The sequence below is a fragment of the Pseudomonas sp. NFACC02 genome, from assembly GCF_900110765.1.
GTDB lineage: Bacteria > Pseudomonadota > Gammaproteobacteria > Pseudomonadales > Pseudomonadaceae > Aquipseudomonas.
Map to the genome: position 1 here is coordinate 1 of NZ_FOEO01000036.1, position 54,893 is coordinate 54,893.

The following is a 54,893-nucleotide window of genomic DNA, read 5'->3' on the forward strand; positions in this document are numbered from 1 at the left end:
CTCGGCTTTGGCGCCCAGGGCCTGATCTGGAGCGATGACGGTCAGGACAACCTGTACAAGGTCAGCATCCCCTATCAGTACACCACCACCGAAATCCTTTACGACAACGTCCAGAAGCGCGACGTGCGGCGCATTCACCGGGTCTTCAACCGCTTTCACCTGCTGGTCAGTGAAGAAACCCGGCAGAACGACAACGTCCTGCTGCTGGAAAACAGCTACTACGCCGACCAGAGTCCCAACCTGAGTTTCGATCAGCAGCCGGCCCAGTGCCAACTGGTCACCGAAGTGCGCAAGACCTGGTACCTGCGCAGCAGCTCGGCCAACAAACGGGTGGAAACCACCCTCACCGAGTTCGACGCCTACGGCAACCTGCTGGTGCAGACCCTGCCCACCGGCATCCGGGAGATCAGCAGCTATTACCCCAAAGAAGGCGCCGACGGCTGCCCAGAGGACCCGGACGGCTTCGTGCGCACACTGAAGGAAAAACGGGTTGAACCGGCCAGCACCCGGCATGACCTGCGGCTACGCGACACGCGCACGCATTGCGTGGTGGCAGGCCTTCAAACCGCCTTCACCGAGTCCAGAAAGGCGAAACGCGACTTCGGCGTTCCGGCACCGACCCTGCTCAGCGTCTACCGCTACAGTGAAAAACCTACCCTGGGCAGCACGCTGAGCAAGTGGCTGGCGCTGGACAGCGAAACCCTGCTGCAAGTGGACAGCAACGGTGATATCGAACTGCAACGCACCGAAACGCAATACATCGATGATGTGAGTGAGCCGTTTCTGTTCGGGCGTAAGCGTCTCGAGACAGTGACCGTCAACGGGTTCGCGAAATACACGGCCTTCGAGCACAGCAAACCGGCGAACCGCCCGGAAGCCCGGCGCTTTGCTGGCGAATATGTGCAACGGACCGTGGAAACCATCACCACCAGCGTGGACTCTGCCCAAAAAATCATCACCTCCGAATATTCGCTGCTCAGTGGCGAACCGCTGCTCACGCGTGACGATAACGATGTCGAGATTCGCTATAGGTACGATGTGCTCGGTCGCGTGGTCGAGGAGAAGGTCGCGCCGGGCACCGACTACGAAGCGAGTCGTCTGTACAGCTACGTCCTGAGCGGGGCATCCGGGGGAGGGGCGCAGCAGGAGTCGACTGACGTTAAAAAAGTCAAGACCCGGACCTGGCTGGATGGACTCCACCGCACCATCCGCGAGGAGCGTCAGGATGTCGATGCGGTTGTCTCGGATGAGGCGCCAGTGTGGCGTCCGACGTACCGTGCCGAACACGATCTGCTGGGCAATCTCGTGCAGGAAACCGAATACGACTGGATCGACGGCGACATCCCTTACGTCAGCACGTTCGACTACGACGACTGGGGTGAACAACGCTGCGTGACCGGGCCGGATGGCATTCAACAGCATCAGGTCAAGGATCCTGTCGCCTTGACCCTCACCGAGTGGCGCGCGTCTGCGCAGGGGCTTGAGTCGGACGTGACCGAGACCGCGCACAATGTGTTCGAAAAACCCTTGAAAGTGCGGCGCACGGATGCAGAGGGGAATCAGTCTCTGCATGAGTACATTTATGACGGACTGGGCCGCAGCGTTGAGGAGTACGACGCCCTTGATCGGCGCACGCTCTACAGCTACGACGCTTTCGATCGCATGATTGAAACCGAGCTCGCAGACGGTGCCTGGGTCAAGCGTGACTACGCGCTTCACAGCAGCGAAGACTGGCCGGTCCGCATCGCTGTCAATGACGTCGTTCTGGGCGAACAGGCCTTTGACGGTCTAGGACGCAGGATCATGGCCAGAACCGGTGGTCGTGAGGAGGCCTTCACCTACCTCCCTGGCCAGAATCAACCGCAGAGCGTGAAACGCCCCAGCGGCAATGTCATCCAATACCAGTACAACCCTCAGTTGGGCGATGAGCCGCAGAAGCGGGTCATGACGGCCATGACCGCGGACTATTCGTACGATAACCAGAACGCGCGTTTGATCAGTTGCACCGAGAAGGAGGCCGGCAAGCAGGACGAGCCGGGTGAGTACTTGAAGCGTGAGTATTTCAGTACCGGAAAACTGAAGAACGAACAGCGCATCCAGAGCGGCAATAACTACGAAGCGCATTATCGCTACAGCCTGCGTGGCCGCCTGCTGGGTTTCACCGACGTTTTCCAGCAAGACCAGCTCTGCGAATACGACCCCGCCGGACGGCTGATCGCGACGCATCTTGCAGAAGTGAGCACCACGCTCACCTACGATGACCTGGGGCGCACTGCCAGTATCCAGACCCTCGATGCGGCAGGAGGCAATCAGGTCTTGATCACCCTGGCCTACGACGGTTTCGGCCGCGAGGCGGTGCGCACCTTTGATTTCGGCAATGAACGCCAGCAATTGACCCAGCACTATGACGAAGTCGACGCGTTGATCCAGCGCACGCTTACCCAGGTGGACAGCGACGGTGTGGTCACTGAAATCCTGCGCGACGAACGCTATGAGTACGATCAGCGGGCACGTCTGAAGCACTATCGCTGTACCGGCATGCAATGCCCTGTCGACCCTTATGGGAAAACCCTTAAAGAGCAAACCTTCGGTTTCGATGCGTTGAATAACCTCACCACCGTGACCACCACCTTTGTCGACGGCGATTCGGACGGCCAGAACGTGGCGACTTATTTGTATTCCAACGTCGACCCGACCCAGTTGCTGACCGTGGAGAATGTCAGCACCGATGAGAGTGCGTATCCCAAGCAGATCGACCTGAAGTATGACGCAGATGGAAACCTGACGGTCGATGAACGGAAAAGGCATCTCAAGTACGACGATATCGGTCGCCTGATCAGCGTCAGCGTCAGCGAGGTGCCTGACCAGAGCGACAACGCCTATCACTACGACGCTCTGGACACGCTCAGTGGCCGCAGCGATGCGTTTACCGCTGAACAGCGCTTCTACCTGGGGGCCCAGTTGGTGAGTCAGCAGGAATCGAATGGAAGTCAGCTGAGCTTCATGCGCGCTGGCGATCACCTGCTGGCCGAACGGAGTCTTGGCGCGGAGGATTCGCCGGGAAAGAACCTGCTGCTGGTCACTGACAGTCGAGACTCGGTGCTCGCCGAAGTGGATCAGCAGCCTGTACAGACTCATGCCTACACCGCTTACGGCCATCGCGCCCAGGCAGCGCAATCGGCCAGTCACCTGGGCTTCAACGGTGAACGCTGCGAAGAGGCGGGGTGGTACCTGCTGGGCAAAGGCTACCGCGCCTACAACCCCGTGCTGATGCGCTTCCACAGCCCGGACAGCCTGAGCCCCTTCGATGAAGGCGGCTGGAATCCGTACGCTTACTGCGTGGGCGATCCGGTCAACTTCGTCGATCCCACCGGGCACTTGCCGAGCTGGGCCATGATGGCGATAGGCATCGCTGGCGGTATAGCACTGGGCGTGGTGTCCGGTGGCGTCGGAACCTTGGTGGCGGGCTCGCTGGCGGCAAGCACCGCAGCCGCGGTAGGCAACGCTTCGATGGTCCTCGGTGTGGGGCTGGAGATCGGCGCTGTAGGAACAGGGGTCGCGGCGGAGGTGGTGGGCGGTGAGGAAGGAGCCCTTCTAGGCAAGATCAGCATGGGGCTCGGGTTAGCTGCCGGTGCTGTGGGCGGGTTTGGGGGAGGAATGAGGGTGGGGGCGGGGCAGATGGATGTTTCGCATAAAGTTATTGGAGCATATAAATCCACCCGAGATCGTACGCTCGGATCAGACCTGAACTTCTCTGAGGGCGCGAAGTTTTACAAATCTATTTATTTTAGAAATCTGAAGGCATCAGGTGGCGCTGGGGAATTTGCACTTAAATCCTCGGGAAATCCCGTAGTGGAGCGGGGAATAGCCTCGGGGGGAAGAGGTGGGCGGTATAAACTTTCTGCGGTGCCTGAGCGTATAGAAAAGAAGTTAAGAGCTTCAAAAAAAGCTCCTGGGCCTACGGCACGTGACAGAATAACCGCGAAACTTGGTCCTGGAACAAAAGAAACTTGGGATGATGAAGTAAGGTATTGGCAAAAAAATTTCGAATACGTAGACGCAAGTCAGGGACCGCATTGGCCAAAACTTCTTTATCCCTCAACTGTTCGAAAACGCTAAACCGGGCATCGTCGCCCCGGCATTCTACAGGGGCCTGCCGGGTTGCGCTTTCTGAATAATTTGATATCAGTCGAAAGGCAACGAGCGGGCCTCGGTCAGCAATGCGTCAGCGTACCGGGGAGTATCAGATGTTTTCTGTAAAGCAGCTCATACCCACCGATAGGCAAGTTCGCTAGCGAGGTCTCATCGATGATGACGTCTGAATGTTTGCACTTACACCCTTATGAACGTGAGGGGACTGACCCTTTTGCCGGCTCATCGCCGTCGCAGCCAGATCCGTTGCAGCCGCTTCACGGCAGCAAGGGTCGCCTGCCTCAGGTTGGCGGGACCACGCAACACTCGGCCATGCAAAGCAATAACGGTCTACCGCCCCGACAGCAGCCTGACGATCCGCCCTGGAAGGCCACGCTCTTGGGGACGGATCAGCGACGTACTGTGTTGCACAAGAGCGCGTTGCAGGATCAGACAGACTTTGTTTACACGCCATATGGCTATAGCCAGGACACGAATGGTTTGACCAGTGTGCTGGGTTTAAATGGCGAACGCCGCGAGGCTGTGACGGGGCATTATCTTTTGGGCGCCGGTTACCGGGCATTCAATCCGGTGCTCATGCGCTTCAACAGCCCGGACAGCCTGAGTCCTTTTGGTGAGGGCGGTTTGAATCCGTATGCCTATTGCGTGGGCGATCCGGTCAACTTCGTCGATCCCTCCGGGCACCTGCCGGAATGGGCCATGACGCTGATCGGCATCGGCGGAGGGGTTTTACTGGGTGTGGTGACCGGTGGTGTCGGAAGTCTGGTGGCTGGATCGATGGCGGCAAGCACTGCGGGCACTGCCGGTAGCGTTTTGTATTCCCTTGGCATGGGGCTGGAAATCGCCTCTGTCGGGACGGGAGTTGCGGCCGTGTCGGAGGGCGGAGAAAAAGGTGGTCTGTTGGGCAAGATCAGCATGGGGCTCGGGTTTGCTAGCGGGGCCCTGACCGGTGTTGGGCTCGGGATGAAGTTCACAAGTGTCAGGATGAAGTCGATTGATGCTTTGGAATTTCTTACCGACTTTAGAGCCACCCGAAAAAAGTTTGCTGTTGCAGGGCGCAGGCGGCAGTTCGATCAGAGGTTTTTTGATCGCTACAAAGAAATGAGCAAAGAGGACCAATTACTAGCTGACCCCAAATATGAGGAGACTGCCCTGGCTTGGGCTGGGGCCAAAGGACGCCGGGGTAGGGTGCCTACAATACCGCTCTCGGAGCGTCGCACTATGCTCGAACTCCACCTAGCGGCAAATCCCGGGACTCGTCGAACCAGTCTGGAAGTGCATGTGGAGGGAGTTCGGCGCACATCTCAAGCTCTAGATCTTCGCGCCAGGAAATCTATATAAATACGCCTGATCGATAGCCAATCATTGATGGCGCTTGGTGCTGTCAAGTTTGTTCCAGCTTGAGAAATAAGTTGCATCAGCCAGGCAACTCATCGTACCGACAGTCAGGTCTGAACAATGACAAGGTCTAAATGTTTGCACCCATACCTTAATGATGAAGTTGAAGCAATTGACCGTCTTGGCGTCTCATTGCCACCCCAGGCAGATCCGGCGCAGGCGCTTTGCGGCAGCGACGGTCTTTTGCCGGACGTTGACGGGACTGCGGAACATTCGGTGCAGAGCCCTGACGAAGTGGCGACCCGACAACGGCTTGAGGATCCGCCCTGGAAGGCCACGCTCTTGGGAACGGATCAGCGACGCACTGTCTTGCACAAGAGCGCGTTGCAGGATCAGACAGACTTTGTTTACACGCCATATGGCCATAGCCAGGACACGAATGGTTTGACCAGTGTGCTGGGTTTAAATGGCGAACGCCGCGAGGCTGTGACGGGGCATTATCTATTGGGCGCCGGTTATCGGGCATTCAATCCGGTGCTCATGCGCTTCAACAGCCCGGACAGCCTGAGTCCTTTTGGTGAGGGAGGTTTGAATCCGTATGCCTATTGCCTGGGTGATCCGGTCAACCGCATTGACCCATCGGGGCATTTGCCATGGCAGTCGTCATTAGGCTTGGGGTTGGGGCTGTTGGGTATCATCGGAGGGCTTTTCAGTGCAGGTGCATCAACCCCGCTGGCGGTCGCCGGTTTAGCCACCGGATTGATCTCCGAAGGGACTGCGGTAGCCTCTGCGCTTACCGAAAGCAGAGCCCCCAAGTGGTCTGAAGGGCTGATGTGGGCCAGCGCCGGCTTGGGACTAGCGGCTGGGGGACTGGCTGGCTTGAGTTTTCTGAATAATTACAAAATCAGTCGGAGGATATTGAACCGAGGTCTCGGTCAGCAACACGGAAGCGTGCTGGGGCACGCAATGTTCACTGAGCGCGACATCACCGCTCATGGCTATCCTTTCACAACCGCCACAACGAAGCCCCGTTCAGGAGTGAGCCTGGCGCGGCAGCTTCAAAACGTAGAGTGGAAAACTGAGGCTCCGGTGCGGCTGATTTCCTGTTTCAGTGCCAATGGAGGCTCATACGCTTCTCAGGCGCAGGTTTTGGCCAATCGGTTGCAGCGTAATGTGACCGGATATTATGGTCTGGTCACCGCGAACCGGGCCAGCGACACTGTTAATGGAACTTACCGCATCTTTTCTCCGCAAACCGGGTTGAGGGCAATCAGGACCGCTGTCTTGAACACCACACTGTCCTACCTTTTCAGGCCTGTGTATCTCATGAGAAATCCGGCCTACTTCTTTTAAAACGTCGACCTCCATACTCCTCAGGCGCAGTGTTCAAACGGCCCATTCCTTTGCCATGCGATGCGGTGCGCCAGTCGATCGGGACACTTAATTGAGCCCCAGTGCACGTCCATACTCGATCAAACCGCTGTCGTGGACGAGCCCCAGTTTCTGCATCGCCGTCCGTTTGTGGCGGCTGACGGTTTTTTCGCTGCGGTTGAGGCGTTCGGCGATTTGGCGCCCTGACAGTCCCTGGGAGAGCAGCCGCACCACCTCCACCTCGCGCAGGGACAGTGCGGCATCTGTGGGCGTGTCGCGGGCAAGGGTGTCCAGCTTGTTGCCAATGCTCGGGCTCATATAAATGTGCCCTCGGCTGACGGTGTCCAGCGCGCAGTCGAGCTCGGTGAGTGGATCGTGTTTGTCGAACAAGCCCCGAACCCCCAGGTCGAGCAGGTTCCTCAACAAAACGGGGCTGTCGAGCATGCTCATGACGATGATATCCAGCGCGTTGAAATGACGACGTATATAGCTGATCAGCGCCAGGCCGTCGGGTCTGTGGCTGTCGGGCATCGAGAAGTCAGTGATCAATAGCTCACAAGGGCGATGGTGAAGGTGTTCGATCACCTGGTCGGCGTTGTGGGCATCGCTGAGGACGGCATCGTGATACCGGCCTGTGCTCAACAACATGCGTGTTCCCAGCAATACCACCGGGTGATCGTCTGCCAGCAGGATATGCCGTGGGATTGATCGGGGGCGTAGCGCTCGTGGGTGGGTAGTCATGCTAAAGGCTCAGGCGGCGCAAAGGTTTGACAGGCAGTGAGCGATGGCGGGTATAGGCAGCGCCGTTTTCAGGCGCCACCTATGAAAGCGCCGGCACTTTAGCAAGGGCGTGTAGGAATTCTCTGTACGCTAATCGTGTTTGTTTTGTAGGGGGATTCCTAATTGTCAGTGGGTTTTGGATATTCAGAGCACCCGCGCAGGTTCTGCTCCAATATTCATTCGTCGATCAAGCCCATCTCCGCCGCTTTGCGCAACGCGAGCCAACGGGAACCAACGTTGAATTTGCGGCGGATGTTGGCGAAGTGGAAATTGACGGTGGCCTCGGTGCAGGCGAGGATTTGCGCGATCTCCCATGAAGACTTGCCTTTGTTTCCCCAGTGGCTGACCTGCTTCTCCTTGGGGGTCAGGGTCACAGGGTGCGTCGAGGTTGCCGACAGGTGCGAGGAGGCGGATTCCTGCATGCCGGGGTGGTTGTGCAGAGGTGCGTGCATGGCAAATGTGTCCCTTTTGATTGACTCATCCTTTTGAAATGACGGGCCCGGTGCCAGAGAGGCCCTCTGCGGCTGGCGCAGCTGTAGCGTGTTGTGCCGCTACCCGGATTTATAAACCTGCCGGGCCTTTTTGAAAGCTGTCAGAAATGACAGTAAGGCGGTATTTCCGATGAGCTGCATCGCGAGGCAGTACTTGACGACACACACCTGCGCGACCGGCTAGAGCGCCTGAATCGAGCCTGCGACCTGCGCCCCGGGAGGCCGGGGATATTCGCCACACGCCGTGGGGTGACTTCTTGTGTTTGACCCACTAGAATGCTTGCCCTTGATTCTGGGGTCGGGAATGGCCGGCTATCGTCTGTGCAACGAGGAATATCCATGCAAGTTTCTGTTGAAAACACTTCGGCTCTTGAGCGCCGCATGACCATTGGCGTGCCTGCCGAACGCATCGAGACGGAAGTCAACAAGCGTCTGCAGCAGACCGCACGCAAAGCCAAGATCCCGGGCTTCCGCCCTGGCAAAGTGCCTATGAGCGTGATCCGTCAGCGTTATGAAGACGGTGCTCGTCAGGAAGCCCTGGGCGACCTGATTCAGGCAACTTTCTACGAAGCCGTCGTAGAGCAAAAGCTGAACCCGGCCGGCGCACCTTCCGTCGAGCCAAAAACCTTCGAAAAAGGCAAGGACCTCGAGTACGTCGCCACCTTCGAAGTGTTCCCTGAATTCTCTGTTGCCGGTTTCGAGTCCGTGTCCGTCGAGCGCCTGTCGGCTGACGTGGCTGACTCCGATCTGGACAACATGCTGGAAATCCTGCGCAAGCAGAACGTTCGTTTTGAAGTGACCGACCGTGCTGCCCAGAACGAAGACCAGTTGAACATCGACTTCGTGGGCAAGATCGATGGCGAAGCCTTCGCTGGCGGTTCGGCCACCGGCACTCAGCTGGTGCTGGGCTCCGGTCGTATGATCCCGGGTTTCGAAGACGGTCTGGTTGGCGCGAAAGCGGGCGAAGAACGCGTGTTGAACCTGACCTTCCCGGAGGATTATCAGAATCTGGAACTGGCGGGCAAAACCGCAGAGTTCACCGTGACCGTCAACACCGTATCGGCACCGACCCTGCCTGAACTGAACGAAGCGTTCTTCAACCAGTTCGGTATCAAGGAAGCGACCCTGGAAGGTTTCCGCACCGAGGTTCGCAAGAACATGGAGCGCGAACTGCGTCAGGCCATCAAGTCCAAGGTCAAGAATCAGGTCATGGACGGTCTGCTGGCCGCCAACCCGATCGACGTGCCTAAGGCTCTGCTGGAAAACGAAGTGAACCGTCTGCGCGTTCAGGCCGTTCAACAATTCGGCGGCAACATCAAGCCGGATCAACTGCCCGCCGAGCTGTTCGAAGAACAGGCCAAGCGCCGCGTTGAGCTGGGTCTGATCGTTGCTGAAGTCGTCAAGCAGTTCGACCTCAAGCCTGACGAATCCCGCGTTCGCGAGCTGATCCAGGAAATGGCTTCCGCTTACCAGGAGCCTGAGCAGGTCGTGGCCTGGTACTACAAGAACGAACAGCAAATGAACGAAGTGCGTTCGGTTGTGCTGGAAGAGCAAGTTGTGGATACTGTTTTGCAGAAAGCGAGCGTGACCGATAAAGCGGTCTCGTACGAAGAAGCTGTCAAGCCGGTAGAAGCTCCACAAGCCGACTGATTTCTTTCTCTCGTTCGAAAACACCATAAGCCAGCCTTCGTGCTGGCTTATGCGTATTCAAGACATGACTATTTGGGAGCGAATGCGAGACATGTCCCGCAATTCTTATATTCAGCAGAACTCTGACATCCAGGCCGCTGGCGGCCTGGTCCCGATGGTTATCGAGCAGTCCGCCCGTGGCGAGCGCGCCTATGACATCTATTCCCGCCTGCTCAAGGAACGCGTCATTTTCCTGGTCGGTCCGGTTGAAGACTACATGGCCAACCTGATCTCGGCGCAGCTGCTGTTCCTTGAAGCGGAAAACCCGGACAAGGACATCCATCTCTACATCAACTCCCCTGGTGGTTCGGTGACCGCCGGCATGGCGATCTATGACACCATGCAGTTCATCAAGCCGGACGTCTCCACGACGGTCATGGGGCAGGCCTGCAGCATGGGCGCGTTCCTGCTGGCGGGCGGTGCCAAGGGCAAGCGCTTCGCGCTGCCGAACTCCCGCGTGATGATTCACCAGCCACTGGGCGGTTTCCAGGGGCAGGCGTCGGACATCGACATTCACGCCAAGGAAATCCTGTACATTCGCCAGCGTCTGAACGAGTTGCTGGCCCACCATACAGGCCAGTCACTGGAAACCATCGAGCGCGACACCAACCGCGACAACTTCATGAGCGCCGAACGCGCTGCTGAATATGGTCTGGTGGACTCGGTGCTCGACAAACGTCAAATGATCAAATGATTGCTTGACAGGCAGTAATCCCGGGCGGTCCCCACGACCGTACCGTCTGCGGGCTTGAAAAAGCCCGCAATTGCCTTCATCTTGTGTTGCAAGCCTACCGGATTGGATCGATCGAATGACTGACACCCGCAACGGCGAGGACAACGGCAAACTGCTTTATTGCTCCTTCTGCGGCAAAAGCCAGCATGAAGTACGCAAGTTGATTGCCGGCCCCTCGGTATTTATCTGTGACGAGTGCGTCGACCTGTGCAATGACATCATCCGCGAGGAGGTGCAGGAAGCACAGGCAGAAAGCAGCGCGCATAAATTACCATCGCCGAAAGAAATCAGCGGCATCCTTGACCAGTACGTCATCGGTCAGGAGCGTGCCAAGAAGGTTCTCGCAGTAGCGGTGTACAACCACTACAAGCGTCTGAACCAGCGCGACAAGAAAAATGACGACGTTGAACTGGGCAAGAGCAACATCCTGCTGATCGGCCCTACGGGCTCCGGCAAGACCCTGCTGGCAGAAACGCTGGCACGTTTGCTCAACGTACCGTTCACCATCGCCGACGCCACCACCCTGACCGAAGCCGGTTATGTGGGTGAGGACGTGGAGAACATCATCCAGAAGCTGTTGCAGAAATGCGATTACGATGTCGAAAAAGCCCAGATGGGTATTGTCTACATCGACGAAATCGACAAGATTTCGCGCAAATCCGACAACCCTTCGATTACGCGTGATGTGTCCGGTGAGGGCGTGCAACAGGCCCTGCTGAAACTGATCGAGGGCACTGTGGCTTCCGTTCCGCCGCAGGGCGGTCGCAAGCATCCACAGCAGGAGTTCCTGCAGGTGGACACGCGCAATATCCTCTTCATCTGCGGCGGCGCGTTCTCTGGCCTGGAAAAGGTCATCCAGAATCGCTCCACCAAGGGCGGCATCGGCTTCAACGCCGAGGTTCGCAGCAAGGAAGAGGGCAAGAAGGTTGGCGAATCCCTGCGCGAGGTGGAGCCTGATGATCTGGTCAAGTTCGGTCTGATTCCAGAGTTCGTGGGCCGTCTGCCAGTATTGGCGACCCTGGACGAGCTGGATGAAGCTGCGTTGATGCAGATTCTGACCGAGCCGAAGAACGCCCTGACCAAGCAGTACGGCAAGTTGTTCGAGATGGAAGGTGTGGACCTCGAGTTCCGCACCGATGCGCTGAAATCGGTTGCTCGTCGTGCGCTGGAGCGCAAGACCGGTGCCCGTGGTCTGCGGTCCATCCTCGAAGGCGTGCTGCTCGACACCATGTACGAAATCCCGTCGCAAACCGACGTGAGTAAAGTGGTGATCGACGAAAGCGTGATCGAGGGTACGTCCAAGCCGTTGTTGATCTACGAAAACAGCGAACCACCCGCCAAGGCGGCTCCCGACGCGTAAGCCGTAAGGCTTCGTACCGGGCGACTGGAAAGAAGGGGGCCCTCGGGCCCCTTTTGCGTTTCACGGTTTCGTTCGCATTAACTCAAAGCGACGCTTGTTTTTTTGGGTATCTACCCCCATCTTGATTTTCAGCTTATTTCTATCTGTCCATGGCCTTAAGGCCGCCGTAGAGGCGAAATCATGAAGACGACCATTGAACTGCCTCTCTTGCCATTGCGCGATGTCGTGGTGTATCCGCACATGGTTATCCCGTTGTTCGTGGGGCGCGAGAAGTCCATCGAGGCCCTCGAGGCCGCGATGACCGGCGACAAGCAGATCCTGCTGCTCGCGCAAAGAAACCCCGCAGACGATGATCCTGGTGAAGACGCTCTTTATAGCGTGGGTACGATTGCAACTGTATTGCAGCTGCTGAAGCTGCCTGACGGCACGGTTAAAGTGCTGGTGGAAGGCGAGCAGCGTGGCTCGGTAGAGCGTTTCATCGAAGTCGACGGCCATTGCCGTGCGGAAGTGGCGCTGATCGACGAAGCCGACGCGCCTGACCGTGAATCCGAAGTGTTCGTGCGCAGCCTCCTGGCGCAGTTCGAACAGTATGTGCAGTTGGGCAAGAAGGTCCCGGCTGAAGTCCTGTCGTCGCTCAACAGCATCGACGAGCCGGGGCGTCTGGTTGACACCATGGCAGCGCATATGGCGCTGAAAATCGAACAGAAGCAGGAAATCCTCGAAATCATCGACTTGCCTGCGCGTGTCGAGCACGTGCTGGCGCTGCTGGATGCTGAAATTGACCTGTTGCAGGTCGAGAAGCGCATTCGCGGTCGCGTGAAAAAACAAATGGAGCGCAGTCAGCGCGAGTACTACCTGAATGAGCAGATGAAGGCCATTCAGAAGGAGCTTGGCGACAGCGATGAAGGCCACAACGAGATCGAGGAGCTGAAAAAGCGCATCGACGCTGCTGGCCTGCCAAAAGATGCGATGACCAAAGCCACTGCCGAGTTGAACAAGCTCAAGCAGATGTCGCCGATGTCCGCTGAGGCAACGGTCGTGCGTTCCTACATCGACTGGTTGGTACAGGTGCCGTGGAAAGCGCAGAGCAAGGTTCGTCTGGACCTGGCGCGCGCCGAAGACATCCTCGATGCCGACCACTACGGTCTGGAAGAAGTCAAAGAGCGGATCCTCGAATACCTCGCCGTGCAAAAGCGCGTGAAAAAGATTCGCGGTCCGGTGCTGTGCCTGGTTGGCCCGCCTGGCGTGGGTAAAACCTCGCTGGCGGAGTCGATTGCCCACGCCACAAACCGCAAATTCGTGCGCATGGCCCTGGGTGGCGTGCGTGACGAGGCCGAGATTCGTGGTCACCGTCGTACCTACATCGGTTCGATGCCAGGCCGTCTGATCCAGAAGATGACCAAGGTCGGCGTGCGCAACCCGCTGTTCCTGCTCGACGAAATCGACAAGATGGGCAGCGACATGCGCGGCGATCCGGCGTCGGCACTGCTCGAGGTGCTCGATCCGGAGCAGAACCACAACTTCAACGATCACTATCTGGAAGTCGATTACGATCTGTCGGATGTGATGTTCCTCTGCACCGCCAACTCGATGAACATCCCCGCGGCGCTGCTCGACCGTATGGAAGTGATCCGCCTGCCGGGCTACACCGAAGACGAAAAGATCAACATCGCCACCAAATACCTCTCGCCGAAGCAGATTGCTGCGAACGGCCTGAAAAAAGGTGAGATCGAGTTCGAAGAAGAGGCCATACGCGACATTATCCGGTACTACACACGTGAAGCTGGCGTGCGTAGCCTGGAGCGTCAGATTGCCAAAGTCTGCCGCAAGGCGGTCAAAGAGCACGCTCACGAAAAGCGTTTTGCGGTCGTGGTCACGGCGGCAATGCTCGAAAACTTCCTCGGCGTTCGCAAATTCCGCTACGGCCTTGCCGAGCAGCAGGACCAGATCGGTCAAGTGACGGGCTTGGCATGGACTCAGGTGGGTGGCGAATTGCTGACCATCGAAGCCGCAGTGGTGCCGGGTAAAGGGCAGTTGATCAAGACAGGCTCGTTGGGCGATGTGATGGTCGAGTCGATCACCGCCGCGCTCACCGTGGTACGCAGTCGCGCGAAAAGCCTGGGCATCCCTCTGGACTTCCACGAGAAGCGTGACACGCACATCCATATGCCGGAAGGCGCGACGCCTAAAGACGGCCCTAGCGCGGGCGTAGGCATGTGTACGGCACTGGTTTCGGCGCTAACGCAGATCCCGGTCCGTGCAGACGTGGCAATGACCGGTGAAATCACCCTTCGCGGTCAGGTGCTGGCGATTGGTGGATTGAAGGAAAAGCTGCTGGCCGCACACCGTGGTGGAATTAAAACGGTGATCATTCCAGAAGAAAACGTGCGTGATTTGAAAGAAATTCCTGACAACATCAAGCAGGATCTGCAAATCAAACCGGTTAAATGGATTGACGAAGTCCTGCAAATTGCGCTGCAATACGCGCCGGAGCCCTTGCCGGATGTGGCTCCGGAGATGGTTGCAAAGGATGAAAAACGCGAGTCTGACTCTAAGGAAAGAATTAGCACGCATTAGTCTGGGGGGCCTTCCTTGACAGCTTTTTAGAGCCCTTGTTATAAAGCGGCTCTTTCCAGCTTCAGAAGGCCATTCAGCGTTTTGTATGGCTTCACCAAAAAACTTAGAAAATATACTCAATATAGATAGATATAAGGGGACTTAGAGTGAACAAGTCGGAACTGATTGACGCTATCGCCGCATCCGCTGACATCCCGAAAGCCGCTGCTGGCCGTGCGCTGGACGCAGTAATCGAATCCGTCACTGGCGCTCTGAAGGCTGGCGACTCTGTTGTACTGGTTGGCTTCGGCACTTTCTCCGTAACTGATCGTCCTGCTCGCACCGGCCGTAACCCACAGACCGGTAAGACTCTGGAAATTCCGGCAGCCAAGAAACCAGGCTTCAAAGCCGGTAAAGCTCTGAAAGAAGCGGTCAACTAAGTTTCTTTTTATCTTTGCCCACCCAGGACAGCGTTAACTCTGTTCTGGTCGTGAAGCGGCACGTGCGGTTGGTCAAGCGCTGGCCTGTCACCTCAGGGAACGCACATTCAACCCCTGTTCGTTTTGCCCGCTTCACCTGTTACGACGAGAAGGCGCATCCTCGGATGCGCCTTTCTTCTATCCGGATTTCACCCACGCTCGGCGGTTTGTGAGTCGAATACAACCGTTCTGGGGGACGCATGCTTCAAAATATCAGGGACAATTCACAAGGCTGGATTGCCAAGACCATCATCGGGGTCATCATGGCGCTGATGGCCCTGACCGGTTTCGATGCCATTTTCAGGGCCACCAGTCACAGTCAGGATGCCGCGAAGGTCAATGGCGACGAGATCACACAGGCAGATCTGGGTCAGGCGGTGGAAATGCAACGCCGCCAGTTGATGCAACAACTGGGCAAGGATTTCGATCCTGCAATGCTCAATGAGAAGATGCTGCGCGACTCGGCTCTGAAGGGCCTGATTGACCGCAAGCTGCTTTTGCAAGGCGCAGCCGACGCGAAGTTCAGTTTCTCCGAAGCAGCGCTGGATCAGCAGATCCTGATGACGCCTGAGTTTCAGGTCGACGGCAAGTTCAACGCCGACCGTTTTGATCAGGTGATTCGTCAGTTGGGCTATAGCCGTCTGCAATTCCGCCAGATCCTTGGCCAGGAAATGCTGATCGGCCAGATCCGCGCGGGCATTGCAGGCAGTGCTTTCATCACTGACGCGCAGGTTGACGCGTTCGCTCGTCTGGAAAAACAGACGCGTGATTTCGCGACCCTGACGCTGCCGGCTGATCCTTCGAACGTGAAGGTCACCGATGACGAAATCAAGGCGTATTACGATCAGCATGCCAAGGAGTTCATGAGTCCTGACCAGGTCGTGCTCGACTACATTGAGCTGAAAAAATCCTCGTTCTTCGACAAGGTGACGGTGAAGGACGAAGACTTGCAGGCGGCGTACCAGAAAGAAATTGCCAACCTGGCCGAGCAGCGTCGCGCTGCGCACATCCTGATCGAAGTCAACGACAAGACCACCGATGCGCAGGCCAAGGCGAAGATCGAAGAGATTCAGGCACGTCTGGCCAAGGGTGAAGACTTCGCGGCACTGGCCAAGGAGTACTCGCAGGACCCTGGTTCGTCGACCAAGGGCGGCGACCTTGGCTATGCCGGGAAGGGCGTTTACGACCCGGCCTTCGAAGATGCGTTGTATGCGTTGAACAAGGATCAGGTGTCGGCACCGGTTCGCAGCCAGTTCGGCTGGCACCTGATCAAGCTGTTGGGCGTTGAGGCGCCGTCGGTGCCGAGCTTCGCCAGCCTGAAAGACAAGCTGACGCACGACCTGAAATCTCAACAGGTCGAGCAGAAGTACGTCGACGCGAGCAAGAAACTGCAAGATGCCGCGTATGAAGCTTCCGATCTGACCCAGCCTGCGCAGGATCTGGGCTTGAAGGTGCAAACCACGGCGCCATTTGGGCGTGAGGGCGGCGAGGGCATCGCGGCTAACCGTGCGGTGATCCAGGCCGCGTTCAGCCAGGAAGTGATGGAAGAGGGTTCCAACAGTTCCGCAATCGAGCTCGATCCGGAAACCACGGTCGTCGTGCATATGAAGGAACACCGTCAGCCGGAGCAATTGCCGCTGGAAGCGGTTTCCAGCGCGATTCGCGCCCAACTGACCAAAGAGCGTGCCAGCGAAGCCGTTAAAGCCAAGGGCGAGGCGCTGCTGGCCAATCTGCGTGATGGCAAGGTTCCTTACAGCGCGACCAAGCAGGAAGGTCAGAGCTGGAAGGTCGTGGAAGCAGCGTCCCGCAGTCAGGAGGGTGTTGATCCTCAGGTCCTGCAGGCGTTGTTCCGTATGCCGAAGCCTGAGGGCAAGGACAAGCCGGTTTATGGCAGCCTTACCGCGGCTGATGGCAGCTTTGTGATTGTGCGCCTCAATGGTGTGAATCAGGCGGCGCCGGCGACCGAGGCTGAGAAGACTCAGTACCGTCGTTTCCTGGCATCCCGTGAGGGGCGTCAGGACTTCGAGTCGTATCAGTCGCAGTTGCAGTCGGCGGCGAAGATCGAGAAGTATTGATCGTCGCGTGACGCTGAAAACGAAAAGCCCCGGCTCGTGAGAGTTGGGGCTTTTTGGTTTTTGGTTTTTGGTTTTTGGTTTTTGGTTTTTGGTTGGTGGGTTCGTTGGGTATGGGTATGGGTATGGGTATGGGTATGGGTATGGGTGTGGGTGTGGCATTGGGATTGTGGGCAGATCCATTTTCTCGGGTGGCGCCGAATCACCTTTCCGCCCCTCCGGCGGGTCACTTTTGAAAAGGCACCAAAAGTAACCAAAAGTGCCCAGCTCCTGGTTGGGCCCGACTGCCTCGGGTACCCGCACTCCGACGACGCTCCGTGGGCCCGCGCCGAACGGGCATCCATGCCCTGACGGCGCTCTCGCGGCATCCATGCCGCTCGACCCACTACGCGTCGCCTACGTTTGGCCTGCACCCAAGTCGCGATTTGTGGTGTCTGGACTGTCGCGCATATGAACAGCGCGGGCTGGAGCTAACGCTCATCGCATTCTTGGTTCGTGCATCCATTTCCCGCGCACCACTCTCTTGTAGGAGCGTGGCTTGTCCCGCGATCTGCCGGGAACCGGCAGCAAATCCTGTGCATGCGGCGTGTCAGGTACAACCGAGTCGTTTGATTTTGCTGCCGCTGCGCGCCAGATCGCGGGACAAGGTGGAGCGCCACCCCGGCAGCTCCTACGCCTCCGGCAGAATCAAAAGCAACGCAGCGGTCTAACACTCCTCGCTTTCTTGATTCGTGCATCGTTCCTTCTCACGCCACCCTGTAGGAGCGCGCTTGTCCCGCGATCTGCCGGGAACCGGCAGCAAGACCTGTGCATGCGGTGTGTCAGGTACAACCGAGTCGTCTGATTTTGCTACCGTTGCGCGGCAGATCGTCCGAGTGCGGCCCAGAGCAAGCTTGCTCCCACGGCCTCCGGCCAGAATCAAAAGCAACGCTGCGAGGTGCTTTTGCTTTTGCTTTTGATCTTCCTGCCTCGCCAGCCCAGACACCACCAAACGCGACTTGGGTGCAGGCCAAACGTAGACGACGCGGAGTGGGTCGAGCGGCATGGATGCCGCGAGAGCGCTGTCAGGACATGGATGTCCGTTCAGCGCGGGCCCACGGAGCGTGGTCGGAGTGCGGGTACCCGACGCAGGAGGGCCCAACCAGGAGCCGGGCACTTTTGGTTACTTTTGGTGCCTTTTCAAAAGTGACCCGCCGGAGGGGCGGAAAGGTGAATCGGCGTCACCCGAGAAAACGGATCTGCTCACAATCCAAACGCAAAAAAACAAAAAAAACGGCAGGTCATTCAGCACACAGCCGCCCGACCCACCGCATTCGCCTAAAAATAGCGCTCGAAGGTTAAACCATCAACCTTCCAGATCACCCATCGCCGTGGTGTTGAAACCACCGTCGACGTACATGATCTCGCCGCTGACACCGGACGCCAGGTCAGAACACAGGAAGGCGCCAGCGTTGCCGACTTCTTCAATGGTCACGTTGCGACGCAGCGGCGTCTGAGCTTCGTTGGCCGCCAGCATTTTGCGGAAGTTCGAAATACCCGAAGCCGCCAGGGTGCGGATCGGACCTGCCGATACCGCGTTGACGCGGGTGCCTTCCGGGCCGAGGCTGCGTGCCAGGTAACGCACACCCGCTTCGAGGCTGGCCTTGGCCATGCCCATCACGTTGTAGTTCGGCATGGTGCGCTCGGCGCCCAGGTAGGACAGGGTCAGCAGGCTGCCATTGCGGCCTTTCATCATCTCGCGACCGGCTTTGGCCAGGGCCACGAAGCTGTAGGCGCTGATGTCGTGAGCGATACGGAAACCTTCACGGGTGGTGGCTTGGGTGAAGTCGCCGTCCAGTTGGTCGCCCGGTGCGAAGCCGACGGAGTGCACGATGCAGTCCAGGCCATCCCACTTTTTGCTCAGCTCTTCGAAGACCTTGGCGATTTCTTCATCGCTGGCCACGTCGCAAGGGAAGCACAGGTCGGCGTTCGAACCCCAGCCGGCTGCGAACTCCTCGACGCGGCCTTTGAGTTTTTCGTTCTGGTAGGTGAAGGCAAGCTCAGCGCCCTCGCGATGCATGGCGGCAGCGATGCCGGATGCGATGGACAATTTGCTGGCGACACCGACGATCAGGACGCGCTTACCGGCGAGAAAACCCATGGTTTGTTCCTCTTCAGGTTAATCGACAGCTGCCGGCGCCAAAAAGGCGGCTTCCAGCAGCTGCTGTGTATAAGGATGTTGCGGTGCGGCGAAGATGTCTTGCGCCATACCCTGTTCGACCACTTGGCCTTGCTTGACCACCATCAGTTGGTGGCTCAGCGCTTTGACTACCGCCAGGTCATGGCTGATAAACAAATACGTCAGGTTGTACTTCGTCTGCAGGGAGCGCAAAAGCTCCACCACTTGGCGCTGAACAGTCCGGTCGAGGGCCGAAGTCGGCTCGTCCAGTAAAATCAGCGCCGGTTTTAACACTAATGCCCGGGCGATGGCGATCCTTTGCCGCTGTCCACCGGAAAACTCATGGGGGTAGCGGTGCCGGGTTTCCGGGTCCAGACCGACCTCCTTGAGTGCCTCGATCACCGCGGCCTCCTGCTCCACCGGCGTGCCGATCTTGTGGATACGCAGGCCTTCGCCGACGATGTCGCACACTGACATGCGTGGGCTGAGGCTGCCGAACGGGTCCTGAAACACCACTTGCATCTGGCGTCTTAACGGACGCACTTGATCCTGTTTAAGGCACGCCAGTGAATCGCCCTGAAAGCGTATCTCGCCTTCGCTGCGAATCAACCGGAGAATCGCCAGGCCCAGCGTCGATTTGCCCGAGCCGCTTTCGCCGACGATCCCCAGCGTCTGGCCCTTGGGCAGACTGAAGTGGATGCCATCCACGGCCTTCACGTAATCGACGGTGCGCTTGAACACGCCTTTCTTGATCGGAAACCAGACTTTCAGGTCTTCGACTTCAAGCATCGGCTTGCCGGGGGCGTTGTTCGCAGGGCCGCCTTTGGGCTCGGCGCTCAGCAGTTCTTTGGTGTACGGATGTTGCGGTGCACGGAACAGCTCTTCGCACGATGCCTGTTCGACGATGCAACCGCGCTGCATGACACATACGCGGTCGGCAATTTGTCGAACCACGTTCAAATCGTGGCTGATCAGCAGCAAGGCCATGCCCAGACGCGCCTGAAGTTCCTTGAGCAGGTTGAGGATTTTCAACTGGACCGTGACGTCCAGTGCCGTGGTCGGCTCGTCGGCGATCAGCAGTTCCGGCTCGTTGGCCAGCGCCATGGCGATCATCACACGCTGGCGCTGACCGCCGGAGAGCTCATGTGGCAGGGCTTTGAGGCGCTTTAGCGGTTCCGGGATGCCCACCAGTTCCAGTAGCTCCAGGGTGCGCCGTGTGGCGGCTTTGCCGGTCAGGCCCTTGTGCAGGCCGAGCACCTCGTTGATCTGCTTTTCTATCGACTGCAGCGGGTTCAGCGAGGTCATCGGCTCTTGAAAGATCATCGCGATCCGGTTGCCTCGAATGGCCCGCATGCGTGTTTCGCTCACCGTCAGCAATTCGTTGCCCGCGTACTGAATGGTCCCTGTGGGGTGCCGGGCGAGGGGGTAGGGCAGCAGTCGCAGGATCGAGTGCGCGGTGACGGACTTGCCCGAGCCGCTTTCGCCGACCAGCGCCAGCGTCTCGCCCTTGGGGATGTCGAAGCTGATGCCTTCGACCACACGCTGGACCTTGTCGCCGGTGACGAACTCGACGGACAGGTTACGGATTTCGATCAGATTGTCCTGATTCATCTCATTTCCTCGGGTCGAAAGCGTCACGGGCGGATTCGCCGATGAACACCAGCAAACTCAACATGATGGCCAGCACGGCAAAGGCGCTGATGCCCAGCCAGGGCGCTTGCAGGTTGGATTTGCCCTGTGCGACCAGTTCGCCCAGCGAAGGCGAGCCGGCGGGCAGGCCGAAGCCCAGGAAGTCCAGCGCGGTCAGGGTGCCGATCGCGCCGGTGAGGATGAACGGCATGAAGGTCATGGTCGAGACCATGGCATTGGGCAGGATGTGGCGGAACATGATCGCGCCGTTCTGCATGCCCAGCGCTCGCGCGGCGCGCACGTATTCCAGGTTGCGTCCACGCAGGAATTCGGCACGGACCACGTCGACCAGGCTCATCCACGAGAACAGCAGCATGATGCCCAACAACCACCAGAAGTTGGGCTGGACGAAACTGGCGAGGATGATCAGCAGGTAAAGCACCGGCAGGCCTGACCAGATCTCCAGAAAGCGCTGGCCGACCAGATCGACCCAGCCGCCGTAGAACCCCTGCAACGCTCCGGCGATCACGCCGATGATCGAGCTGAGTACGGTGAGGGTCAGGGCGAACAACACCGACACCCGGAAACCATAGATGACGCGCGCGAGCACATCGCGGCCCTGGTCATCGGTGCCGAGCAGGTTCTCCCGCGAAGGCGGCGCGGGCGCCGGGACTTTCAGGTCGTAATTGATGCTCTGGTAGCTGAACGGGATGGGCGCCCACAGGGTCCAGCCGCCTTTGGCCGCCAGCAGTTCCTTGATGTAGGGACTTTTGTAGTTCGCTTCCAGCGGAAATTCGCCGCCGAAGGTGGTTTCCGGATAGCGTTTGAATACCGGGAAGTACCACTGGCCGTCGTATTTGACGATCAGCGGCTTGTCGTTGGCGATCAGTTCGGCGCCCAGGCTCAGGCCGAACAGAATGAGGAACAGCCACAGCGACCACCAGCCACGTCGGTTGGCCTTGAAACGTTCGAAACGGCGTCGATTGAGAGGGGACAACGTCATATCAATGATCCCTGCGGTCGAAGTCGATACGTGGGTCAACCAGCGTGTAGGTCAGGTCGCCGATCAGTTTCACCACCAGCCCCAGCAGGGTGAAGATGAACAGGGTGCCGAACACCACCGGGTAGTCACGGTTGATCGCGGCTTCAAAGCTCATCAGGCCCAGGCCGTCGAGGGAAAAGATCACTTCCACCAGCAGCGAACCGGTGAAGAAGATGCCAATGAAAGCCGACGGGAAGCCGGCGATGACCAACAGCATGGCGTTGCGAAAGACGTGGCCGTACAAGACCCGACGCTGGGTCAGGCCCTTGGCCTTGGCGGTGATTACGTACTGTTTGCCGATTTCGTCGAGGAAGCTGTTCTTGGTCAGCAGCGTCATGGTCGCGAAGTTGCCGATCACCAGAGCGGTGATGGGCAGGACGAGGTGCCAGAAGTAGTCGCGCACTTTGCCCAGCCAGCTCAGTTCATCGAAGTTGCTGGAGGTCAGGCCGCGCAACGGAAACCAGTCGAAATAACTCCCGCCAGCGAACACCACGATCAGCAGGATGGCGAACAGGAAAGCGGGGATGGCGTAGCCGACGATGATTGCCGAACTGGTCCAGACGTCGAACTGACTGCCGTGCCGTGTGGCCTTGGCAATCCCCAGCGGAATCGACACCAGGTACATGATCAGCGTGCTCCACAGCCCCAGAGAGATCGAGACGGGCATCTTCTCGGCGATCAGGTCGATCACCTTGGCGTCGCGGAAGAAACTGTCGCCGAAGTCCAGACGGGCGTAGTTCTTGACCATGATCCACAAGCGTTCCGGCGCCGACTTGTCGAAACCGTACATGTGCTCGATTTCCTTGATCAGGCTGGGGTCCAGACCTTGCGCCCCCCGGTAGGTCGAACCTGCCACCGAGACTTCCGCGCCGCCGCCAGCGATGCGGCTGGTCGCGCCCTCGAAGCCTTCGAGCTTGGCGATCATCTGTTCCACCGGGCCGCCGGGCGCGGCCTGGATGATCACGAAGTTGATGAGCAGGATGCCAAACAGGGTCGGCACGATCAGCAGCAAGCGCCGCAGCATGTACGCCAGCATGTTATTGCTCCGTGCCTGTGGATGGCGCAGCTTCAGGTTCGGCGAGGTCGGGCGCGGTCTGCACCGGAATCGCAGGCGTCGCATCGGGCTTGACCCACCAGGTCATGGTGCCGATGTCGTAGAGCGGTGTTCTTTTCGGGTGACCCAGGTGGTCCCAGTAGGCCAGACGCCAGGTCTTGATGTGCCAGTTGGGGATCACGTAATAACCCCACAACAGCGCGCGGTCGAGGGCGCGGGTATGGTCGATCAGGCTTTGCCTTGAGTCGGCGTTGATCAGGCCGCTGACCAGCGTGTCGATGGCGGGGTCTTTGAGGCCGATCAGGTTGTAGCTGCCCGGTTTATCCGCCGCGGACGAGTCCCAGTATTCGCGCTGTTCGTTACCCGGCGAGCTGGATTGCGGGAAGCTGCCGACGATCATGTCGTAATCACGCGAGCGGCGGCGGGTGATGTATTGCGAGACGTCCACACGGCGAATTTCGAGATTGATGCCGAGGTCGGCCAGGTTGCGCTTGAACGGCAGCAACACGCGCTCGAATTCGGTCTGGGCCAGCAGAAATTCGATGTTGACCGGCTTGCCTTCGGTGTCGACCATCTTGTCGCCAACGATTTTCCAGCCCGCTTCCTTGAACAATTGGAAGGCCTTGCGCTGTTGCTCGCGGATAATGCCGCTGCCGTCGGTCACTGGCAGCTTGAACTCGTCGGTGAACACCGGCTCGGGCAGTTTGCCGCGCAGCGGTTCGAGAATTTTCAGTTCAGCTTCGGAAGGGAGGCCACGCGAGGCCATGTCCGAGTTGTCGAAATAGCTCTTGGTCCGCGTATAAGTGCCAAAGAACAGCTGTTTGTTGGTCCATTCGAAGTCCAGCAGCAGGCTCAGCGCCTGACGTACACGGATGTCCTGGAACATCGGCTTGCGCAGGTTGAAGATGAAGCCCTGCATGCCCTGGGGGTTGCCATTGGGAATCTCTTCCTTGATCAGCCGGCCCTCACGCACCGCAGGCACGTCGTAGGCCGTGGCCCAGTTCTTGGCGGTCATCTCCTGCCAGAAATCGAAAGCCCCGGCTTTCAACGCTTCGAGCGCGACAGTGTTGTCGCGGTAATAGTCGGTTGAAAGCCTGTCGAAGTTGTAGAAACCCTTATTGACCGGCAGGTCCTTGCCCCAATAGTCCTTGACCCGCTCGTAGCGCACCGAGCGCCCGGGTTTAACCTCGACCACCTTGTACGGCCCGCTGCCCAGCGGGATTTCCAGGTTGCCCTTGTTGAAGTCACGGGTTGCCCACCAATGCTTTGGCAGCACTGGCAACTGGCCAATGATCAACGGCAGTTCGCGGTTATTGTCGTGTTTGAATTTGAACAGGACGGTCAACGGGTCTTCAGCGACCACTTGATCGACGTCGGCGTAGTAGCTGCGATAGAGGGGCGAGCCGTCCTTGATCAGGGTATTGAAGCTGAACACCACGTCGTCGGCACGCACCGGGTGGCCATCGTTGAATCGGGCTTCGGGGCGCAGGTAAAAACGCACCCAGCTGTTGTCCGGGGCTTTTTCGATCTTGCCCGCAATCAGCCCGTATTCCGTAAAGGGTTCATCCAGGCCCTGGCGCATCAACGTGTCGTAGATCAGGCCGATGTCATCGGCGGGCACGCCTTTGCTAATGAACGGGTTAAGGCTGTCGAAGCCGCCGAAACCTGCGCTGCGAAGAATTCCACCCTTGGGCGCGTTGGGGTTCACATAGTCGAAGTGCTTGAAGTCTGCCGGGTATTTCGGGGCTTCGTTGTACAGCGTAATGGCGTGTTGCGGGGCCGCCTGGGACGAGCAGGCCATCCCCAGTAAAAGAGGGCCGAGCAGGCACAGGCCGCCGGCCCGAGTCAGGGCGCGCAGTGCGGTCATTGAGTTTTCTCCGAAGGCTTGAGCCACCACGCACGCAGGCCCAGGGTATAGGGCGGGGTGGTGACGAAGGCGAACCGGTTGCGGTACGCCAGGCGATGATTGTTGAGGTACCAGTTGGGAATCATGTAGTGCTGCCAGAGCAGAACGCGGTCCAGTGCCTTGGTGGCCGCGACCTGATCTTCCCGGGTTTTCGCTGCCAATAGCTGGTTGAGCAGGTTATCCACAACCGGATTGGCGACGCCCGCGTAATTCTTGCTGCCTCTGATGCTGGCCTGGCTGGAGTGAAAATACTGCCACTGCTCCAGGCCCGGGCTCAGTGTCTGGTTCAGGGTCATCAGAATCATGTCGAAATCGAACTGGTCCAGGCGCTGCTTGTATTGGGCGCGATCCACCGTGCGCAGCCGGGCATCGATGCCGATTCGCGTCAGGTCTTCGATGTAAGGCTGCAGAATTCGTTCGAGGTTGGGGTTGACCAGAAGTATTTCGAAACGCAACGGCTGGCCAGCCGCGTTGGTCAGGCCACGATCAGTAAACTTCCAGCCTGCTTCGGCAAGCAGGCCCAGCGCTTTGCGCAAGGTGTCGCGAGGCACGCCGCCACCGTCGGTTTTCGACACCGAAAACGGCTGGGTGAACAGCTTGGGCGGCAGTTGATCACGGTAGGGCGACAGCATCAGAAACTCGCGGCCGGCGGGCAGGTCGGTCGCGGAAAACTCGCTGTTCGGGTAATAGCTGGTCGAGCGGCTGTAGGCATTGTTGAACAACGTACGGTTGGTCCACTCGAAGTTGAACATCAGGCCCAGCGCCTCTCGCACCTTGATGTCGGCGAACGTGCCACGACGGGTGTTCATGAACAGGCCTTGGGTCTGGGTCGGGATCTGATGTGGAATCTGCGCCTTGATCACGCTGCCGCTGGCCACGGCCGGGAAATCGTAGCCTGTCGACCAGTTCTTGGCCTGATGCTCGATGTAAATGTCGAACTCGCCCGCCTTGAAGGCTTCGAAGGCGACATCGGCGTCGCGGTAGAACTCGACTTCCACGCGATTGAAGTTGTACTTGCCGCGATTGACCGGCAGGTCCTTGCCCCAGTAATCCCTGACCCTTTCGAATACCAGACTGCGACCGGGACGCACGTGGGTGATGCGATACGGGCCACTGCCCAAGGGCGGCTCGAAGGTGGTGGCCTTGAAGTCGCGGTTCTTCCAGTAATGCTGGGGCAGCACCGGCAACTCACCGAGGCGCAGAATCAATAATGGGTTGCCGGAGCGCTTGAACACGAAGCGAATGCGATGCCGGTTGAGAATGTCCACCCGCTGCACTTCCTGCAGCGCCGTGCGGTACTGCGGATGGCCGTCTTTGAGCAGCGTCCGGTAGGAAAAAGCTACGTCATAGGCCGTGATCGGTTTGCCGTCGTGGAAACGCGCTTCAGGACGCAGGTTGAACACCACCCAACTGCGGTCTTCGCTGTACTCCACTGACTTGGCGATCAGCCCGTAACTTGAGGTGGGCTCGTCGCCGGATGGATCGTACTGACCGGTGCCGACCATCAACGGTTCGTTCAGCTCGCTGACGCCGTACTGGCCGAAATTGGGCGTCGAAATCGGGCTGCTGCCCTTGAAGGTGTAGGGGTTGAGCGTGTCGAACGTGCCGTTGGCCATGATTCGCAAGGTGCCAGCCTTCGGCGCCTCGGGATTGACCCAGTCGAAATGGGTGAAGCTGGCCGGATACTTGAGGACACCGAACTGTGCATAACCATGGCTTTCGCTGATGGTCGCGGCGGCTGTCGTGCTCAAGACCAGGCTGGAAATCAGCAGCAATGGGCGTATCAAATGGGCGGTCGATCCAGGCAGCGGTCGGTCACAGTAACAGCTTGTATGGGCTGGAAAAAGGGGAGTCGTGGGTGCGCACCTGTAGGAGCGCGCTTGCCCGCGAACGCGGTATGTCTGTGACACATCTGTCGTTTGACACACCGCAATCGCGGGCAAGCGCGCGCCTACAAGGAGACCGTTCTCCGCGCGGGCAGTCGGTAAATGCTGTTCGGTTTTGCGCCAATCAATGCGGCAGATACACCGTCAACGTTTGCCCCGGCTTCAACGCCTGACCACTGCGAGGGTTCCAACGCTTGAGGTGCTGCATTTCGACGTTGAAACGTTTGGCAACCAGATACAGCGAATCGCCCTTCTGGATCTTGTACTGCATGGACTTTTTGTCAGCGTCTTCGCCCTTTTTGGCGGTGTCCGCTTTTGCCACGGCACGGGTGCTGGTTCTGGCCGGTTTGCTGTTGTCCTGCATGACCAGTGTCTGGCCGATTTTCAGGTTGTGGCCGGAAAGCTTGTTCCAGCGCTGCAGGTCCTTCGCGTCGACCTTGTTGAGACGCGCGATCTGGGCCAGGTTGTCGCCTTTCTTCACTTTATAGGTGCGGGTGCGAGCAGGCTTTTCGTCCACTTCCGCCACTTCTTCGAACACCGGCATTGCCATTTTCATGCCCGGCTGGACCGGAATGGTCAATGCCTGGCCACGCTTCAAATGATTGCTGGACAGTTTGTTCAGGTCCTTGATCGTGCTGGCCGATACTTTGTAGCGGCTGGCAATGCTGGCCAGGCTGTCACCCGGACGCACGCGATACTGCTGCCAGTCGACCAGCTCTTCAGGCTTCATTTTCGAGAGGCTGGCGGTCAGCAACTCCGACTTCGACGTCGGTACGAGCAGGTGCTGCGGGCCGTCGATGGTCAGGCGCTTCTTGAAGGCCGGATTGAGCTGCATCAACTCGTCTTCGTCGATATTGGCCATTTGCGCGACCTTGGTCAGGTCCATGCGCTGGTTCAACTCGACAACTTCAAAATAGGGTTTGTTGTCGATCGGGCTCAGGTTGACGCCGTAGGCTTCCGGTGACATGACCACCTGCGAAAGGGCCAGCAATTTAGGCACGTAGTCGCGGGTTTCCTGCGGCAGCGGCAGGTTCCAGTAGTCGGTGGGAAGGTTGAGCTTTTCGTTGCGCTCAATCGCCCGGCTGACGGTGCCTTCGCCCGCGTTGTAGGCGGCGAGCGCCAGCAGCCAGTCACCGTTGAACATGTCATGCAGCTTGGTCAGGTAATCCAGTGCCGCCGTGGTCGACGCCGTGATGTCGCGGCGTCCATCGTAGAAATTGGTCTGACGCAGGTTGAAGTAGCGACCGGTGGACGGGATGAACTGCCAGATTCCGGCAGCGTCGCTGCGAGAGAGCGCCATCGGGTTGTACGCGCTTTCGATCACGGGCAACAACGCCAGCTCAAGCGGCATGTTGCGTTCTTCCAGTCGTTCGACGATGTAATGCATGTACAGGCTGCCACGCTCGCCGGCCGTTTCCAGGAACGACGGGTTGTTGGCAAACCACAGACGCTGCTGGTCGATACGCGGGTTGAGGTCGTTGCCATCCTGCAACTGGAAGCCCTGGCGCATCCGCTCCCACACATCGTGCGGTGGGGCGAGAGGAACCGGTTTACGGGCGATGAACACCGGTTTTGGCTTGACGCTCGCCGGTGAGTGAGTGGCGTTTGACGCGCTGGCAGGGTCCAGGCTGCTGGTGGTCTGGCAGCCTGCCAACGTTGCGCTCGCGACCACTGCGATGGCCTGGGCTAACCGAGTCAATGCGTCGGAATTAAAGGTTCTGCGTATAGATGACGACATTGGCTGGGGGATAGTTCCAGTCGAAAATGTCGGGCGATTCTAGAAAGCGTCTTAACAACGGTCAACCTTTCAGAATTTTTGCGTTGATCCGGTGGCGGATCAGAACGTGTCCTTCCACGCCCTGAGCGCTGCAAAAACCGCTGCAGGCGAGGTGTTGTCTGTACCGGTCCGTTCGTCCGCTTTTTGTTTCACGGCAGGTTGTGAAACACGTAGAAACGGATTGGTCTTGTGCTCCAGCGCCAATGTGGAGGGCAGGCTGATGCGGTTTTCTTCGCGCCATTGGCTGACTTGCTCGAAGCGGCCGGTGACGTCGGGATTCTCCGGTTCGACGGCCACGGCAAATCGCAGGTTGCTCAGGGTGTATTCGTGGGTGCAGTAGACGCGCGTGCTCTCCGGCAACGCCGCCAGTCGCGAGAGAGAGTGATGCATCTGGTCCGGGGTGCCCTCGAACAGCCGACCGCAGCCAGCCGCGAACAAGGTGTCGCCGCAAAACAGCAATGGTGTCTGTAGGTCGGCGTGATAGAACGCGATATGGCCCAGGGTGTGGCCCGGAACCGCATGGACGTCGAACCCAAGGCCGAGTACGGTGATCCTGTCGTTGTCGGACAAGGCGATATCGCGCGCAGGGATGTTCTCATTGGCGGGCCCGTAGACCGTGGCACCGGTGACGTTTTTCAGCTCCGCGACCCCACCGGTATGATCGGCGTGATGGTGAGTCACGAGGATGTCACTCAGTTGCCAGCCCGGGTTGTCGTCCAGCCAGGCCAGGACAGGGGTCGCATCGCCCGGATCGACGACCGCGCAGCGCTTGCTGGCATTGTCTTGTAACAACCAGATGTAGTTGTCGGTGAAAGCGGGCAGGGCATCGATCTGTATCATGGCGCGGTTCGCTTTGCTGGAAACAAAGATGCATCTTAGAGTCTGAACAGCGTCCAGGCGAGCCGCGCTCGCTCAGGATCACTCATGGAGACCGGAAATGACCGATGAAGCGTTCGCCCAGGCCGACCCCGAATGGCTTGAGTTGATCAGCTCTGCCCGTGAATGGTTGTCCGGGCCTTTGGGGCAGTTGCTGCTGGAAGAAGAGCGCCGGGTACTCGAGGAGGAACTCGAGCGATTCTTCGGCGGCTACCTCGTGCATTACGGTCCGTCGGCGCAAACCCCGCCCGCCGCCAAGCAGGTTCAGCGCAATGTGCGCCTGGGGGCGCCGTTGCCTGGGGTCGAGATCGTCTGTGAAGAGCAGGCCTGGCCGCTGACCGAGCATGCCGCCGACGTCGTCGTCATGCAGCACGGCCTGGATTTCTGCCTCTCCCCCCATGGCCTGTTGCGTGAAGCCGCGAGCAGTGTACGGCCTGGCGGTCATCTGCTGATCGTGGGCATCAATCCCTGGAGTACCTGGGGCATTCGTCATTTCTTCGCCAATGACGCCTTGCGCCGGGCGCGCTGTATCTCGCCTTCCCGGGTAGGGGACTGGCTCAATCTGCTGGGTTTTGCGCTGGAGAAACGTCGGTTCGGGTGCTATCGTCCGCCGCTTGTCTCGCCCAAGTGGCAGAACCGTTTGTCGGGGCTCGAGCGTTTGGGCGACGGTTGGCAAAGCCCTGGGGGCGGCTTCTATCTATTAGTGGCACGCAAGCTGGTGGTTGGATTGCGGCCCGTGCGCATGCCGCGGCGAGAGCCCATGGGCAAATTGCTGCCTCTGCCAATGGCCAAGGTCAATCGACGCAGCCCCGAGCCTTGATCTTCCGGCTGTACCCAGCCTTTCAAATTCTGGAAAAGTCGTAATGAGCGATACCGTAGAACTCTTCTCCGACGGCGCCTGCAAGGGCAATCCCGGCCCAGGCGGCTGGGGCGCCTTGCTGGTCTGTAAAGGCGTTGAAAAGGAACTGTGGGGCGGTGAGGCCAACACCACCAACAACCGCATGGAACTGCTCGGCGCCATCCGCGGGCTGGAAGAGTTGAAGCGTCCCTGCGACGTGATTCTGGTGACCGACTCGCAGTACGTGATGAAAGGCATCACCGAGTGGATGGACAACTGGAAGAAGCGCGGATGGAAGACTGCCGCCAAAGAGCCCGTGAAGAATGCCGACCTGTGGAAGCAACTGGACGAGCAGGTCAGTCGGCACAACGTCACCTGGAAATGGGTACGCGGGCATATCGGCCATCACGGCAACGAACGGGCCGACCAGTTGGCCAACCGCGGTGTGGACGAGGTGCGCGGGATCAAGCACGGTTGATGGCAGTCACCCTTGAGCACTGCATGACCCTGCGGGAACCCGGCTTGCTGGCGAATGCAGTGGGTCAGCACCATCCCCAGTGACTGACATACCGCATTCGCGGCCCTCGTAACCTCGGACGGCTCCGACATGGGCTGCGTCGTTCCGAAGACTTGAGTGCGACGCGGATAATGTAGGAGCCGGCTTGCTGGCGAATGCGGTGGGTCAGCAACATCCACAGTGACTGGCATACCGCATTCGCGGCCCTCGTAACCTCGGGCGGCTCCTACAGAATCCCGGGTGGATGCACGAACTTGTGTCCAGACCGCAGACTTGTGGGAGCCGGCTTGCTGGCGAATGCGTCAGGTCAGCACCATCACCAGTGACTGACCCACCGCATTCGCGGCCCTCGTAACCTCGGACGGCTCCTACATGGGCCGCGTCGTTCCGAAGCCATCAGGACGACGCTGATCCTGTTAGAGCCAGATGGCGGGCAGTGGTGTGGTGATCCGAAAAATCCCTCGTGTTAACATCCGCGCCTGAAGCAGAGGCGGTAGGCAATGACTGTACAAAACATCATCACTGAACGAAGGGTCGTTCTCGACACCGAAACCACGGGTATGCCGGTCACTGACGGACATCGGGTGATCGAGATCGGTTGTGTGGAGGTGATCGGTCGGCGTCTGACGGGACGTCACTTTCACGTGTACCTGCAACCGGATCGCGAGAGTGACGAAGGTGCGATTGGCGTTCACGGCATCACCGACCAGTTCCTGATCGGCAAGCCGCGGTTTGCTGAAGTGGCCGATGAATTCTTCGAGTTCATCAAAGGCGCCCAGTTGATCATCCACAACGCGGCGTTCGACATCGGCTTCCTCAATAACGAATTTGCCCTGATCGGGCAAAACGACCGGGCGGACATCAGCCGCTATTGCTCGGTGCTCGATACCCTGGCCATGGCCCGTGAGCGCCATCCGGGGCAGCGCAACAGCCTCGACGCCTTGTGCAAACGCTATGACGTCGACAACTCGGGCCGTGAGCTGCACGGCGCACTGCTCGACTCCGAGATTCTGGCAGACGTCTATCTGGCGATGACGGGTGGCCAGACCACCTTGTCGCTGGCAGGTAACAATGATGGTGAAGGCGGTGCTGACCGGCCGACGGAAGTTCGCCGTATCGTCAATCGCACGCCGGGCCGGGTCATTCTGGCCAGCGAGGCGGAAATGGCAGAGCATGAGGCGCGTCTGGCGGTGATCGCCAAGTCAGCCGGTGCGCCGGCACTGTGGACCCAACTGCTGGAAGCCCAGGCTCAAGCGTAAGGTTTGCAAGGCGTTGGCGGCGAGCATCATGGATGACCCGCCGCGCCGGTGTGAGCCTTTCATCGATGGTCCAGGAGGTCCATGGTGACAATGGCGAACCCGACGTTGAGCATTCGTGTCGCAGACGAATGTTTTGAAGACTACATCCTCAACTGCGAATTCACGTTTACCGTCACCGGCTACGCCCAGGTGCAGATTGGCAAACCGGTCGCGCACTGGCGCATTGACGCGGTGGAACCTTATGTCAAGAACTACGGCATCGACTCTGAAGAGTTCTGCCACTACCGCAACGCGGTGGATGGCACGGTGCTGGTGGCATGGCTAGACGACGATCCCGTGGGGCATATCGTCATCAGCAAGCACTGGAACGGCTTCGCGCATATCGACGAGCTGGCGGTCGACGTGATTGCCCGGCGCAACGGCGTTGCCCGGAAACTACTGGACGTCGCGCAGTTCTGGAGTCAGAAACACAACCTGCCAGGCATGATGCTGGAAACCCAGAACAACAACCTGGCGGCATGCAAACTGTACGAAAGCTACGGATTTGTCGTCGGAGGGGTGGACAATCTGCGTTACCGTGCGATCGATCCGGCGACTCGGGAAGCCGCGATATTCTGGTATCTGTTTTTTTAGCCGCAAGCCACACATTTGAAGCCGCAAGCGAGAAGCACAACGCGTCCGGTCGGCAAGTTGCATTCGTCCTGTTCTTGAAGCTAGAAGCTTGACGCTTTTAACCGCCTTCAAACCACTCTGGTCAGCTTGATTCCGGACTGCAGCAGTTCGAATTCGTCGCCGCCCAGATGATTCACGCGGTCGCCAATGGCCAGGCGATAGGTGGACTTGGGCTCCTTGCCGTCAGCCTCATCTGGCTGTGATTCGCGGAATTCATGCACGGGGTAGATGCGACCTTCCGCATCCCTGGCATGAAATTGCCCAACTAGAACTGAAGCCATTTGCTTTGTAACCTCTGGAAATAACTGCTCGTTTTCGCCCGCATCGTAACACTGCGCGCAAAGGATCCGTGTCCGCTTGTAAGGTAAATCTGTCGCTTCTGTAGGTACCTTCTTCGCTCAAGCCTGTCAGACCGCTGTTTTCAAGGGGAGTTTTCCAACGAGCAAAAAATAGTCTCGACCAACGGTAGAGGCCTGATACGCGATATATCTGCCACGTATCATGTTTTTCGATCAGTGATAACCAAAAAACAGCTCGGTAAAACTCGCTTCTTTCATCTATAACTGTCCATTCCTCCACCAGAAGAAGGTCAGCTTCATGAGCCAGGTTCATTCCATTGCGGTGATCGTCGGCAGTTTGAGAAAGGACTCACTCAACCGTAAGGTTGCCCGCGCACTGGCAGAGTTGGCGCCCTCCAGCCTGAAACTGAGCATCGTCGAAATCGGCGATTTGCCGCTTTACAACGAAGACATCGACAGGGACTCACCTCCGGCGGCCTATACCGCGTTCCGTCAGGCGCTGCAGGGCGCCGATGGTTTTCTGTTCGTCACGCCCGAATACAACCGTTCGGTGCCAGGCGTGTTGAAAAACGCCATCGACGTCGGCTCACGCCCCTATGGCAAAAGCGCCTGGGGCAAGGCCAAGCCTGCGGCGGTCGTCAGTGTGTCTCCGGGGGCTATTGGCGGCTTCGGTGCCAACCAGCACCTGCGTCAGAGTTTTGTATTCCTTGACCTGTTGTGCATGCAGCAGCCTGAGGCTTATCTGGGCAATGCGGGGAGTTTCTTCGATGAGCAGGGCAAGTTGAACGAGAAAACCCGGCCGTTCCTGCAGAGCATTATCGATGCCTTCGCGGCGCACGTCGCGCGGACGGTCAAGGGCGAATAACGTCGCAGGCTGATAGCGCCTGAAGGGCGCAAACTTGCGATAGCGCGGCGCAGGGCTTGAAGGCGCTGCGCACCTGATGTCACGGCGGCGACGCCGCCGTTATTCAATCTCAAACCCGGACCGCGAAGGTTAGCGTTATATAACGCAGTTAGCGGCGAAGACAGTCATACGCTCCTTTTCATTGTGCCCATGCCGGTCATCCGAACGGCATGGGTTTTTAGTGCAAAAGGAAATGACATGACCGCACCCTCTGCTCCCTATTTTCATGACGCCTCGCTCAGGCAACGTTTCGGCATTGCGCTCGACAGTGCCTTGCACGCGCAACAGATCAGCGCCCATGAGCACCAATGGCTGCAAGGCCTCTTGCATGAAGACGCCGGCGACGATACCGACCCTGTTCGCGTGGACGGTCTTACCCTGGATTCAAACCGCCCGACACCTTTTGAACTGGCTGCCGCGCTGCTGATGAGCCACGGCAATGGCAGCCAGCCGCAGGTGTACCTGTATACCTTGGCGCGGGGCATCGAACGCTTCGAACACCGCATCGATTTGTTGAGCGCCCTGCAAACGTATTTTGCTGACGCCGACTCCAGCGCCAGTTTCGAATACGAAAAGCTCGACGGTGATCCGTTTCAGACGCAGATGCTGAGCATTGTCGACTACCAGGCCGAACATGTCGGCCGATTGACCGACATACTGGCTCAAACGCCGTTGCTGTCTGATGCGTTGGCCTCCGCGCTCACGCAACAACTGTCCAGGTGCCTGCCAGGCCTGACGTTCGACCCCGTGCACCAATTACTCCAGGTCGTTCAGCGCGGCTCGCTGGGCGATGCGGACGTCGTGTTGATGACTCAGACCCTCACGCAGGCGGCTGAAGAAGACCTGCGCGGCATGAAGTTGCTGCCGGGCATCGAGCGTCGGTTTCTGAAGCCGGACGGGCAACCGCTTGACGAGTCTGATACGCGGTTGATGGCCCAGGCACTGATCGACGCTGTAAAGCAAGTGGTCACGTCTTACGGTGAACTGCTCAAAGTGTTCTGGGGCGCGAACGTGATGCACCCACGCACGACGAGGGATCATGCCATTGAAAGCTTCGATGCGAGCGTACGCCACACGATTTATGGCCGACTTCAGCAGGGCGGCCTTTCTGCGCTGGCGCGTGAGACCCTTTACGCACTGATGCGCTCAAGGCAGGGGGCTCTCCCTGCTCAGGGTAACGCCCGGTTGCAGCGGCTGACGCTTGTCGACAGTGCAGGCACATCCCATCCATTGGCCGGGACCTTCGCCATTCAACTCGGGAACGAGCCTGACGCTGCATTACTCTGGTACTTGCCGCATCACGCCCTGCATTCTTTCAAGGACCTGGCGAGCTTGCGAGCGTTCGCCGCCAGCGCGCAAGGCGGTGAATGGCTGCGTCCCTCACTGGCGCTTGAAAACCAGTCCATCCTGCTCGAACCTCAGGGGTGGCGGCTCGATCTGCAGACGATAGAGGCGTCACTGTTTGCCGAGCGTGTGGACTCGATCATCGCCATGCAAATGCGCAACCTGTCCCATGCGTTGCAGCTTTCCGGGACGTGGGAGGGCCTCTCGACGATGGTCGACGATGCACTCGATGTGCGTCTTTTGCTCGATCCTCGCCAGTTGCAATTCAGCGCCCGGCGCTGGCGACACACATCATTCAGTTTTTCGGCGGTCTGGCAGAACGGTATCAACGACGATCTGGTGCAGGTTCAAGCGGCTGACCCGCGTAGCGAACCCGCTCCCTCGTGGGTTGAGCAGACCCAACGCCTGGATGACAGGGCCGCTCAGTTGTGGGACATCGGGGACGGTTTAAGTCTCTACTGCAAGGAGACGCTGCAGCGATACCTGAGTGTTCTGTCGACTGTGTGTCTGGCACCTGAAAGTATTCAGATCCAGTGGCAAGCGCCGGCTCACACCGACGCCGCCGGGTCCGTGCCCTTGTTGGAGCGCAGCGGTCAGACGACAGTGACCGTGGACCTGGTGTCGTTGCTGATCGAGCGGATCAGTGGGTATCGGACAGAGGCGATCAATGCCGATGCGGTCATCAAGCTTCTCACGGAGTCGGGTGGGGCGGATGTGGCGCTGGAGGGCATTGATGTGGTGCTGGTCAACCATCTGCTGGATTGCGCCGCAGTCGATTTCAATGCTTCTTACCTGCGGTTCGTCGAGCAGGCGCGGCTAGGGCTGCGTCGGGATGGCAACCTGAGGTGGAGCCCCGACGAGGCCGCGCGTTATCTGCGTGAAGACATCGTGCGCCTGGATCTGGCGGTCAAGCGACGCACCGTTGATCTGGGCAGTAACGAGGAAGCAATGGTTCGCCAGATTCTGGAACGTCCCGTTCGCAGTTTGAGGAGCAGGCTGATGGGGCCGGTCGCGGAAGCGTTCCTGGTGACGGTCTTGTACGACAACAACCGAGCTGTGCCACTGAGTGACATGCTGATGGTCTGCTATCCCCAAGATGATGACGTCAGTGTGGTTCTATGGGATGGGATAAAGGGCTGGAAGCGTTTCCCGTCGATCAACCAGATGCAGCGTTACCTGCGCAATCAGCTGCAGGGCACCAGTCGCGAGCAATTGCTTGCCCTGGCAGGCGAGTACGACCGGGCGCTATTGCTCAATCATTTGCAGAAGCCGTCTGGTAATGCCGTGTCAATCCGGCTGGACCGGGTTGACGATCATGTGTTCGAGTCGCTTCAGCGCCGTGCACTCGACCATCAGCAGCAAGGTGTCAAACAAGCCTGCGTCAAGGGCCAGCGCTACCGTGCCCAGGCTGATCTCTATGTCCGGATGGCATTTGATGCCGCCCGTGACAGTTACCTTCAGAATGCGGTCGATGCCCTGTCCGCCAGAATTGACAGCGCGCTGATCGCAGCGCTGTTGCCCGATTGGTTGCTGCAGGCGAAGGGGGCAGACCAGTTCTTGTATGCCCGTCGCTTGCACAGGTTCAATCAGTGCATTACCGGAAAACCGGATTTCCTGTTCGACATCCCGTCCCTGCAAAGCTATTCCCGCGCGCGGCTGGTTGACCGGTTGAGCAAGGATTTTCCGGATCAGACCTGGAGTCCGGACCACATCCTGGTCACAGTGCGTCGCTATGTGGCGGGACTGCCAAGCGCGGGGCAGATCCCCTCCGGCATCCCGGCGGCGGAGGTTGTCAACAGCGAGTCCTTGACCGATTACGCATTGAACCGATTTGTCACCGTTCAGGATGCGGCACTGAGCGTCAGCTCTGAAGATCAGCCGATGGCTGCGGAACTCTTGACCCCTGATTACCTGCGCACTCTGATCACCGACCTGGACGTCGGAGGGGGTTACATGGCGCTTCTTGAAAAAGCCCTGACCCCCAAGAGTCCCGACTATGTCTTGCGTCGCCAGTACTTTTTCGATCAGGTCCCGGCCTTGCTGCAGGTACGCACGCTGGAAAAGAAGCTCCAGGGCATCCTCAGCCAAAGGGGTTATGACTACGTCGAGGCCGTGATCGCGATGCCTGACGGTATCGCCAGGGAGCCGGTCGACGGCGTGCCAGTCATCATCAGCCCGCTGAAACTGGTGGCTGATCGTGGCATGACGCCCGATGGTGTGCCTGGCGTGTACCTGGTCTGTGGACGCGATCCCGCGAGCGGCCCTGTGGTTTTGCAAACCATCTTCAGTTCCGAATTCAGTTTCAAGGAATACGTCAGCATCGAGGCGCTTCTGCAGGACATCCGTAGTAACGAGGCGCTGCAGAGGCTGTTGCTCGCGCGCCTCGATCCGATCACTCGGCGGCGCTACGCCGAGGGGGGATTCGTTGAGCCGCATCTGCCGTTCAGTGTCGAAGGGTTTGCAGACGTGCCCTTCGAAACGCCGGGGCCCGTCACGCTGGAACTTGCCGAGCAGAAAGGCAACGCGCTGGGCTTCATGTTCAGCAATGCAGTGCATGTGCTGCTGAACATCGGTCAGGAGAACACGGTCACGAACGCTGAGGCCAGCGCAGCGTCCACGCGTTTCCTCATGACGCTGGGCGTCGAACAGATGATGAACCTGCTGCCCGGCAAGATGGGGGCCTTGGTCGCGTTGTTTCAGAGCGAAACCTTGCTGCGTGCTTCCGCCGCTTCCGCGAGCGGCAAACGCTGGGGTGAAGCGCTTTCGGAGTTCTCAGCGGCATTGGGGGTGTTGGCAACCGCTCGCGAGCAAGCCGAAGACGACTTGATCGAGGAGGGGGAAAGCGCCGCAGATCCCGAGGTCGGCCTTGAGGACACCACCACGTCTTTTTCCTGGTTTGACCCCAAGCTGACGCCAGCACAGTCGCAACGTCTGCGGGCACTCGAGGTTCGCGACATCGCGCTGGATGATCTTGAGCGTGACGAACTGTTGAACCTTTACACCAATGCAGGCGGTAATCAGTTTTATGCGTCGGTCAGCGGCAAGGTTTATCGAGTGACGAGAGCGACTGATCAGGCGCAGTGGATGATCGTGGGCAATGACGGCACCCCCGGGCCGCGTCTGAAGCTGGACGTCAATCAGCGCTGGCAACTTGATTTGAGTCTGGGGCTCAAGGGCGGGGGCGGGTTGCTCACCCGGATTCGCTCGGAGATCGTGGAACTGGATGTTGACGCGGTGATGGTGGTCCAGGCCAGCGGCATGCCAGAGATTCGGATGTTGTATCGAGACAAAGCACGGCGTATCGGCGAGGCTCACCTCAAGAGCAAGCGCTATCTGGAAACCTGCCTGGACAACCTGCACGTGCACAAGCGAGGTGAACCGCTTGACCCTCGTGTCAATCAGATACTGGCTGACTTTTTTGGAACGGCGACCCCTGATCAGTCTTTGCTCGACGAGGTCGAGTCCATGATCAAGCGCCTGTACGACGAGATCATGAGTGCCTCGTTATCGCCGTTCTCATCGGCCCGATATGTCGTGGGTCTGAACCGTGAGGGGCAGGAGCGCACGTCGGGGTTCGTCATCAAGGACGACCCGAAAAAGAGGATATTCCTGACCGATGGATTCTTTCAGGTGCTGCCGTTCTCCCTCAACGAACAGGCGCGGATCGAGGGGTTCGAACTGGGTGCTCATTTCCGTTCCGCAACACTGATTCATGAGCTGTCGCATTTGGTCGCCGATACGTATGACATCGCGTACCTGGAAACCTCGGCTCCTTATCCTGATCTGCTGGCGGAGGACAATGCCGATAACATTAAACTGAAAGAAGACTTGAGTTACCTGCACAGTCGCGGCTTGTCGCATCTGACTGAAAAGGACGACCTGTTTCTGCGCCTGGACGACGACCACTGGCGCGACATGGTGCGTGATGACGGCGACGGCTTCAAAGCCATATTGCGCATCACCGGCACTCGCAAACTGAACGCTGCGCGGGATGTCTTTCTGGCCGATGCGCTGAAGCGCCGTAAGATTTTGCTCAGCAACGCAGACTCGGTGACCCTGTTGATTCTGCTCCTGGGCCGCAAGAACTACGCAGTCCCGATGCCTTGATCTGACGGGCACCGCGCAGAAAGACAAACTGCGCAGTGCCCGCAGCATTATGTACCGCAGCAACCCTTCACTTTCTCCATACGCTCCTTTGTCATTCAGGCCCATGACCGGTTAACCACCCGCGTGGGCTGTTCGCGCATAAGGAGTTGTCATGTCCCCGGTTTCCACCCTTTACTTCCACACGGCGTCACTCAGGCAGCGGTTTCTCGCCGACCTCGACGATGCGGTACAGGCCAGACGCCTGGATGCTCTCGAGCGGGAGTGGCTGCAAGGCGCCACTCGAAACGTTACCGAGGATGAAGCGGACCCCCTCCGGGTCGATCGACTGATCTCCGAGGGAGATGTGGCGACCTCGTTCGAGCTGGCCGCCGCGTTGATGCTTAGCCATGCCTCCGGGCAGCGTCCTGTTGTGTATTTACAGACGCTGGCCGGCGGCATTGAACGTTTCGAAGACCGCAGTGCCTTGTTGAGCGCGCTCAGAAGTCGCTTCGCCGAAGGCGATGTCGACGCCTCCTTCGAGTACGAGCGGATCGAAACTGACACGTTTCAGGCTCAGATGCTGGCGATCATCGACTATCAGGCCGACGGCGTCGGTCAACTGACCGAGGCGCTTCAAGCACTGCCCTCCGTGACAGAGGCGGTGACGCATGCGTTGGCGAAACAACTGCGGGACACGCTGCCAGACCAGCCTGTGAATGCTGAAACCCACCTGCTGCAGCTGGTCCGCACGGCGCAGGGGGCTGACACCGAGGAGGTGGTCATTGCCCAACCGTTGGCGGAAGCGGCGTATGACGAGTATCGAAACGTCGCCCTGTTCGAAGGCGTCCAGCGCCGGTTTCTCGATGCCAGCGGTTTGCAGGCCAATGCCGAAGACTCGCAACGCTTTGCTCAGGCGTTACGCATGGCCGCCGTCAAGGCGCCGGAGCATCATCAGTTGTTACTCAAGGCGTTCTGGAATAGACGCTGGCAAAACCAGCGTACCCATCGCGATCTGGCCATTCAAAACTTCGCCACACGTTTTCGCGACGCGTTATACCGTCGTTATCACGAGGGTGGATTCGATGCGGCAAAGCTTGAACAACTGCGGCCGTTTTTGCACTCGGTGAAAGGATCGTTACCGGTAAACAGGGGGGGGAGTTTCCATCAACTGGCTATCCGTGTGGGCGACCATGGGCCGCTGGCACTGGCGGGAACCTTTGTGTTTGACTTCGGCGCAGCGACAGCGACACCGTCGGCGATCTGTTGGTTTTCGCCTGAGCACACATTGTCTGAGCTCGATGATCTGGAGGCATTGTCTGCGCTGCTGTCGAGTCCTGCGGGGCGTGAGCGACTGAGGCCTTGCCTGGCGCTGGGCGATCAAGCGGTTTTACAGAAAAGTGAACCGATCCAGGTCAGTCTGCAGCCCTTCGAAAGTGAAGGTTTGTATGCGGCCTGTGTGGACGCGATCCTGGCGTTGCAGTCCCGGAATCTGACTTACGTTTCAGCGTTGATGACCTCGCCTGAGAGGGTTTCATCGATGGTTGACGATGCGCTGGACATCCGCTCGCTTCTAGACCCGCGTCAGTTGCATTTTACGGCTGGACGCTGGCGTGAGACCGGTCCGGTCAATTTCGGCGCGACCTGGCGCGGTGAAGCCTCCGACAACGGGATAGAGGGTGTGCTTCAGACCCCCGTCGGCCAGACGGCAATCAGCAGCCAGGAAGAAAGCAGTTACGGCAGCAGGATCCGGTTCCTGCCACCCTCCTGGCTTGAGCGGATAAAGGCGCTCGACTTGCGTGCCCACGACCTCGCACGGATCGGGAACGGGCTGATCCAGCATGCAGAGCACCGGCTGCAACAATACCTGTGCGTGTTGGACAGCTCGACGGTGTCCGCAAGGGATATCCGTGTTCAGTGGTTGCAATCGGCACCAGAGGATCGTTCCGATGTTCAGGCGCAGGCCATTGCCGTCAGCGAGTCGGCGCAAGCACTGTCCATGGACCTGGTGTCATTGTTGCTTGAGCGGGTCAGCGGTCATCGTCTCGACGAAGTGGCAGTGCAGGCGCGGGTGCTCAGAAAGGCTTCGGGTGCGTACGGCGATGGGCCGGTAGCCCATCTCGATGCGGTGTTGATCAATCACATGCTGGACACCATCGCGCCGGATTTTACGGAACAGTATCTCCAGCGCTTCAAGGCGTCACGACGGTGTATCTGGCGTGACGGCGACCGTCAGATGCCTCCGGCCACGGTGGCGATGAACCTGCGTGAGGACATTCTGCGTCTGGACATGAAAGTCCAACGACGTTCGCTGGTGATTAACCCCGAGTCCATCAGCATGATTGAGCAGGTGCTCGATCGGCCGGTCCGCGCGTTGCGTGCCGGCATCGGTGACGCTGTGACCGAAGTGTTTTCCGTTTCCGTGGTATTCGGCAACAACCGATCGGCACTGCTCAGCGAAGCCATGGTGCTCCTGCAGCCGCAGCACCCTGACCGCGGCGTCATGCTATGGAGCGGCGTACGAGGCTGGCGTTTCGCAGCGTCCATCGATCAGATGCAGCGCCGTGTACGCCAGCATTTTCAGCATTCAAAACGGGAAGACTGGTTGAATCTGCTCGGTGAGCATGACAGGTCCCTGTTACGTCACCATTTGCAGCAACCCGCCGGCAATCAGATACGTATTCGTCTGGACCGAGTCGACGGGCATGCGATCGAAGCCCTCCAGCAAAGCGCGCTAAGCCGCCAGGAGCAGGACCTGCAGCAACTGTGTAGCCGCGCCGTCCGCTGCCGGTTTGAGGCTGAGCTCTTTTCTCGGGTGGCGCAGGCAACGGAAATCGACGCGCAGTTGCACAGAATGCTGGACGGGTTATCCGTGCGTATCGGCAACCGATTGTTGGCCGCCATGCTGCCGCCGTGGATGCAGAGGGCCTCGGTCAGGGAACTGGTTCGTTATAAAGAAGTGCTGGAGCGTTATTTCATGGCCATTCAGGGCGAGGAATTTCTCTTCGAAATTCCGACGCTCCACGCGTACGCGCGGACCTCGCTGGTAGAACGGCTGGGTAGAGATTTTCCGAACCAGTCGTTGGACCCTGACGATGTTACGGTGACATTGCGCCGTTATATTTCAGCTTTTCCTGTCCCCGGGGAATTGCCATCCGGGGTTCCGGCAGCCGCCCTTGTGAAGAAGGAGTCGCTGACCGAGTACGCACTCAATCGTTTTGCCAATGTTCAGGATGCAGCGCTCAGCGCCAGCTCTGCGCGCTATCCCCGCGTGGAGGAGCTGTTGACCCCTGACTACCTGCGACAAACCGTCAGAGAGCTTGATGTCGGCGCTCGGTATCTGGCGTTACTGCAGCAGGCATTTACCCCTGAGGACGCCAATTACCATCTGCGTTATCACTGTTTTCTGGAGCAGCTTCCCCCCATGCTGCTGGTGGTGGCATTGCAGCAGAAACTCGAAGGTAGCCTGAGCGAGCAGGCCTATCACTTCCTTGAACGGGTAATGGACATGCCAGACGGTATTGCCCGTGAGCCGGTAGGGGATATGCACGTGATCCTCAGCCCGTTGCAACTGGTGGCAGACACCGGCATGACGCCGGATCCCGTGCAGGGGGCTTACGTCATATGCCCGCGCGAACACGGGCAGGGCCCGGTGATTCTGTACACCAGCTATCACGATGAGTTCGTCTTTCGGGAGTATCCAAGTCAGGCCGCGCTCGCAGACGATATTTGCCGCGATGACAAGTTGCAGAAATGGCTGCTTGAACGCGTCGAGCCCGCGGCGCGCAAAAGGTATGACCATGGTGGCTTCTTGGAGCCGCATCTGCCGTTCTCGACGGAGGGCGCGGGTAATGTGCCGTTTCGAGCGCCAGGCCCCGTCACGATCGCGATCAGCGAGGTCAAGGGCAGTGCCTTGAAGTTTCTCTTTCTCGACACACTCAACGTCATTCTGAGAATCGCCAAGGCCAATGCCGTGACCACCGAAGAGGCGGATCAGTTATCCAGAAAGTTTCTGGCCACGCTGGCGCTTGAGCAGGCGCTGTCATTGTTGCCGGGCAAGCTGGGCGCTGTGGTGGCGCTCTGGCAGAGCCAGACGTTATTCCGGGCGTCGGCTGCGTCGGCATCGGGACGGCACTGGGGGGAGGCGTTGTCCGAGTTTTCCGCAGCGTTGGGTGTGCTTGCTTCGGCACGTGAGCAGGCGCTGGAGGAGCTGATTCTGGACGGCGAGCGACCCTCCACGATGCCCGAAGAGCAACTGGATACACCGGCGTTTTCCTGGAACGGCGGTGTGTTGAGTGCTGAGCAGCAGCTGCGGCTGCAAGCGCTGGAAGCGAAAAACGTTGCACTGGACGAATTGCGGCACGACGAATTGCTTAGCCTTTATGTCGATGGGCGTTCGGGCAACTGCTTTGCCGCAGTGCGGGGGAGGGTTTACCAGGTCAGACAGACCGCCAGCGAAGACCGGTGGATGATTGTCGGCGCCGACGGCACACCAGGGCCTCGGCTGAGGCTGGACGATAACCAGCGATGGGAGCTGGACTTGAGCCTTGGCCTCAAGGGTGGCGGAGGAATGTTAACCACCCTGCGCAACGAGACGATAGACGCAGAAATCGAGGAAAGCCTGGTGATAAAGGCCACCGGCATGCCTGAAATCCGCCAGCATTTTCGCGACCATGCACGGCGCATAGGTCGAGCTCACTTACAAGCCAAGCAATATCTCGAAAACTGCCTGGACAATCTTCATGTGCATCAGCGCAACGAGCCTCTGGACGACCGCGCAGCGCGGATCATCGGCGATTTTTTTGGTGTAGACCGGCCAGATACTTCGCTGTTGATTGATGTGGAGCGAGCAGTGAAATCCGTGTTCGACGCGCTCATGGACTCGACCCTGTCACCGTATTCGTCGCCACGTTATGTGATTGGGGATAATCGCCAACCGGGTGATATGACCAGCGCCTTTGTGATCAAAAGCGATGTTAGACAGAGAATCTTCCTGACCGAGCGATTCTTCAATGTCCCGTCCTATAGCCTGAATCCGTTAGCGACTGCTGAAGGGTTTGAGTTGGGCGCCCATTATCGTGCGGCGACGCTGATTCATGAGTTAACGCACCTGGCCAACGACACCCACGACATCATGTACCTCGAGACTTCGACACCGTATCCAGATCTTCTGCTGGCCGACACTGAAGACAATGCGCTTCTCAAGGCTGACGTGGAGAGCTTGCAACGCGAGGGCTTGTCGCACCTGTCCAGGAGAAGTGATTTATTCCTCACGCTTGAGGAGGGTCAATGGCGTGATCTGAGCCGTGAAGATGGCAAGGGCAAAAGCGCGATATTGCGCATTACCGGCAAAAAGACGCTGGATGAGGCGCGGGACGTGTTCCTCAGCGATGCAATCAAACGCCGGGAGATTCTGTTGAAGAACGCCGATTCGGTGACGCTGCTGGTGCTGTCGCTGGGTCGGCGCAATTTCGTGATGCCGAACCCGTGAGGGGCTCGGCGTCGACAGGGGTTACAGCGCGTAATGCCTTAACTCACGAGCGATCAGCAGCCGCTGGATCTCGCTGGAGCCTTCGTAGATCTGGGTGATGCGGGCATCGCGGTAGTACTTCTCGACGGGGTAGTCTTCGAGATAACCGTAACCGCCGTGGATCTGTACGGCCTTGGAGCAGACCCACTCGGCCATCTCCGAGGCGAACAGCTTGGCCTGGGAGGCTTCTGACAGGCAAGGCCTGCCCGCCGTGCGCAAGCGTGCGGCGTGCAGGACCATCAACCGCGATGCGTTGATACGGGTGTGCATGTCGGCCAGCAGGTTGGAGACGCTCTGGTGTTCGATGATCGGTTTGTCGAACTGCACCCGCTCGCGCGCATACACCAGCGCCGCCTCGAAGGCCGCACGCGCGATGCCCAATGCCTGGGCGGCAATGCCGATGCGTCCGCCTTCAAGGTTGGAGAGCGCGATGGCCAGCCCTTTGCCGCGTTCGCCCAGCAGCCCCGACGCGGGAATCCGACAGTCGCTCAAGGTCACCGCACAGGTGTCCGAGGCGCGAATGCCCATCTTGTGCTCCATGCGGTCGACACGATAACCAGGGTTGTCGGTCGGCACCAGAAACGCCGAGATACCTTTCTTGCCAAGGTCGGGGTCGGTGACCGCGAAGACGATCGCCAGTTGCGCGCGCTTGCCGTTACTGACGAACTGCTTGGCACCGTTGAGCACCCATTCACCGTCCTTGAGCTCGGCGCGGGTGCGCAAATTATGGGCTTCGGAACCGGCCTGCGGCTCGGTCAGGCAGAAACAGCCAATGGCGTTGCCGCTGGCCAGTTTTTCCAGCCATTGCTGCTTCTGCTCGTCGCTGCCGTAATTGAGCACCGGCCCGCAGCCCACCGAGCTGTGGACGCTCATCAATGTGCCGGTTGCAGCGTCGCCGGCAGAAATCTCTTCCACCGCCAGGGCGTAAGCGACGTAGTCGATGTAGGTGCCGCCCCATTGTTCCGGGACGATCATTCCCAACAAGCCCAGTTCACCCAGCTTGGTGACCAGGCCGTCGTCGATCCAGCCGGCCTGCTCCCAGGCTTTGGCGTGTGGCGCGATCTCGTTACGCGCGAATTCGCGCGCCATGTCGCGGATCATGATCTGTTCTTCGGTCAGTTCAAGGTCTTGCATAGGTTATGCCTCATGACCGCTGAAAAAACTCGCCACGTGTTCCGCGTTCAACGCTTGCACGGTGGGCGGATTCCATTGCGGTTTCTTGTCTTTGTCCACGATCAGCGCGCGGACGCCTTCGATCAGGTCGCCCCGTTCGAACCACTGCCGGTCCAGATGCAACTCCAGCTCGAAGCAGCTTTCCAGCGAAACATGGCGACCCCGGCGCAGCAGCTCCAGGGTTACCGCCATCGCCAGGGGGGAACGGGTTTGCATCAGGTAGGCGGTGTCGACGGCCCAGCCATGGGTATCGACGACGGTCACTTCCAGCAATTGCTCGATGATGCTCGGGATATCCGGGAGGGCAAAGAAGTGATCGATGGCCGGGCGCAATTTTTCCAGTGGCGGATCCGGCAGTCGCTGCACGGCGATTTTTGCCAGCGCGCCTTGCAGGTCTTTGAGCGGGGTCAGGGTCCACTTCAGGTTGTCAAGCAGTCGGTCGAGATCAGTCAGTCGAGCGCTCTGCAGATACCAGTCAGCCAGACCGCAGTACAGCGCGTCCGCCGCCTGGATCTGCACGCCGGTGACGCCCAGGTAGATGCCCAGTTCACCGGGCACGCGAGGCAGGAAATAGCTGCCACCGACATCCGGGAAATAGCCGATCGCCACCTCTGGCATTGCCAGTCGGCTGCGTTCGGTCACCACACGCAGATCCACCCCTTGCGCCAGGCCCATGCCACCGCCCAGCACGAAACCGTCCATCAGGGCCATGACGGGTTTACGGTAGTGATGAAGGGTGAGGTCCAGGGCGTACTCTTCGGCAAAGAAGGCCTGATGCCGGGTCTCGCCGTTTTTGAAGCTGTCATAGAGCGCGCGGATGTCACCGCCCGCGCAGAAGGCCTTGTCTCCCGCCCCGCGCAACACCACCGCGTAGACCCGGTCGTCGGTGGCCCATTCGTCCAGTTGACGCTGCAACTGGCGGACCATGTCCAGATCGATGGCATTGAGCCCTTGAGGGCGATTGAGGGTGATGTGACCGATATGATTGCGTACGTCGGACAGAACGGTGTCGCAGGCCGGTTCGTGACCTGATGACTTGGCCGATACTACCTGTGCCGTCATTGCAGACTCCCTGTAGCTTTTGTTATTGCTCGTTCAGGCGGCTGTGTTTGAGCCGCATTCCATGAGGTTCAGCCGGGATGCTAACAGCGCAATTTTGCAAATGACAATGAAGAATCGTGCAGGGCGGGTGTGCACGTTTGCATGGGGGGACGGGCGCTCAACGATACAAGTCGGCCCGTCCCCCCGGCAGGCAAGGTGTCACGCGTGCAGGCTGAACAGCGCCATCTGCGGTGCATCGCTGATCCAGACCTGGTTGACCGACCATCCGGCAAGGGCCGCCAGTTCGGTAAACGACTCCACCGTGAACTTATGCGAATTCTCGGTGTGCAACCGTTCACCGGCAGCGAAGTGGAAGCTGCGGCCCGCAATGTTGACCACCTGTTCGACCTGACTCACCAGGTGCATTTCCATACGTTCCCGTTCGGCATTCCAGACCGCCAGATGATCGAATGCCTCGATGTTGAAGTTGGCGCTCAGCTCACGATTGATACGCGTCAGCAGGTTTTTGTTGAAGCGTGCGGTCACGCCCTCGGCATCGTCATAGGCTGCCACCAGGGTGTCGGTCTCCTTGACCATGTCCACACCCACGATGAAGTGAGCGTTTTTGCCCAGTACATCGTGTGCCGCCTGCAGAAACGCCACCGCCTCTTCGTGGGTAAAGTTGCCGATGGTCGAACCCGGAAAGAAACCGACGCGGGTGTGGCCTTCAGCTTCCTTGGGCAGGGTCAGCACCCGGGTGAAGTCGTCGACTTGGGGCGCAACCACCAGTGTCGGGTACTTCTTGCGCAATGACTGCGCCGCCTTGTTCAGGGCAGTGGCGCTGATGTCGATCGGCACATAAACGGCTATGTGTGGCGCGGCGTCCAGCACCAGCCGGGTTTTTTCGCTGGCACCGCTGCCGAATTCGACCAGCGCGGCGCCATCCGGAATCGACGCGGCGATCTGATCCGCAATCCCCTTCAACAAGCCGGTTTCGGCGCGTGTCGGGTAATACTCGGCCGTCTCGCAGATGGCCTCGAACAGGTCCGATCCCGCCGCATCGTAGAAATATTTAGGCGACAGTGTCTTGGTCGGTGCCGACAAACCTCTTACGACATCGCGTGCGAATTCGCTGTCGTTCGGATTGACCACGCCCGGTTGGCGGCTGTCACGGGCCAGTCGCAACCCGGCGACCATCCAGCGTTTTTCGGTCTGAAAGAAGTTGCGATAGGTCAGCCGACAGTGATCGGGCGAGGTCACACTGGCCCCCCCTCGCAGCACCATCTGGTTGACCATGAACTTGCCGTTGTACTCACCCACGGCGCCGGCCGAAGGCTTGAAGCCGGGGTAGGGGCTGTAGGCACTCTGTGTCCATTGCCAGGCGACATCATCGACCTGCTCCAGCAAGCCTGCACGGGCAGCGGCTTCCCATTCTGCTTCGGTTGGCAGGCGTGCATCGGCCCACGTGGCAAACGCGGCGGCTTCGTAGTAACTGATGTGCGTCACGGGAGCGGCCGGGTCGATGGGCTCCATTCCACGCAGGCTCATGCGTTTCCAGCCGTTCTCGTCGTGGTGCCAGTAGAGCGGCGCGTTCCAGCCGTTTTCCTGAACTATCGTCCAGCCTTCGGACAACCACAGTGCGGCGGTGTGATACCCGCCATCGGCGATGAAACTCAGCCATTCGCCATTGGTCACCAGCCGATCGCTGATTTCGAAGGATTGCAGGTAGGTGGTGTGGCGCGGGCCTTCATGATCGAACGCGAAGCCATTGCCATCGTGGCCGATTTGCGTCAACCCGGCACTCAGCGGCTTGAACTGGCCACGCCGTCCGGCAGCGTCCTTTGGCCAGGCGGTGTCATAGGCGGGCTTGAGCGACGACAGGCTGAACAGGTGCAGAATGTCCATCAGCAGCAGTTCCTGGTGCTGCTCCTCGTGGGCAAGGCCCAGTTCGATCAGGCTGGTAACTTCGTCTGACAAACGGCTCATCAGCAAGGCCGACATGTGCTCATCGACGTGTTTGCGATAGGCCAGTACCTGATCGACGCCCGGGCGAGTCATCAAGCCCCGTTGCGGCCGGGGATGACGCGGGCCGACCGCTTCGTAATAAGAGTTGAAGAGATAGCCAAAGGTCGGGTCGAACGGTGTGTAGTCCGGGAGGTTGGGCGCCAGCAGGAAGGTCTCGAAAAACCAGGTGGTGTGAGCCATGTGCCACTTCGCCGGGCTGGCGTCGGGCATCGACTGCACCACCATGTCCTCGGCACTGAGCGGGGCAACCAATTGTTCGGTGCGACGACGAACGCCTTGATAGCGCTGGCACAGGGGGTACGTGGCGGGTGTTTCGCGAAGCGGGCGTGAGTGGCGCGTCATCGGGTGGTCTCCGGATCTTGCCGGCGCCCGGTTGGCTGGAGTCGATGCAGCCAGGCGGTACGGCTTTCCTGCGTTCTTCTCATGAGCGGACCGCGACAGTGCGCGTTGCGGCCCGAATGTTGTATGGCAAAACGATGGAGCGATGCAGCGGGACCCTGGCCGGAGCCGACTCAGTGAATCTCGAACGTCACCCTGTCCGGGTAAAACGCGACATGGCCTTCGATTTGCTTCACCGAGGGGTACGCCTCTTCGTAGGTCCAGACGGCGTTTTCAGCGGTTTCGCCGTTGGCGTTCAGGCTGAAGTAGCTGGCATCACCCTTGTAAGGGCAATGGGTTCGATGTTCGGTTCTTTCGTAATGTTCAATCGAAATATCCGAGCGGGGCACATAAATGACTGGCGGATAGCTGGCTTCTTTCAGTTCGATTGCGTTGTCGCTCTGTGCGACCTGCACGCCCCTGAAGCGAACCGTCAAACGGCCATTGAGTGGGGAAAGGGTGATGGGGTGATCGGGACCTGGCATTTTCATGACGACCAAACCTTGAGGTGATGAGGGCAGGGGAGTGTCGAGGACCTGAGGTTTCAGAGGGGCGTCGAGCCGTTGACACTCAGTGTTGACACTCGATAAGGACAAGCAGTTTAGTAGCAGGCAATCGCCGTAAACGTATTTTTTACGCGCCGGCTCTTTCAGGTCGCGACGGCCAAGGGTGTACTGCTCACACGACGAGGACGGTGCGTATCAGCCGAAAGCCTGAACCTGAGGCGTCACTGGCAGTCTGCAAGTAAGCGCACCCCTGTACCAGACAGCGGTGGGTTGCCAGACGAAAGTACTTTTTTCAGCTCATGACTCAGTGGGGACAGGCATGAATGATCTATCCAGTTTGCTCGCGGCGCTTGATCAGGCGCAGGCCGGGCAACAGGAAGCAGTGATCGCCACGGTGGTCAAAGTCGAGGGCTCGGCCTACCGGCGGCCCGGTGCGAGGATGGTCATTGCGCAATTGGGCGAAGCCACGGGTACCGTCAGCGGTGGTTGCCTGGAAAGCGACGTCAGCAAAAAAGCCTGGTGGTTGACCGCCAGCGGCAAACCGTCGATTCGCACGTACAGCACGGGCGAGGATGACGATGAGCTGGAAGAAGCCGAGCTGAGCTTTGGTCTGGGTTGCAATGGCACGGTGCACATTCTTTTCGAGCGCGTGTTGCCCGCGGACGAGAGTCTGGTGGTGGCGCTGCTGCGTGAAGTCAAGGCCAGCGGCCACGGTGCGGCGTTGGCCACGGTCATTGCCTCGCCCAATGAGCGCCAGGTCGCAGTCGGTGAGCGGGTGGCGTTGTCCCCGTCGTTCGGGTTGCGCACGCAGATGCACGAGCGGTGGCTGTCGCAGGCGATTGCCGACGATTTGCGCGCGGTGCTGGAGGCCCGTCGGTCTGCCACGCGCACGTATGAAGGGGCGGGTGGCGACGTCGAAGTGCTGCTGGAGTACATTCCGGCGCCACGCCGGCTGGTGATTTTTGGGGCTGGCCATGATGCTTCTCCGCTGGTGAGCATGGCGCGCTTGCAGGGTTGGCACATCACGGTCATCGATGCGCGCGCCCACTTCGCCCGTCCCCAGCGCTTTCCCGAGGCCGATCAGGTTCTGGCGGCGCCGCTTGAGCCCTTGCCTCAACTGGCAGCGATGGTGGCCGATGCTGCCGTGGTGGTGATGACCCACAGCCTCACGCAGGATCGTCACTGGCTGAGCCAGGTCTTGAACGGCGCGCCGCGTTACATCGGTCAACTGGGGCCGCGCAGCCGTACCGAGCGTTTGCTGGATGAAATGCCTGCCCGGTTGCGCGAAGGCCAGGCGTTCTCCACCTTGCATTTTCCGGTCGGCCTGGACCTGGGGGGCGATACGCCGGACAGCGTGGCACTGTCGATCCTCTCGGAGATCAACGCGGTGTTCAACGGGCGCGCGGGTGCCATGCTCAAACACCGCGAAGCGAGCATCCATGCCGTGGACATGAAGCTTGATCAGGCGGCGGGGTTGCGGATGATCGGGTGAACACTGCACATCCTTCAGCAGCCTCTAACTTCCCTTGAGTCGATCCACTTTCATTCGAAAAATAATGCCGAATCGTCATCACGCACGAGCGGCCGGTGAGTACTATCGTCCTGATCATGGTCTCAGGACAGCATCCATCAGGTCCGCTCGATGAACGACAAGTACACGCCTCATAACTGGGCTCCCCATGAGCGGCCGACCATACCCGGCTCGCCTTCCACCCCTTTGCATTCGACGCCCAAGCGATTGGCGTTTGCCGTCGTCGGCGTCATCGTCGCGCTCACCGGCGGATTGGGTAACGCGCTGGTCGTCGCCAACCTGCAATACCTGCAAGGGCCGCTGGGCGCCACCCAGGCAGAGATCGCCTGGCTGCCAGCGGCTTACGTCATGACCAATGTCTCGATCAACCTGCTGCTGGTGAAGTTTCGCCAGCAATACGGCCTGCGTGCGTTCACCGAGGGTTTTCTGGTGCTGTATGCGCTGGTCACCTTCGCGCATTTGTTCGTCAACGACATCAGCTCGGCCATCGCGGTACGGGCGGCCCATGGCATGGTCGGCGCGGCGCTGAGTTCGTTGGGGCTGTATTACATGATTCAGGCCTTTCCTCAAAAGTGGCGAATGAAGGCGCTGGTGTTGGGGCTGGGGACCGCGCAATTGGCGATTCCGCTGGCCCGGCTGGTCTCCGAAGACTTGCTACAGATTGCCGAGTGGCGCGGGTTGTATCTGTTTGAACTGGGCATGTGTCTGTTGTCTTTGGGCTGTGTGCTGATCCTCAAACTGCCGCCGGGTGACCGCTTCAAAGCCTTCGAAAAACTCGACTTCCTGACCTTCGCGTTACTGGCGTCAGGCTTTGCGGCCCTGTGCGCAGTGTTGTCGCTGGGACGCATCGAGTGGTGGCTGGAAGAGCCCTGGATCGGCATCGCGCTGGCCTTTTCCATCGTGACGATCTGTGCAGGGCTGGCGATTGAACACAACCGCACCCGACCACTGTTGATCACCCGCTGGCTGGGCAGCGGGCGGATGCTCAGGTTTGCCTTGAGCGTGCTGTTGACACGCATTGTTCTGTCCGAGCAGGCAACCGGCGCGGTAGGGTTTTTACAAGGACTGAACCAAGGCTCGCAGCAACTGCACACGCTGTACCTCTTCATGCTGCTGGGCAGCGTTGCCGGGTTGTTGGTCAGCGCACTGACCATCGACCCACAGCACCTGTTCAAGCCACTGATCATCTCGCTGGCGTTGATGGCCATCGGTTCCGGCATGGACAGTTTCTCCACCAGTCTGACCCGGGAACCGCAGATGTATTTCAGTCAGTTCTTGCTGGCCTTTGGCGGCACGTTTTTTCTGGGGCCGACGCTGGTGTTGGGCATCAGCGGCGTGATCAGCAACCCGCGTAACATGGTGAGTTTCTCGGTGATGTTCGGGATCACCCAGAACGTCGGCAGCCTGATCGGATCCGCCTTGCTGGGTACGTTTCAGGTCTGGCGCGAAAAGTTTCATTCGGCCCACCTGGTCGAGCACCTGACCCTGCTCAACCCTCAGGTCCAGTCACGTGTGCAGAGTTCAAGCGGGTCTTTGCTTTCGACGATCGCCGACCCCTCCTTGCGTAATAGCCAGGGCATCCGCACCTTGGCGACGGCCGCGACCCGTGAGGCCAATACGCTGGCTTACAACGACGTCTTCATGCTGATCGCCGTGATTGCGGTCCTGACGATGATCTGGATCACCGCCCGTGCGACCTGGCTGTGGATCACCACTGAACCCGTGGCGCCGTTCACCGCGTCGGCACCCGCACCTACCTCCGTTTCCTCTTCTGGCGCGCATTCTTCATGACAGAACCTGGCAATCCTTCGGACAAGACTTCAGGGGACGCGTCCGGCAACCCCGCACAATCGGCACCCACGACAGGACCGGCACCTGCTCCTGCCGTGATGCCCGCCACGACGCAACCGCGCTCGGCACGCGTTCGTCTGGTGTCCTCGATCCTGTTTGGCGGCGTCGCACTGGCGGGCGTGCTGATCGTGCTCTATGCCTGGCAACTGCCGCCATTCAGCAGCCCCATCGAGAGCACGGAAAATGCGCAGGTGAGGGGCCAGACGACGATCATTTCGCCGCAATTGAGCGGCTACGTCTATGAAGTGCCGGTGCAGGATTTTCAGTGGGTGAAGGCGGGTGACCTGCTGGTGCGCATCGACGACCGGATTTATCAACAGCATCTGGATCAGGGTCTGGCGCAGTTGGGGATTCAGAAGGCGGCGCTGCAGAACAACCTCCAGCAACGGCGCAGTGCCGAAGCCACCATTGTGCAGCGTCAGGCGAGCGTTGCGAACGCCGAGGCACAGAGTCAGAAAGCAGCGGCGGACCTGCGCCGCAGCAATGCGCTGGTGACCGATGGCTCAGTGTCGAAAAGCGAACTGGACGTGACCCGTGCAGCCGATGCTCAGGCGCGTGCGGCGCTGGCCGAAGCCAAGGCGTCACTTGAAATTGCCCGGCAGGATCTGCAAACGGTGATCGTCAATCGCGGGTCGCTGGAAGCGTCGGTCAAAAACGCCGAAGCCGCCATTGAACTGGCACGTATCGACCTGACCAATACCCGCATTACCGCGCCGCGTGACGGTCAGTTGGGGCAGATCGGTACGCGACTCGGCGCATACGTGAACGCCGGCGCGCAGTTGATGGGGCTGGTGCCGCGGCCGCGCTGGATCATCGCGAACATGAAAGAAACCCAGATGGCCAATGTGCGTCTGGGCCAGCCCGTCTCGTTCACGGTCGATGCGCTGGAGAACCGCAAGATGCGGGGGCGAGTGCAGCGGATCTCGCCGGCCGCGGGGTCGGAATTCAGCGTATTGCCGGCTGACAACGCCACGGGCAACTTCGTGAAGATTGCCCAGCGCATTCCGGTGCGTATCACGGTGGATGAAGACCAGGATGATCTGACGCGTTTGCGTCCGGGGATGTCGGTGGTGGTCAGTATCGACACCAGTCAGGACGGGCCGATTCCGCCGGATCCGGTGGATGGGTCGATTGAGCAGCAGTAAACGTTCAGCCGGCCTCCCGAGCCTCCAGCCTGCGTCGTTTGATCGCTCCCACGCTCCGCGTGGTAACGCAGTGACTGACGCTCTGCGTCACTGTGGACGCAGAGCGTCCTGAAAGGCATTCCCACGCAGAGCGCGGGAACGATCGCATGCTGCTTTGCTTTTGATTCTGCCTGAAAGGCGTAGCCGCCGGGGATCGGCGGCAAACCCGGTGCATGCGGAGTGTCAGGCATAACCGGGTCGCCTGATTTTGCTGCCGCTTCGCGCCAGATCGCGGGACAAGCCACGCTCCTACAGTAAAGAGTAGCGCGGGGAGATTGATGCACGCATCAAAGAAAGCGATGAGCGCTAGCTCCAGCCAGCGCTGTTCGTACACGCGATGGTCCAGACACCACAAATCGCGACTTGGGTGCAGGCCAAACGCAGACGACGCGCAGTGGGTCGAGCGGCA

General features: G+C 59.2%; 34 protein-coding genes. 19 read left to right on the forward strand and 15 right to left on the reverse strand.

Annotated elements, in window-relative coordinates; all coding sequences use genetic code 11:
• The 3 genes from BMY73_RS21885 to BMY73_RS21895 all read left to right on the forward strand — a co-directional run.
• Positions 1-4,119: RHS repeat domain-containing protein (locus tag BMY73_RS21885; RefSeq protein ID WP_092409711.1), on the forward strand; the 4,119-nt coding region annotated here is incomplete at its 5' end.
• 345 nt (positions 4,120-4,464) lie between these two features.
• Entirely contained in the window at positions 4,465-5,493 is a 1,029-nt protein-coding gene (locus tag BMY73_RS28635; protein WP_256571346.1) for an RHS repeat-associated core domain-containing protein, read from the forward strand.
• A gap of 117 nt (positions 5,494-5,610) precedes the next feature.
• On the forward strand, positions 5,611-6,843 hold the full coding sequence (locus tag BMY73_RS21895; protein ID WP_092409713.1) for an RHS repeat-associated core domain-containing protein: 1,233 nt from the start codon (positions 5,611-5,613) through the stop codon (positions 6,841-6,843).
• Positions 6,844-6,930: 87 nt separating this feature from the next.
• On the opposite strand, the gene BMY73_RS21900 is transcribed toward BMY73_RS21895, so the two are convergent.
• Together BMY73_RS21900 and BMY73_RS21905 are read right to left on the reverse strand one after the other, a co-directional pair.
• Positions 6,931-7,602, reverse strand: a complete 672-nt coding sequence (locus tag BMY73_RS21900) for a response regulator (protein ID WP_062390600.1) — start codon at positions 7,600-7,602, stop codon at positions 6,931-6,933.
• 215 nt (positions 7,603-7,817) lie between these two features.
• The gene (locus BMY73_RS21905; protein ID WP_256571347.1) at positions 7,818-8,093 is read right to left on the reverse strand and encodes a response regulator transcription factor; all 276 of its coding nucleotides are present in this window, start codon (positions 8,091-8,093) and stop codon (positions 7,818-7,820) included.
• Positions 8,094-8,471: 378 nt separating this feature from the next.
• Here BMY73_RS21905 and tig point away from each other — a divergent pair, with 378 nt between their 5' ends.
• From tig to BMY73_RS21935, 6 genes are all read left to right on the forward strand, one after another.
• On the forward strand, positions 8,472-9,782 hold the full coding sequence (tig, locus tag BMY73_RS21910) for a trigger factor (RefSeq protein WP_092409715.1): 1,311 nt from the start codon (positions 8,472-8,474) through the stop codon (positions 9,780-9,782).
• Between the two features lie 91 nt (positions 9,783-9,873).
• Positions 9,874-10,515, forward strand: coding sequence for an ATP-dependent Clp endopeptidase proteolytic subunit ClpP (clpP, locus tag BMY73_RS21915; protein ID WP_062390604.1), 642 nt, complete (start codon positions 9,874-9,876; stop codon positions 10,513-10,515).
• A gap of 115 nt (positions 10,516-10,630) precedes the next feature.
• Positions 10,631-11,914, forward strand: a complete 1,284-nt coding sequence (gene clpX / locus BMY73_RS21920; protein WP_062390606.1) for an ATP-dependent Clp protease ATP-binding subunit ClpX — start codon at positions 10,631-10,633, stop codon at positions 11,912-11,914.
• A gap of 180 nt (positions 11,915-12,094) precedes the next feature.
• Entirely contained in the window at positions 12,095-14,491 is a 2,397-nt protein-coding gene (lon, locus tag BMY73_RS21925; protein WP_062390607.1) for an endopeptidase La, read from the forward strand.
• A 146-nt stretch (positions 14,492-14,637) separates the two neighbouring features.
• Complete coding sequence (locus BMY73_RS21930; protein ID WP_003183171.1) at positions 14,638-14,910, forward strand: HU family DNA-binding protein; 273 nt, start codon at positions 14,638-14,640, stop codon at positions 14,908-14,910.
• A 239-nt stretch (positions 14,911-15,149) separates the two neighbouring features.
• Entirely contained in the window at positions 15,150-17,024 is a 1,875-nt protein-coding gene (locus BMY73_RS21935; protein WP_092409717.1) for a SurA N-terminal domain-containing protein, read from the forward strand.
• A gap of 1,342 nt (positions 17,025-18,366) precedes the next feature.
• Here the strand turns inward: BMY73_RS21935 and fabI are convergent.
• The 8 genes from fabI to gloB form a co-directional block, all read right to left on the reverse strand.
• Entirely contained in the window at positions 18,367-19,161 is a 795-nt protein-coding gene (gene fabI / locus BMY73_RS21940; RefSeq protein WP_092409719.1) for an enoyl-ACP reductase FabI, read from the reverse strand.
• 18 nt (positions 19,162-19,179) lie between these two features.
• Complete coding sequence (locus BMY73_RS21945) at positions 19,180-20,790, reverse strand: ABC transporter ATP-binding protein (RefSeq protein ID WP_092409721.1); 1,611 nt, start codon at positions 20,788-20,790, stop codon at positions 19,180-19,182.
• A gap of 1 nt (position 20,791) precedes the next feature.
• Positions 20,792-21,811 (reverse strand): ABC transporter permease, encoded by a 1,020-nt coding sequence (locus BMY73_RS21950; RefSeq protein WP_062390616.1) that lies wholly within the window; start codon positions 21,809-21,811, stop codon positions 20,792-20,794.
• Position 21,812: 1 nt separating this feature from the next.
• Positions 21,813-22,886, reverse strand: a complete 1,074-nt coding sequence (locus tag BMY73_RS21955) for a microcin C ABC transporter permease YejB (protein WP_062390618.1) — start codon at positions 22,884-22,886, stop codon at positions 21,813-21,815.
• 1 nt (position 22,887) lies between these two features.
• A complete protein-coding gene (locus tag BMY73_RS21960) occupies positions 22,888-24,771 on the reverse strand; it encodes an extracellular solute-binding protein (RefSeq protein WP_092409723.1) in 1,884 nt (627 codons plus the stop codon).
• Positions 24,768-26,597 (reverse strand): extracellular solute-binding protein, encoded by a 1,830-nt coding sequence (locus BMY73_RS21965; protein ID WP_092409725.1) that lies wholly within the window; start codon positions 26,595-26,597, stop codon positions 24,768-24,770. Before BMY73_RS21965 ends, BMY73_RS21960 begins: the two co-directional genes overlap by 4 nt.
• Positions 26,598-26,820: 223 nt before the next feature.
• The gene (locus BMY73_RS21970; RefSeq protein WP_092409727.1) at positions 26,821-28,434 is read right to left on the reverse strand and encodes a lytic transglycosylase domain-containing protein; all 1,614 of its coding nucleotides are present in this window, start codon (positions 28,432-28,434) and stop codon (positions 26,821-26,823) included.
• Between the two features lie 99 nt (positions 28,435-28,533).
• Positions 28,534-29,313, reverse strand: coding sequence for a hydroxyacylglutathione hydrolase (gloB, locus tag BMY73_RS21975; protein WP_092409729.1), 780 nt, complete (start codon positions 29,311-29,313; stop codon positions 28,534-28,536).
• A gap of 97 nt (positions 29,314-29,410) precedes the next feature.
• On the opposite strand from gloB, the gene BMY73_RS21980 reads away from it, so the two are divergent.
• The 4 genes from BMY73_RS21980 (at position 29,411) to BMY73_RS21995 (ending at position 32,596) form a co-directional block, all read left to right on the forward strand.
• On the forward strand, positions 29,411-30,169 hold the full coding sequence (locus tag BMY73_RS21980) for a class I SAM-dependent methyltransferase (protein ID WP_062390629.1): 759 nt from the start codon (positions 29,411-29,413) through the stop codon (positions 30,167-30,169).
• Between the two features lie 43 nt (positions 30,170-30,212).
• Positions 30,213-30,665, forward strand: a complete 453-nt coding sequence (rnhA, locus tag BMY73_RS21985; RefSeq protein ID WP_092409731.1) for a ribonuclease HI — start codon at positions 30,213-30,215, stop codon at positions 30,663-30,665.
• A 539-nt stretch (positions 30,666-31,204) separates the two neighbouring features.
• Positions 31,205-31,963 carry a DNA polymerase III subunit epsilon gene (dnaQ, locus tag BMY73_RS21990; protein ID WP_062390831.1) on the forward strand — a complete coding sequence of 253 codons (759 nt, stop codon included), beginning with the start codon at positions 31,205-31,207 and terminating at the stop codon, positions 31,961-31,963.
• A gap of 84 nt (positions 31,964-32,047) precedes the next feature.
• Positions 32,048-32,596, forward strand: coding sequence for a GNAT family N-acetyltransferase (locus BMY73_RS21995; RefSeq protein WP_062390846.1), 549 nt, complete (start codon positions 32,048-32,050; stop codon positions 32,594-32,596).
• A 107-nt stretch (positions 32,597-32,703) separates the two neighbouring features.
• Here BMY73_RS21995 and BMY73_RS22000 read toward each other — a convergent pair whose 3' ends face one another.
• Positions 32,704-32,916 (reverse strand): hypothetical protein, encoded by a 213-nt coding sequence (locus BMY73_RS22000; RefSeq protein WP_062390829.1) that lies wholly within the window; start codon positions 32,914-32,916, stop codon positions 32,704-32,706.
• Positions 32,917-33,232: 316 nt separating this feature from the next.
• Between BMY73_RS22000 and BMY73_RS22005 the strand changes: the two genes are divergently transcribed.
• The 3 genes from BMY73_RS22005 to BMY73_RS22015 all read left to right on the forward strand — a co-directional run bounded on the left by BMY73_RS22005 (position 33,233) and on the right by BMY73_RS22015 (position 44,756).
• Positions 33,233-33,799 (forward strand): NADPH-dependent FMN reductase, encoded by a 567-nt coding sequence (locus tag BMY73_RS22005; RefSeq protein ID WP_062390827.1) that lies wholly within the window; start codon positions 33,233-33,235, stop codon positions 33,797-33,799.
• A gap of 237 nt (positions 33,800-34,036) precedes the next feature.
• Positions 34,037-39,289, forward strand: coding sequence for a M35 family metalloendopeptidase (locus BMY73_RS22010; protein ID WP_092409733.1), 5,253 nt, complete (start codon positions 34,037-34,039; stop codon positions 39,287-39,289).
• Positions 39,290-39,440: 151 nt separating this feature from the next.
• The gene (locus tag BMY73_RS22015; RefSeq protein WP_092409735.1) at positions 39,441-44,756 is read left to right on the forward strand and encodes a dermonecrotic toxin domain-containing protein; all 5,316 of its coding nucleotides are present in this window, start codon (positions 39,441-39,443) and stop codon (positions 44,754-44,756) included.
• A 21-nt stretch (positions 44,757-44,777) separates the two neighbouring features.
• On the opposite strand, the gene BMY73_RS22020 is transcribed toward BMY73_RS22015, so the two are convergent.
• The 4 genes from BMY73_RS22020 to BMY73_RS22035 all read right to left on the reverse strand — a co-directional run bounded on the left by BMY73_RS22020 (position 44,778) and on the right by BMY73_RS22035 (position 49,903).
• Positions 44,778-45,929: an acyl-CoA dehydrogenase family protein gene (locus tag BMY73_RS22020; RefSeq protein WP_092409737.1), complete on the reverse strand. Its 1,152-nt coding sequence runs from the start codon at positions 45,927-45,929 to the stop codon at positions 44,778-44,780.
• Between the two features lie 3 nt (positions 45,930-45,932).
• A complete protein-coding gene (locus BMY73_RS22025) occupies positions 45,933-47,030 on the reverse strand; it encodes an enoyl-CoA hydratase/isomerase family protein (RefSeq protein ID WP_092409740.1) in 1,098 nt (365 codons plus the stop codon).
• Positions 47,031-47,228: 198 nt separating this feature from the next.
• Positions 47,229-49,376, reverse strand: coding sequence for an ergothioneine biosynthesis protein EgtB (egtB, locus tag BMY73_RS22030; protein ID WP_092409742.1), 2,148 nt, complete (start codon positions 49,374-49,376; stop codon positions 47,229-47,231).
• A gap of 170 nt (positions 49,377-49,546) precedes the next feature.
• A complete protein-coding gene (locus BMY73_RS22035; RefSeq protein WP_092409744.1) occupies positions 49,547-49,903 on the reverse strand; it encodes a DUF427 domain-containing protein in 357 nt (118 codons plus the stop codon).
• A 334-nt stretch (positions 49,904-50,237) separates the two neighbouring features.
• Here BMY73_RS22035 and BMY73_RS22040 point away from each other — a divergent pair, with 334 nt between their 5' ends.
• The 3 genes from BMY73_RS22040 (at position 50,238) to BMY73_RS22050 (ending at position 54,445) form a co-directional block, all read left to right on the forward strand.
• Positions 50,238-51,410: an XdhC family protein gene (locus BMY73_RS22040; RefSeq protein ID WP_092409746.1), complete on the forward strand. Its 1,173-nt coding sequence runs from the start codon at positions 50,238-50,240 to the stop codon at positions 51,408-51,410.
• A gap of 150 nt (positions 51,411-51,560) precedes the next feature.
• The gene (locus BMY73_RS22045) at positions 51,561-53,240 is read left to right on the forward strand and encodes an MFS transporter (RefSeq protein ID WP_092409748.1); all 1,680 of its coding nucleotides are present in this window, start codon (positions 51,561-51,563) and stop codon (positions 53,238-53,240) included.
• Positions 53,241-53,338: 98 nt separating this feature from the next.
• Positions 53,339-54,445: an HlyD family secretion protein gene (locus tag BMY73_RS22050; RefSeq protein WP_371914995.1), complete on the forward strand. Its 1,107-nt coding sequence runs from the start codon at positions 53,339-53,341 to the stop codon at positions 54,443-54,445.
• The last annotated feature ends 448 nt before the right edge of the window (positions 54,446-54,893 follow it).

What these genes read in the sequence shown, in the direction of transcription:
- BMY73_RS28635 (WP_256571346.1), top strand. Translation starts at nt 4,465, where the DNA reads ATGCAAAGCAATAACGGTCTACCGCCCCGACAGCAGCCTGACGATCCG.
- BMY73_RS21895 (WP_092409713.1), top strand. Translation starts at nt 5,611, where the DNA reads ATGACAAGGTCTAAATGTTTGCACCCATACCTTAATGATGAAGTTGAA.
- BMY73_RS21900 (WP_062390600.1), bottom strand. Translation starts at nt 7,602, where the DNA reads ATGACTACCCACCCACGAGCGCTACGCCCCCGATCAATCCCACGGCAT.
- BMY73_RS21905 (WP_256571347.1), bottom strand. Translation starts at nt 8,093, where the DNA reads ATGCACGCACCTCTGCACAACCACCCCGGCATGCAGGAATCCGCCTCC.
- tig (WP_092409715.1), top strand. Translation starts at nt 8,472, where the DNA reads ATGCAAGTTTCTGTTGAAAACACTTCGGCTCTTGAGCGCCGCATGACC.
- clpP (WP_062390604.1), top strand. Translation starts at nt 9,874, where the DNA reads ATGTCCCGCAATTCTTATATTCAGCAGAACTCTGACATCCAGGCCGCT.
- clpX (WP_062390606.1), top strand. Translation starts at nt 10,631, where the DNA reads ATGACTGACACCCGCAACGGCGAGGACAACGGCAAACTGCTTTATTGC.
- lon (WP_062390607.1), top strand. Translation starts at nt 12,095, where the DNA reads ATGAAGACGACCATTGAACTGCCTCTCTTGCCATTGCGCGATGTCGTG.
- BMY73_RS21935 (WP_092409717.1), top strand. Translation starts at nt 15,150, where the DNA reads ATGCTTCAAAATATCAGGGACAATTCACAAGGCTGGATTGCCAAGACC.
- fabI (WP_092409719.1), bottom strand. Translation starts at nt 19,161, where the DNA reads ATGGGTTTTCTCGCCGGTAAGCGCGTCCTGATCGTCGGTGTCGCCAGC.
- BMY73_RS21945 (WP_092409721.1), bottom strand. Translation starts at nt 20,790, where the DNA reads ATGAATCAGGACAATCTGATCGAAATCCGTAACCTGTCCGTCGAGTTC.
- BMY73_RS21950 (WP_062390616.1), bottom strand. Translation starts at nt 21,811, where the DNA reads ATGACGTTGTCCCCTCTCAATCGACGCCGTTTCGAACGTTTCAAGGCC.
- BMY73_RS21955 (WP_062390618.1), bottom strand. Translation starts at nt 22,886, where the DNA reads ATGCTGGCGTACATGCTGCGGCGCTTGCTGCTGATCGTGCCGACCCTG.
- BMY73_RS21960 (WP_092409723.1), bottom strand. Translation starts at nt 24,771, where the DNA reads ATGACCGCACTGCGCGCCCTGACTCGGGCCGGCGGCCTGTGCCTGCTC.
- BMY73_RS21970 (WP_092409727.1), bottom strand. Translation starts at nt 28,434, where the DNA reads ATGTCGTCATCTATACGCAGAACCTTTAATTCCGACGCATTGACTCGG.
- gloB (WP_092409729.1), bottom strand. Translation starts at nt 29,313, where the DNA reads ATGATACAGATCGATGCCCTGCCCGCTTTCACCGACAACTACATCTGG.
- BMY73_RS21980 (WP_062390629.1), top strand. Translation starts at nt 29,411, where the DNA reads ATGACCGATGAAGCGTTCGCCCAGGCCGACCCCGAATGGCTTGAGTTG.
- rnhA (WP_092409731.1), top strand. Translation starts at nt 30,213, where the DNA reads ATGAGCGATACCGTAGAACTCTTCTCCGACGGCGCCTGCAAGGGCAAT.
- dnaQ (WP_062390831.1), top strand. Translation starts at nt 31,205, where the DNA reads ATGACTGTACAAAACATCATCACTGAACGAAGGGTCGTTCTCGACACC.
- BMY73_RS22000 (WP_062390829.1), bottom strand. Translation starts at nt 32,916, where the DNA reads ATGGCTTCAGTTCTAGTTGGGCAATTTCATGCCAGGGATGCGGAAGGT.
- BMY73_RS22005 (WP_062390827.1), top strand. Translation starts at nt 33,233, where the DNA reads ATGAGCCAGGTTCATTCCATTGCGGTGATCGTCGGCAGTTTGAGAAAG.
- BMY73_RS22010 (WP_092409733.1), top strand. Translation starts at nt 34,037, where the DNA reads ATGACCGCACCCTCTGCTCCCTATTTTCATGACGCCTCGCTCAGGCAA.
- BMY73_RS22015 (WP_092409735.1), top strand. Translation starts at nt 39,441, where the DNA reads ATGTCCCCGGTTTCCACCCTTTACTTCCACACGGCGTCACTCAGGCAG.
- BMY73_RS22020 (WP_092409737.1), bottom strand. Translation starts at nt 45,929, where the DNA reads ATGCAAGACCTTGAACTGACCGAAGAACAGATCATGATCCGCGACATG.
- BMY73_RS22025 (WP_092409740.1), bottom strand. Translation starts at nt 47,030, where the DNA reads ATGACGGCACAGGTAGTATCGGCCAAGTCATCAGGTCACGAACCGGCC.
- egtB (WP_092409742.1), bottom strand. Translation starts at nt 49,376, where the DNA reads ATGACGCGCCACTCACGCCCGCTTCGCGAAACACCCGCCACGTACCCC.
- BMY73_RS22035 (WP_092409744.1), bottom strand. Translation starts at nt 49,903, where the DNA reads ATGAAAATGCCAGGTCCCGATCACCCCATCACCCTTTCCCCACTCAAT.
- BMY73_RS22040 (WP_092409746.1), top strand. Translation starts at nt 50,238, where the DNA reads ATGAATGATCTATCCAGTTTGCTCGCGGCGCTTGATCAGGCGCAGGCC.
- BMY73_RS22045 (WP_092409748.1), top strand. Translation starts at nt 51,561, where the DNA reads ATGAACGACAAGTACACGCCTCATAACTGGGCTCCCCATGAGCGGCCG.
- BMY73_RS22050 (WP_371914995.1), top strand. Translation starts at nt 53,339, where the DNA reads ATGCCCGCCACGACGCAACCGCGCTCGGCACGCGTTCGTCTGGTGTCC.